Source organism: Ruegeria sp. BF6, assembly GCF_056538665.1.
Map to the genome: position 1 here is coordinate 230,687 of NZ_JBQFTN010000002.1, position 53,936 is coordinate 284,622.

General features: G+C 56.7%; 68 protein-coding genes and 1 tRNA gene (2 of these 69 running past the window's edge). 33 read left to right on the plus strand and 36 right to left on the minus strand.

Annotated features, from left to right (window positions below; all coding sequences use genetic code 11):
- The 4 genes from ACR0IM_RS09105 to ACR0IM_RS09120 all read left to right on the plus strand — a co-directional run.
- A protein-coding gene (locus ACR0IM_RS09105) for an NAD(P)/FAD-dependent oxidoreductase (RefSeq protein WP_480641622.1) crosses the window boundary here: on the plus strand, positions 1-1,163 show its 3' portion. Its footprint begins 76 nt before the window's first position; the window shows 1,163 of its 1,239 coding nt (coding positions 77-1,239); its start codon lies off the left edge, out of view; it ends in the stop codon at positions 1,161-1,163.
- 8 nt (positions 1,164-1,171) lie between these two features.
- Positions 1,172-2,197: a trans-3-hydroxy-L-proline dehydratase gene (locus ACR0IM_RS09110; RefSeq protein WP_480681599.1), complete on the plus strand. Its 1,026-nt coding sequence runs from the start codon at positions 1,172-1,174 to the stop codon at positions 2,195-2,197.
- Between the two features lie 74 nt (positions 2,198-2,271).
- Entirely contained in the window at positions 2,272-3,390 is a 1,119-nt protein-coding gene (locus tag ACR0IM_RS09115; RefSeq protein ID WP_480681601.1) for a tetratricopeptide repeat protein, read from the plus strand.
- 248 nt (positions 3,391-3,638) lie between these two features.
- The gene (locus tag ACR0IM_RS09120; RefSeq protein ID WP_480641619.1) at positions 3,639-5,852 is read left to right on the plus strand and encodes an NADP-dependent isocitrate dehydrogenase; all 2,214 of its coding nucleotides are present in this window, start codon (positions 3,639-3,641) and stop codon (positions 5,850-5,852) included.
- Between the two features lie 275 nt (positions 5,853-6,127).
- On the opposite strand, the gene ACR0IM_RS09125 is transcribed toward ACR0IM_RS09120, so the two are convergent.
- The 12 genes from ACR0IM_RS09125 to ACR0IM_RS09180 form a co-directional block, all read right to left on the minus strand.
- On the minus strand, positions 6,128-7,237 hold the full coding sequence (locus ACR0IM_RS09125; protein WP_480681602.1) for a peptidoglycan-binding protein LysM: 1,110 nt from the start codon (positions 7,235-7,237) through the stop codon (positions 6,128-6,130).
- Positions 7,238-7,280: 43 nt separating this feature from the next.
- On the minus strand, positions 7,281-8,543 hold the full coding sequence (locus ACR0IM_RS09130; protein ID WP_480681603.1) for a type 2 periplasmic-binding domain-containing protein: 1,263 nt from the start codon (positions 8,541-8,543) through the stop codon (positions 7,281-7,283).
- Positions 8,544-8,565: 22 nt separating this feature from the next.
- On the minus strand, positions 8,566-9,351 hold the full coding sequence (locus tag ACR0IM_RS09135; protein ID WP_480681605.1) for a PP2C family protein-serine/threonine phosphatase: 786 nt from the start codon (positions 9,349-9,351) through the stop codon (positions 8,566-8,568).
- 3 nt (positions 9,352-9,354) lie between these two features.
- The gene (locus ACR0IM_RS09140) at positions 9,355-10,395 is read right to left on the minus strand and encodes an FHA domain-containing protein (RefSeq protein ID WP_480681606.1); all 1,041 of its coding nucleotides are present in this window, start codon (positions 10,393-10,395) and stop codon (positions 9,355-9,357) included.
- Positions 10,396-10,574: 179 nt separating this feature from the next.
- On the minus strand, positions 10,575-12,686 hold the full coding sequence (locus tag ACR0IM_RS09145) for a serine/threonine protein kinase (RefSeq protein WP_480641614.1): 2,112 nt from the start codon (positions 12,684-12,686) through the stop codon (positions 10,575-10,577).
- A gap of 339 nt (positions 12,687-13,025) precedes the next feature.
- On the minus strand, positions 13,026-14,312 hold the full coding sequence (locus ACR0IM_RS09150) for a dynamin family protein (RefSeq protein WP_480591344.1): 1,287 nt from the start codon (positions 14,310-14,312) through the stop codon (positions 13,026-13,028).
- The gene (locus ACR0IM_RS09155) at positions 14,309-16,351 is read right to left on the minus strand and encodes a dynamin family protein (protein WP_480681607.1); all 2,043 of its coding nucleotides are present in this window, start codon (positions 16,349-16,351) and stop codon (positions 14,309-14,311) included. The genes ACR0IM_RS09150 and ACR0IM_RS09155 overlap by 4 nt, the downstream gene beginning before the upstream one ends.
- Positions 16,352-16,418: 67 nt before the next feature.
- Positions 16,419-17,288: a hypothetical protein gene (locus ACR0IM_RS09160; RefSeq protein WP_480681608.1), complete on the minus strand. Its 870-nt coding sequence runs from the start codon at positions 17,286-17,288 to the stop codon at positions 16,419-16,421.
- Positions 17,289-17,311: 23 nt separating this feature from the next.
- Positions 17,312-17,713, minus strand: coding sequence for a hypothetical protein (locus ACR0IM_RS09165; RefSeq protein WP_480591331.1), 402 nt, complete (start codon positions 17,711-17,713; stop codon positions 17,312-17,314).
- A gap of 22 nt (positions 17,714-17,735) precedes the next feature.
- Entirely contained in the window at positions 17,736-19,460 is a 1,725-nt protein-coding gene (locus ACR0IM_RS09170; RefSeq protein WP_480591328.1) for a dynamin family protein, read from the minus strand.
- Positions 19,461-19,468: 8 nt separating this feature from the next.
- Positions 19,469-21,478 (minus strand): dynamin family protein, encoded by a 2,010-nt coding sequence (locus ACR0IM_RS09175; RefSeq protein ID WP_480641611.1) that lies wholly within the window; start codon positions 21,476-21,478, stop codon positions 19,469-19,471.
- 2 nt (positions 21,479-21,480) lie between these two features.
- On the minus strand, positions 21,481-21,888 hold the full coding sequence (locus tag ACR0IM_RS09180) for a hypothetical protein (protein ID WP_480591620.1): 408 nt from the start codon (positions 21,886-21,888) through the stop codon (positions 21,481-21,483).
- A gap of 693 nt (positions 21,889-22,581) precedes the next feature.
- Between ACR0IM_RS09180 and ACR0IM_RS09185 the strand changes: the two genes are divergently transcribed.
- Positions 22,582-22,666, plus strand: a tRNA-Leu gene (locus tag ACR0IM_RS09185).
- Between the two features lie 113 nt (positions 22,667-22,779).
- Here ACR0IM_RS09185 and ACR0IM_RS09190 read toward each other — a convergent pair.
- The 23 genes from ACR0IM_RS09190 to ACR0IM_RS09300 form a co-directional block, all read right to left on the minus strand.
- A complete protein-coding gene (locus tag ACR0IM_RS09190) occupies positions 22,780-23,781 on the minus strand; it encodes a site-specific integrase (protein WP_480681610.1) in 1,002 nt (333 codons plus the stop codon).
- Positions 23,775-23,981, minus strand: coding sequence for a hypothetical protein (locus tag ACR0IM_RS09195; protein WP_480681612.1), 207 nt, complete (start codon positions 23,979-23,981; stop codon positions 23,775-23,777). Before ACR0IM_RS09195 ends, ACR0IM_RS09190 begins: the two co-directional genes overlap by 7 nt.
- Entirely contained in the window at positions 23,950-24,147 is a 198-nt protein-coding gene (locus ACR0IM_RS09200; RefSeq protein ID WP_480681614.1) for a hypothetical protein, read from the minus strand. The genes ACR0IM_RS09195 and ACR0IM_RS09200 overlap by 32 nt, the downstream gene beginning before the upstream one ends.
- Before the next feature lie 22 nt (positions 24,148-24,169).
- A complete protein-coding gene (locus ACR0IM_RS09205) occupies positions 24,170-24,328 on the minus strand; it encodes a hypothetical protein (RefSeq protein ID WP_480681616.1) in 159 nt (52 codons plus the stop codon).
- Entirely contained in the window at positions 24,328-24,714 is a 387-nt protein-coding gene (locus ACR0IM_RS09210; RefSeq protein WP_480681618.1) for a hypothetical protein, read from the minus strand. The genes ACR0IM_RS09205 and ACR0IM_RS09210 overlap by 1 nt, the downstream gene beginning before the upstream one ends.
- Complete coding sequence (locus ACR0IM_RS09215; protein WP_480681619.1) at positions 24,711-24,998, minus strand: hypothetical protein; 288 nt, start codon at positions 24,996-24,998, stop codon at positions 24,711-24,713. The genes ACR0IM_RS09210 and ACR0IM_RS09215 overlap by 4 nt, the downstream gene beginning before the upstream one ends.
- Positions 24,998-25,918 carry a Lar family restriction alleviation protein gene (locus ACR0IM_RS09220; protein ID WP_480681621.1) on the minus strand — a complete coding sequence of 307 codons (921 nt, stop codon included), beginning with the start codon at positions 25,916-25,918 and terminating at the stop codon, positions 24,998-25,000. The genes ACR0IM_RS09215 and ACR0IM_RS09220 overlap by 1 nt, the downstream gene beginning before the upstream one ends.
- On the minus strand, positions 25,915-26,310 hold the full coding sequence (locus ACR0IM_RS09225) for a hypothetical protein (protein ID WP_480681623.1): 396 nt from the start codon (positions 26,308-26,310) through the stop codon (positions 25,915-25,917). Before ACR0IM_RS09225 ends, ACR0IM_RS09220 begins: the two co-directional genes overlap by 4 nt.
- A gap of 26 nt (positions 26,311-26,336) precedes the next feature.
- Positions 26,337-26,690, minus strand: coding sequence for a nuclease domain-containing protein (locus tag ACR0IM_RS09230; RefSeq protein ID WP_480681624.1), 354 nt, complete (start codon positions 26,688-26,690; stop codon positions 26,337-26,339).
- Positions 26,687-26,929 (minus strand): hypothetical protein, encoded by a 243-nt coding sequence (locus ACR0IM_RS09235; RefSeq protein WP_480681625.1) that lies wholly within the window; start codon positions 26,927-26,929, stop codon positions 26,687-26,689. The genes ACR0IM_RS09230 and ACR0IM_RS09235 overlap by 4 nt, the downstream gene beginning before the upstream one ends.
- The gene (locus ACR0IM_RS09240) at positions 26,926-27,357 is read right to left on the minus strand and encodes a NinB/YbcN family protein (RefSeq protein WP_480681626.1); all 432 of its coding nucleotides are present in this window, start codon (positions 27,355-27,357) and stop codon (positions 26,926-26,928) included. The genes ACR0IM_RS09235 and ACR0IM_RS09240 overlap by 4 nt, the downstream gene beginning before the upstream one ends.
- Complete coding sequence (locus ACR0IM_RS09245; protein WP_480681628.1) at positions 27,354-27,701, minus strand: hypothetical protein; 348 nt, start codon at positions 27,699-27,701, stop codon at positions 27,354-27,356. Before ACR0IM_RS09245 ends, ACR0IM_RS09240 begins: the two co-directional genes overlap by 4 nt.
- Complete coding sequence (ssb, locus tag ACR0IM_RS09250) at positions 27,701-28,165, minus strand: single-stranded DNA-binding protein (RefSeq protein ID WP_480681629.1); 465 nt, start codon at positions 28,163-28,165, stop codon at positions 27,701-27,703. The genes ACR0IM_RS09245 and ssb overlap by 1 nt, the downstream gene beginning before the upstream one ends.
- Positions 28,165-28,983, minus strand: a complete 819-nt coding sequence (locus ACR0IM_RS09255; protein WP_480681630.1) for an ERF family protein — start codon at positions 28,981-28,983, stop codon at positions 28,165-28,167. The genes ssb and ACR0IM_RS09255 overlap by 1 nt, the downstream gene beginning before the upstream one ends.
- A 30-nt stretch (positions 28,984-29,013) precedes the next feature.
- Positions 29,014-29,226 (minus strand): hypothetical protein, encoded by a 213-nt coding sequence (locus ACR0IM_RS09260; protein ID WP_480681631.1) that lies wholly within the window; start codon positions 29,224-29,226, stop codon positions 29,014-29,016.
- Positions 29,223-29,357, minus strand: a complete 135-nt coding sequence (locus tag ACR0IM_RS09265; RefSeq protein ID WP_480681632.1) for a hypothetical protein — start codon at positions 29,355-29,357, stop codon at positions 29,223-29,225. The genes ACR0IM_RS09260 and ACR0IM_RS09265 overlap by 4 nt, the downstream gene beginning before the upstream one ends.
- Positions 29,350-29,559, minus strand: a complete 210-nt coding sequence (locus ACR0IM_RS09270; protein WP_480681634.1) for a hypothetical protein — start codon at positions 29,557-29,559, stop codon at positions 29,350-29,352. Before ACR0IM_RS09270 ends, ACR0IM_RS09265 begins: the two co-directional genes overlap by 8 nt.
- A gap of 145 nt (positions 29,560-29,704) precedes the next feature.
- Positions 29,705-29,986: a hypothetical protein gene (locus ACR0IM_RS09275; protein WP_480681635.1), complete on the minus strand. Its 282-nt coding sequence runs from the start codon at positions 29,984-29,986 to the stop codon at positions 29,705-29,707.
- Between the two features lie 135 nt (positions 29,987-30,121).
- Entirely contained in the window at positions 30,122-31,387 is a 1,266-nt protein-coding gene (locus tag ACR0IM_RS09280; RefSeq protein WP_480681636.1) for a DUF7666 domain-containing protein, read from the minus strand.
- Entirely contained in the window at positions 31,387-31,530 is a 144-nt protein-coding gene (locus ACR0IM_RS09285) for a hypothetical protein (protein WP_480681637.1), read from the minus strand. Before ACR0IM_RS09285 ends, ACR0IM_RS09280 begins: the two co-directional genes overlap by 1 nt.
- The gene (locus ACR0IM_RS09290) at positions 31,527-31,712 is read right to left on the minus strand and encodes a hypothetical protein (protein ID WP_480681638.1); all 186 of its coding nucleotides are present in this window, start codon (positions 31,710-31,712) and stop codon (positions 31,527-31,529) included. The genes ACR0IM_RS09285 and ACR0IM_RS09290 overlap by 4 nt, the downstream gene beginning before the upstream one ends.
- Positions 31,713-31,717: 5 nt before the next feature.
- Positions 31,718-32,053, minus strand: a complete 336-nt coding sequence (locus ACR0IM_RS09295) for a DUF7742 family protein (RefSeq protein ID WP_480681639.1) — start codon at positions 32,051-32,053, stop codon at positions 31,718-31,720.
- A gap of 933 nt (positions 32,054-32,986) precedes the next feature.
- A complete protein-coding gene (locus ACR0IM_RS09300) occupies positions 32,987-33,382 on the minus strand; it encodes a helix-turn-helix domain-containing protein (protein ID WP_480681640.1) in 396 nt (131 codons plus the stop codon).
- A 123-nt stretch (positions 33,383-33,505) separates the two neighbouring features.
- On the opposite strand from ACR0IM_RS09300, the gene ACR0IM_RS09305 reads away from it, so the two are divergent.
- From ACR0IM_RS09305 to ACR0IM_RS09435, 27 genes are all read left to right on the plus strand, one after another.
- Complete coding sequence (locus ACR0IM_RS09305) at positions 33,506-33,727, plus strand: hypothetical protein (protein ID WP_480681641.1); 222 nt, start codon at positions 33,506-33,508, stop codon at positions 33,725-33,727.
- 140 nt (positions 33,728-33,867) lie between these two features.
- The gene (locus ACR0IM_RS09310) at positions 33,868-34,641 is read left to right on the plus strand and encodes a DNA-methyltransferase (RefSeq protein ID WP_480681643.1); all 774 of its coding nucleotides are present in this window, start codon (positions 33,868-33,870) and stop codon (positions 34,639-34,641) included.
- On the plus strand, positions 34,638-34,988 hold the full coding sequence (locus ACR0IM_RS09315) for a RusA family crossover junction endodeoxyribonuclease (RefSeq protein ID WP_480681645.1): 351 nt from the start codon (positions 34,638-34,640) through the stop codon (positions 34,986-34,988). Before ACR0IM_RS09310 ends, ACR0IM_RS09315 begins: the two co-directional genes overlap by 4 nt.
- Positions 34,985-35,833, plus strand: a complete 849-nt coding sequence (locus ACR0IM_RS09320) for a DUF1376 domain-containing protein (RefSeq protein WP_480681646.1) — start codon at positions 34,985-34,987, stop codon at positions 35,831-35,833. Before ACR0IM_RS09315 ends, ACR0IM_RS09320 begins: the two co-directional genes overlap by 4 nt.
- Positions 35,805-36,176, plus strand: coding sequence for a hypothetical protein (locus ACR0IM_RS09325; RefSeq protein ID WP_480681647.1), 372 nt, complete (start codon positions 35,805-35,807; stop codon positions 36,174-36,176). The genes ACR0IM_RS09320 and ACR0IM_RS09325 overlap by 29 nt, the downstream gene beginning before the upstream one ends.
- On the plus strand, positions 36,173-36,490 hold the full coding sequence (locus ACR0IM_RS09330; RefSeq protein ID WP_480681648.1) for a helix-turn-helix domain-containing protein: 318 nt from the start codon (positions 36,173-36,175) through the stop codon (positions 36,488-36,490). Before ACR0IM_RS09325 ends, ACR0IM_RS09330 begins: the two co-directional genes overlap by 4 nt.
- A gap of 81 nt (positions 36,491-36,571) precedes the next feature.
- Entirely contained in the window at positions 36,572-36,862 is a 291-nt protein-coding gene (locus tag ACR0IM_RS09335) for a hypothetical protein (RefSeq protein WP_480681649.1), read from the plus strand.
- Positions 36,859-36,996 carry a hypothetical protein gene (locus ACR0IM_RS09340; RefSeq protein WP_480681651.1) on the plus strand — a complete coding sequence of 46 codons (138 nt, stop codon included), beginning with the start codon at positions 36,859-36,861 and terminating at the stop codon, positions 36,994-36,996. The genes ACR0IM_RS09335 and ACR0IM_RS09340 overlap by 4 nt, the downstream gene beginning before the upstream one ends.
- A complete protein-coding gene (locus ACR0IM_RS09345; RefSeq protein ID WP_480681652.1) occupies positions 36,993-37,175 on the plus strand; it encodes a hypothetical protein in 183 nt (60 codons plus the stop codon). The genes ACR0IM_RS09340 and ACR0IM_RS09345 overlap by 4 nt, the downstream gene beginning before the upstream one ends.
- Complete coding sequence (locus ACR0IM_RS09350) at positions 37,172-37,723, plus strand: hypothetical protein (RefSeq protein WP_480681653.1); 552 nt, start codon at positions 37,172-37,174, stop codon at positions 37,721-37,723. Before ACR0IM_RS09345 ends, ACR0IM_RS09350 begins: the two co-directional genes overlap by 4 nt.
- A 1,045-nt stretch (positions 37,724-38,768) precedes the next feature.
- A complete protein-coding gene (locus ACR0IM_RS09355) occupies positions 38,769-39,041 on the plus strand; it encodes a hypothetical protein (RefSeq protein ID WP_480681654.1) in 273 nt (90 codons plus the stop codon).
- Positions 39,042-39,117: 76 nt separating this feature from the next.
- Positions 39,118-39,264, plus strand: a complete 147-nt coding sequence (locus tag ACR0IM_RS09360) for a hypothetical protein (protein ID WP_480681655.1) — start codon at positions 39,118-39,120, stop codon at positions 39,262-39,264.
- Positions 39,265-39,334: 70 nt separating this feature from the next.
- Positions 39,335-39,538 carry a hypothetical protein gene (locus ACR0IM_RS09365; RefSeq protein WP_480681656.1) on the plus strand — a complete coding sequence of 68 codons (204 nt, stop codon included), beginning with the start codon at positions 39,335-39,337 and terminating at the stop codon, positions 39,536-39,538.
- Positions 39,539-39,542: 4 nt separating this feature from the next.
- The gene (locus tag ACR0IM_RS09370; protein ID WP_480681657.1) at positions 39,543-39,833 is read left to right on the plus strand and encodes a hypothetical protein; all 291 of its coding nucleotides are present in this window, start codon (positions 39,543-39,545) and stop codon (positions 39,831-39,833) included.
- A gap of 24 nt (positions 39,834-39,857) precedes the next feature.
- Positions 39,858-40,337 (plus strand): terminase small subunit, encoded by a 480-nt coding sequence (locus tag ACR0IM_RS09375; RefSeq protein WP_480681658.1) that lies wholly within the window; start codon positions 39,858-39,860, stop codon positions 40,335-40,337.
- Positions 40,291-41,640 (plus strand): DNA-packaging protein, encoded by a 1,350-nt coding sequence (locus tag ACR0IM_RS09380; protein WP_480681659.1) that lies wholly within the window; start codon positions 40,291-40,293, stop codon positions 41,638-41,640. Before ACR0IM_RS09375 ends, ACR0IM_RS09380 begins: the two co-directional genes overlap by 47 nt.
- Positions 41,637-43,610: a portal protein gene (locus tag ACR0IM_RS09385; protein ID WP_480681661.1), complete on the plus strand. Its 1,974-nt coding sequence runs from the start codon at positions 41,637-41,639 to the stop codon at positions 43,608-43,610. The genes ACR0IM_RS09380 and ACR0IM_RS09385 overlap by 4 nt, the downstream gene beginning before the upstream one ends.
- 12 nt (positions 43,611-43,622) lie before the next feature.
- Entirely contained in the window at positions 43,623-44,471 is an 849-nt protein-coding gene (locus tag ACR0IM_RS09390; protein ID WP_480681662.1) for a hypothetical protein, read from the plus strand.
- A gap of 13 nt (positions 44,472-44,484) precedes the next feature.
- Positions 44,485-45,717 (plus strand): P22 phage major capsid protein family protein, encoded by a 1,233-nt coding sequence (locus ACR0IM_RS09395; protein ID WP_480681663.1) that lies wholly within the window; start codon positions 44,485-44,487, stop codon positions 45,715-45,717.
- A 51-nt stretch (positions 45,718-45,768) separates the two neighbouring features.
- Positions 45,769-46,167, plus strand: coding sequence for a hypothetical protein (locus ACR0IM_RS09400; RefSeq protein ID WP_480681664.1), 399 nt, complete (start codon positions 45,769-45,771; stop codon positions 46,165-46,167).
- 3 nt (positions 46,168-46,170) lie between these two features.
- Positions 46,171-47,538 carry a hypothetical protein gene (locus tag ACR0IM_RS09405; protein ID WP_480681665.1) on the plus strand — a complete coding sequence of 456 codons (1,368 nt, stop codon included), beginning with the start codon at positions 46,171-46,173 and terminating at the stop codon, positions 47,536-47,538.
- The gene (locus tag ACR0IM_RS09410) at positions 47,535-47,675 is read left to right on the plus strand and encodes a hypothetical protein (protein WP_480681666.1); all 141 of its coding nucleotides are present in this window, start codon (positions 47,535-47,537) and stop codon (positions 47,673-47,675) included. Before ACR0IM_RS09405 ends, ACR0IM_RS09410 begins: the two co-directional genes overlap by 4 nt.
- The gene (locus ACR0IM_RS09415; protein ID WP_480681667.1) at positions 47,672-48,049 is read left to right on the plus strand and encodes a GNAT family N-acetyltransferase; all 378 of its coding nucleotides are present in this window, start codon (positions 47,672-47,674) and stop codon (positions 48,047-48,049) included. Before ACR0IM_RS09410 ends, ACR0IM_RS09415 begins: the two co-directional genes overlap by 4 nt.
- On the plus strand, positions 48,040-48,966 hold the full coding sequence (locus ACR0IM_RS09420; RefSeq protein ID WP_480681668.1) for a hypothetical protein: 927 nt from the start codon (positions 48,040-48,042) through the stop codon (positions 48,964-48,966). The genes ACR0IM_RS09415 and ACR0IM_RS09420 overlap by 10 nt, the downstream gene beginning before the upstream one ends.
- Positions 48,966-49,559 (plus strand): hypothetical protein, encoded by a 594-nt coding sequence (locus tag ACR0IM_RS09425; RefSeq protein WP_480681670.1) that lies wholly within the window; start codon positions 48,966-48,968, stop codon positions 49,557-49,559. Before ACR0IM_RS09420 ends, ACR0IM_RS09425 begins: the two co-directional genes overlap by 1 nt.
- Before the next feature lie 8 nt (positions 49,560-49,567).
- Positions 49,568-50,749 (plus strand): hypothetical protein, encoded by a 1,182-nt coding sequence (locus tag ACR0IM_RS09430; protein WP_480681671.1) that lies wholly within the window; start codon positions 49,568-49,570, stop codon positions 50,747-50,749.
- Positions 50,750-50,920: 171 nt separating this feature from the next.
- The gene (locus ACR0IM_RS09435) at positions 50,921-52,777 is read left to right on the plus strand and encodes a hypothetical protein (protein WP_480681672.1); all 1,857 of its coding nucleotides are present in this window, start codon (positions 50,921-50,923) and stop codon (positions 52,775-52,777) included.
- Here ACR0IM_RS09435 and ACR0IM_RS09440 read toward each other — a convergent pair.
- Positions 52,771-53,073: a hypothetical protein gene (locus ACR0IM_RS09440; RefSeq protein WP_480681673.1), complete on the minus strand. Its 303-nt coding sequence runs from the start codon at positions 53,071-53,073 to the stop codon at positions 52,771-52,773. The genes ACR0IM_RS09435 and ACR0IM_RS09440 overlap by 7 nt on opposite strands.
- A gap of 77 nt (positions 53,074-53,150) precedes the next feature.
- Here ACR0IM_RS09440 and ACR0IM_RS09445 point away from each other — a divergent pair, with 77 nt between their 5' ends.
- Positions 53,151-53,936, plus strand: partial view of a hypothetical protein gene (locus ACR0IM_RS09445; protein WP_480681674.1) — the 5' portion only. The gene runs 360 nt beyond the window's last position; only the first 786 of its 1,146 coding nucleotides appear in the window; it begins with the start codon at positions 53,151-53,153; the stop codon falls past the right edge of the window.

A 53,936-nucleotide genomic window follows, 5' to 3' on the forward strand; every position in this document is an offset into this window, starting at 1 on the left:
ATTGTGTTGTGGTTCTGGATCGTGAGGGCGTCGCCGCACAAGCCTCCGCCGGAAATGCGGGCGCCTTCGCCTTTTCCGAGGTTGAACCGCTGGCAACCCCCGGCATCATGAAAAGGGCACCGAAATGGCTGCTGGACCCGCTCGGGCCGCTGTCCATCCCGCCCGCCTATGCGCTGAAAATCGCGCCGTGGATGATCCGGTTTTGGCGGGCAAGCCGTCCGGATCGTTACAAGCAACTCCTGCATGCTCAGGCCAGCCTGATGGATCAGTCTAGCGCGGCCCTGACCAGATTGATTGCGTCGGTGAAAGGCGAGGCGATGATGCAGCGCGACGGGCAGATGCAGCTTTATGAAAACGAGGCAGAGTACCGTGCCAGCCTGCCTACATGGGAGCTGCGGCGCCAACACGGCATAGACTTCGAGCTGCTGGAAAGCTTTGAAGCGATTGCTGAATTGCAACCTGGCCTCAGCCCGCGGTTCACCCATGCTGGGTTTACGCCGAACTGGATCAACACCGTTGATCCCAAAAAATGGGTGGAGCATCTGGCGCAAACGTTTCAGAGCCGGGGTGGCCGGATCGAGCGCCAGGAAATCTGCGCACTGACCCCGATAGATAGCGGAGTACGGATCACGCTGACAGAACGCGAGGTCGAGGCGGACAAAGTCGTCTTGTGCGCCGGGGCCTGGTCTCACCACATTGCGCGGACACTTGGCGATCAAATACCGCTGGAAACTGAACGCGGCTACAACACGACCCTTCCCGCGGGCGCGTTTGATCTGCGTATGCATCTGACATTCTCAAGCCATGGATTTGTGGCCAGCCGGATCAATGGCGGCGTGCGGATTGGCGGCGCGGTTGAACTGGGGGGGCTGGAACTCCCTCCGAATTACAAACGGGCCGATACATTGCTGCAAAAAGCCACGCAGTTTTTGCCCGGCCTAAACACGGAAGGCGGCACGCAATGGATGGGTTTCCGCCCGTCGCTGCCCGACAGCCTGCCGGTGATCGGGGCTTCGCCACGGGCAGGGGACGTGATCTACGCATTCGGTCACGGTCATCTGGGCCTGACCCAATCGGCAGGTACGGCCGAACTGGTTGGCGCCCTGGTTGACGGCCAGCCCGCCCAGATTCCCCTGACCCCATTCTCCGCCTCCCGCTTTTAGGACAGGACATGCGCAGCTGCAAAACCATTCATGTGATCTCGGCCCACGCCGAAGGTGAGGTGGGTGACGTGATTGTTGGTGGTGTCCAGCCACCGCCCGGAGAAACCATCTGGGAACAGCGTGCCTTCATTGCGCAGGACCAGACCTTGCGAAACTTCGTGCTGAATGAGCCGCGCGGTGGCGTGTTTAGGCACGTGAATCTGCTGGTGCCGCCGAAACATCCCGATGCGGATGCGGCCTTCATCATCATGGAACCGGAAGACACGCCGCCTATGTCTGGCTCAAACTCGATCTGCGTGTCCACCGTTTTGCTGGATGGCGGGATCATTCCGATGCAGGAGCCCGAGACCCTGTTGACGCTTGAAGCCCCGGGTGGATTGGTGAAGGTCCGGGCCGAATGCCGAAACGGCAAGGCCGAGCGCATTTTCGTGCAGAACCTGCCCAGCTTCGCCGACAAGATCGCAATTCCGCTGGAGATCCCAGGCACCGGCACTCTGACTGTGGATACGGCATATGGCGGGGACAGTTTCGTGGTGGTCGATGCGGCGGCATTGGGGTTCGAGATCGTTGAAGACGAGGCTCGCGACATCGCTCGCACGGGTGTGGCCATCACCCATGCGGCCAATGAACAGCTTGGGTTCACCCACCCCGAGAACCCGGACTGGGATCACATCTCCTTCTGCGCCTTTTGCGGGCCGCTTGAGCAGACGGAAACCGGCTTGACCGGCAAATCCGCGGTCGCCATTCAGCCGGGCAAGGTTGACCGATCCCCCACCGGCACAGCGGTCTCGGCCCGAATGGCCCTGATGGCGGCGAAAGGTCAAATGACGGTCGGTCAAACGTTTGAGGCGGTCTCGATCATCGGATCGCGCTTTACCGGACGGATTGTCGAGCAAGCCCATGCCGGCGACCGCCCAGCCATCATCCCCGAAATCAGCGGCCGAGGCTGGATCACCGGCACGCACCAACACATGCTGGACCCGGATGACCCCTGGCCTGCCGGGTATCGGTTGAGCGACACGTGGGGTGTGTGACCGGCTGGGGAGGCTTGAATCCGAGGGCGGATGTTTCTACCTATAGAAGAGCAGATTTCCGAAACTGAGCCTTTATGAAGATACGCCTTGCCGCCCTGATCATCGTAATTGCGACAGTGATATGGTCGCTGAACCCCAAGCCCGATTATACGGAAATGTCCGCGACCTGCATGGGGAACAAGGGCAGCATGGCCGACGTTGTTGCCACCTGCTCGGCGCTTATGAAGATCGACGACCTTTCCCCGGTGCAGCAGAGCAGGCTGATCTCTGCCCGCGGCTGGGCCTATTATTGTGGCAAACGCTATGATGAGGCTATCGCGAACTATACCGTGGCGTCCGACCTTCAGCCCTTGGATGCAACTCCGGTCTTAAGACGGGCTTTGGCGTTGGAGGCCATGGGACGCGTCGCCGACACCGATGCGGCCTATTCCAAAGCGGTGGCCCTTGATCCCGACAGTGCGTCAGCCCGATATTACAAAGCTCGGTTCGATCAGAGTCAGGGCAATTTTACGGACGCGATAGATGGATATGAGAAAGTTCTGGAAATTGACCCGGGGTATCAGAATGCGGGTTTCAGCCTAGCGAATACGCATTACGAAGTGGATGGGTTTGACGGAACGGAACAGTTTCTGACGCAGGCAGCGAAACGTTGGCCGGATCAGATATGGGTTCCCATTGGTCAGTTGTTGTTCCACTTGAACGGAACAGGTGACGTCGACGAGAGCCTTGCGGCTGCGAACAGAGTCTCTCATTTGATGCCAAATGGAGTCACAAATCTGTTTTTCCCGGCCATGGTTCACCTGAAGATTGGTGATGAGCAGAAAGGCGTGGAATTCGTTGAAGACTACGCCCGATGGACCGCGCACAGACCCTATGTCCGAAAGGGGATTGTCGCAAGATTGGGTCAGCGGGTCGATGAATGGTTGGGCCTGCGCGGGAATCAGGAATGGATAACCCGTGCCCAAACATATGCGGAATTAGGAAGAACTGATCTGGCTCAGCACGAGATTAACACCTTTCTGAAAGATGCCCGGCGTTTTGATCGAGAGTATTTCTTTTGCCTCATTCGAGAAGCCGGTGTGTCAGTGCCACCAGAGGCCGAGGCGGGTTCTGCCGATCATTTGAGTCAAGCGATCACGGATTATGTCCAGCAGCTTGCGGCCTCCAGCGGGTATGCGGATTTTGGGGTCTAGTAGAAACACCCGGACTGCGGTCGGAACAGCCTATCAAACTGGAATTGGCTTGACCCCAATCGTCAACCCCGTGTCAATTTGCGCCCCCACTAGAGGATTGATCCGAAACGCATCCTGTTTTAAGGGAGGCCCTGTCAAATCAGAGTCACCATTGGGGCGGTAGGATTCTCGCGCCCCATCCGCAGCCACGAATACGTGGCACACTCTTGGATCGCACGCCCCGAAAGGCTTAAAAAAGGTAAAAGAATATGGCAGAAAAATCGAACTTCGATATATTGTATACCATTGTAGACGAAGCGCCCGAGCTGGCCAGCGCGTCGTTCCTGCCCATCATTCGCAAGTTCGCCGGCGCCGCGGGTGTCAGCGTCGGAACCAAGGATATTTCGCTGGCGGGCCGTATTCTGGCGACCTTTCCGGAAAACCTGACCGATGCACAGCGCATCACCGACGATCTGGCCGCACTGGGTGAGCTGGTGAAAACGCCCGAGGCCAACGTGATCAAACTGCCGAACATCTCGGCCTCGGTCCCGCAATTGGTTGCTGCGATCGAAGAGCTGCAGGCGCAAGGTTACGACATCCCGAACTACCCTGAAGAACCCGCGAACGACGCAGAAAAGGCGATCCGTGCGCGTTACGATGCCATCAAGGGCTCGGCCGTGAACCCGGTTCTGCGCGAAGGCAACAGCGACCGTCGCGCAGCAAAGGCCGTAAAAAACTACGCTCAGAACAACCCGCATTCGATGGGGGAATGGTCCGCAGACAGCAAAACCAAAGTGTCGTCGATGTCGGATAACGATTTCTACGCAAACGAAAAATCGGCCACCATCACTGCAGCGCAGGCCGGTGATGCAAAGATCGAGTTTGTCGGCAAAGACGGCAGCGTGACCGTTCTGAAAGACGGTTGGACGCTGGACGAAGGCACCGTGGCGGACGCGACCTGCATGTCGGTCAAAGCCCTGTCTTCGTTCCTGGCTGATGCCATCGAAGACACCAAGAAAGACGGCACCATGTTCTCGCTTCATATGAAAGCGACCATGATGAAAGTGTCGGACCCGATCATCTTTGGCTATGCGGTCAAAGCCTGGCTTGCCCCGGTGTTCGAGAAATTCGGTGCCGAACTGGACGCGCTGGGTGTAAATCCGAACTCGGGTCTGGGCGACCTGCTGGATCGCGTCAAAGACAACGCCGAGATCGTGGCCGCCATCGACGCTCTGAAAGGCGAGCGTCCGTCGATGTACATGGTCGACAGCGACAAGGGCATCACCAACCTGCATGTACCGTCGGATGTGATCATCGACGCCTCGATGCCCGCCGTGATCCGCGCGGGCGGTAAGGGCTGGGATGAGACCGGTGCCAAGGGTGACACCAACTGCGTGATCCCGGACCGCTGCTATGCCGGTGTCTATGACGAAACCATCAACTTCTTCAAAGCCAATGGCGCACTGAACCCAGCCACTGCCGGCGCTGTCGCCAACGTCGGCCTGATGGCGCAGAAGGCTGAGGAATACGGCTCGCACCCGACCACGTTCCAGGCCCCTGCAGACGGAACCATCCGTGTCGTTTTGGCCAATGGCGAAACACTGCACGAGCATGCGGTTGAAATGGGCGATATCTGGCGGTCCTGCACCGTAAAGAAGGCCCCGATCGAGAACTGGATTCAGCTGGCGATGGACCGTCAGCGCCTGACCGGATCCGAGGCGATCTTCTGGCTGGACGCAAACCGCGCCCACGATGCTGAGCTGATCAAATACGTCAAACCGGCGCTTGAGGCTGCTGGCGTGGCTGACAAGTTCCAGATCATGGCACCGCGCGAAGCAACCCGTCAGTCTCTGGAAACCATTACGGCGGGAAAGGACTCGATCGCGATCACCGGCAACGTGCTGCGGGATTACCTTACCGACCTGTTCCCGATCCTGGAGCTGGGCACCTCGGCCAAGATGCTGTCCATCGTCAAGCTTATGAATGGCGGTGGCCTGTTCGAAACCGGTGCCGGTGGTTCGGCCCCGAAACACGTGCAGCAGTTGGTCGAAGAAAACCACCTGCGGTGGGACTCGATGGGTGAGTTCTGCGCACTGGGTGAATCGCTGAACTTCCTAGCTGACAGCAAGGGCAATGCGAAGGCGGGTGTATTGGGTGCCGCGGCCGAGGGCGCTACGCAAGGCATTCTGGACAACAATAAGTCGCCCAGCCGCAAGGTTGGACAGCCGGACAACCGCGACAGCCACTATTGGTTTGCACGCTATTGGGCCGAGGCTCTGGCAGCGCAATCCGACGATGCGGATCTGGCGGCTGAGTTCGCGCCCGTCGCCAAGGAGCTGGCCGACAAGGAAGTGCAGATCCTGGGTGAACTGGCCGCCGCACAAGGTGCGCCTGCTGATCTGGGCGGGTACTATCACACCGACCCCGCCAAGACCGCAGCAGTGATGCGTCCCAGCGCAACTTTGAACGCAATCATCGGCTGATTGTGTAGAGCCACGCCCCAAGGCGTGGCTTTTTACGTTTCAGATCAAAGCTTTGAATGGAAAAAGGGGCTGACCCCCAAAGTCAGCCCCTTTTTGAGTGAGTGGGGAGGCTAGGCCTCACCGGTATAGTTGTTTTCAGACTAACACTTTCTACGATTCAGGGTATTAGGGGTTTCCCGTAGTTGCCTCCGGCAAGATCGCGGACATGGAAGGTTCCAGACAAAAAAGAGGCCGGTCCTAAGACCAGCCCCTTGGTAGTCAGGTGAACCGAGGGATCAGTTCGACGCTGCCATCAGTTTCTCGTTGTGCTCGCGCAGCGTGTCCGAAACGATGGCGTACCATTCGCCGGATTCCCGCATTTCATTCAGGCCTTTATTCAGCATCGCCAGATACTGTTTGCCAAACGGGTTGCTGCGGTGGCTGATGAAACGCAGTGAGGACAGAGATGTCACAAACGGGTTTTCCACCAGGTCGTTCGAAGTAAGACCCATTTCCACCATGGTGTCTGAGAACAGCTGCACTTCGAAGGTTGCAACGTCAGCAGTACCTGTCAGAACCGCGTCAAGGCATTCACGTGCGGTGATTGGCTGCATCAGGGTCATAGAGGTGCCGTTGTGCAGGCCTTCCTGTTCGAGGTCGTGGATGAACCAGCCATCCATACGGCAGATAGTTGCGCCCTCCAACTGACCAAAAGTGGTGGCGCCTGCGTAGTCGCTTTCCGGCAGTGTGTAGAAGCCGACAACGATGTCGTAAACCGGAACGGACGAGTCGAACTGAGTGCAACGGACTTCTGTTTCCCACGACCATTCGTAGGTCCGGTTGGTGCAATCGGGCATGTTCCACGCCATCGACACGTCAAATGCGCCCAGCGGCAGCAGCGTTTCCAGGTGTGAATTCCAGTCGTCCACGAAACTGACCGAATAGTCACGCGCGTTGCCGCCACGCTGCAGCGCTGTGGTACCCAGACGAGTGATCGCGCCGCCACCATTCAGCGATTCATCGGCGAATGGCGCCCAACCGTTACCAGTCACCAGCTTGATCGGCGGCTGATAGACGCTGGAACGTTTGACACTGGCCGCGCGTGCTTCTTCGGCCGCAATGATTTCCTGAGCGGACTGACCGTTTGGCAGGCTGCCGTCTTCACAGGGCAGGGCCAAAACCAGACCAGGCGCCAGATCGTTTGGGTTGGTGATGACGTTGCGGTTCGCGTTGAAGATCGGCTGATAGTTCGAAGTGCCATAGGCCGCGATGGCGATGGTTGCCATCGTATCGCCGTCCTCGACGGTATAGTTTGTACAGGCTTCCTGCGCGGCAGCGGCTCCGGCGCTAAGGGCAGTGACGGCGGTGGCCGCCATCACGACTTTCTTCAGGTTGAATTCTAACATGTCCACTTCCTCCAGACATTTTTGTTGTCAGGCCGGTTGGGCCTTAGCCATTTTCCATTTGATGACGCAGAGCGGTTGAAACGATATCTCGCCACTCTCCAGATTGCTGCATGATCGCCAGACCCTGGTTGAGCGTCTCAAGGATCGCTTCCCCATCCGGATTATCTTTGTGGGTCATGACGTTAAGCGACTTTATGGCCGCTAGGTTGGGGTTTTCGATAATGCGGTGCTCGTATCCCAGTCGTCCGATTGCTTCGACCGCAAGATGGGCTTCGATTGCCACGATGTCGGCCTTGCCTTCCATGACCGCGTGAAAGCAGTCATCCGGTGAAACGGGGCGCATCAGAGTGATTGCGGGTTCGTAAAGGCCGACCGTATCCATATGCGACAGCGACCAGCCTTCGGGACGACAAATCGTGGCGCCTGCAAAGTCGGCATAGGTCAGAGTCTGCTCATAACCCGAGCCCTCGCGGGCAAAGAATGTATCCACAACCTCGTAGAACGGGTTCGAGAAATTGTAGGTATCACAACGATCGCGGTCCTTTTCGGAAAGCGCCGAGGCCTCTTCGCAATCCGGGCGCGACCAGGGGAAGGTGGCGTCGAAAGCCAAGGTCGGCATCAGCAGGTCCAGATGCGAAGACCAGTCGTTGACGAACTGGATCTTGTAGCCCTGTTCGGGCGCGGCCCGCAGCATCGCGGTTTCCACGAGATTGGTATAGAGGCCGCGATTGGGCAGGGCTTCATCGGTGAAAGGCGCATAGTTGCCGCCAGTGATCAGCAGCAACTGGCGATCCCGGATTTCCGGTCGCTCACCGTCATCCGCGTTGCGGATCAGGGCGGCCCCCTCGGCACGGGCGGCTTCGATTTCCTTTTTGGCCTCGGCCTTGGCGGCAATCACGGCGTCTTCGCTGGCCTTTTTGGCTTCGGCTTCGGCCTCGGCAACCCGGGCTTCGGCGTCGGCGATGGCCTTCTCGGCGCGTTTTTCCGCAGCCTTGACCAACTCGGCAGCCATTTCGGCAGCCATTGCTTCGGCCTCTGTCTGCGGTGCCGTTGGCGCGCGCCCGATCTCTTCGAGACAGGGCAGTGTCAGTACGTCGCCCACACGGATGATGTTCGGGTTGTTGCCGATCACATCGCGGTTGGCGTCAAAAATGATACGGAAATCCTCGGTCGAATACACTTCGATGGCCAACTCGCGCAGGCTGTCGCCGCGCTGGATTTCATAGGTCGAACACGCCTCTTGCGCCGAGGCCGCACCGGCAGCGGCAGTAAGTGCCAGGCTAGATATGAACAGATGGGGTTTCATGGTTCCTGTAGCTTTGCCTTGGTTAGTTTTTTATAAGTTTCACAACGCCGATTGAGGCATTGTCCTGATCCGGATCCTCTTTGGCCCGAAGGGCCTGCCACAACGCGTCGGCGATATCCTGCGCCCAGGCGTGTGCGTTGCTTTGCACGACGGTCTGGATTTCGGTATCGCTGAGGTATTGCAGCCCGTCACTGCCCAGGATCAGTACATCCGATGCGGTCAACTCCAGCGGCTCTTCGGGGCAATCGACCTTGGGAATCGCCGCCCCCATGATGACCGAGGTCAGCTGGTTGCGGTCGGGATGTGCCTGTGCTTCAGCCTCGGTCAGTTTGCCCTCGGCCACCTGCGCGTCGATCACCGGTGCCATGGAGTGATCTTCGTTGATCTGGCTCAGAACCCCATTGCGGAACAGGTACAAGGGGCTGTCACCGATCGAGATCCAGAAGGCGCGTTGCCCCAGCAGCAACAGCCCCGTCAGGGTCGACCCCATGTTGAATTCACCATCCTTGCCTTCGCAATGGGCTGCAATCGCGGCGTTGGCTTGCATGGCTGCCAGTGGCAATGCATCGGCCACCGCCGCTTCGGACAGGGGGGTATTCTCAAGCTCGGCGTCCAGAGACTCGCGCCAAGCAGCAACCACAAGTTCCGAAGCAACCTCACCGGCTGCGTGGCCGCCCATACCGTCCGCAATCACAACATAGCCAGCATCCGTTGCATCGAACATGCGCGCGGCAATCGCGTCTTCTTGCGACTCGCGTTGACCCTGATCCAGGATCAGCGCGATATCATATGCCGGTTGCGCCAGCATCTATCAGGCATCCCGCCAGTCAAAGCCGTCATCACAGAAGGCGGCAAAGCGGATCGAGGTTTCACTGATGCGGATGAGGTCGCCGCTGGACAGTGCAACAGTGCTGAGAACCGGTTTGCCGTTCAGGCGCACCAGATTGGCCTTGCCGCCGTGTCCCAGATAGCATTTGCGGTCCTCGGGGTCGTAAGCGATCACCGCATGGCTGCTGCGCGAGATACCGGTGTCGCCAAAGTCCAGTTGAATGGCCTGATCATCGTTGCGGCCAATCTGCATCAGGCCTTCGGTCAGCGTGATGCATGCGCCCCGGCCCGGGCCTGCGGTCACGACCAGCCATCCAACTGGAAACGTCTCTTGCGCGGCTTCGGTCTTGGCAACGGGTTCCGAGCTTTCCATCAGGTCCTGAACGTGGGTGTCCGCGCGTTCAAAGCCCAGGAACGTGGTCTTGACTCGACCACGACGATCCTCTGCAGGGGCCGGCGCCGCGGCCTGTTGTACTGGTTCCGGCTGAACTTCCGGTGCAGGCTCGACCGCCACTTCGGGTGTGATTGCGACCTCTGCCATCTGCGCTGGTTGATCGGTTTCAACAGTTTCAACGATCACTTCAACAACCTGTTCTTCTTGAACCGGTTGCTCGGTTACGGCGTCTTCCTCGGTGGCGACGTGCAGGGTCACAACCGGCTCTTCCGGTTCAGGCTGAGCTTCTGGAGCCTCGAAAATGTTGTCCTGCGTTTCGGTGACAACCTCGGTAGTCACGACGTCCACTACGGCCTCGTCTTCCGAAAACTCGGGCATCTCTTCTTCGGGAATCAGGTCATCCGCGTCGTCGTAGTTTTCCGATGACGTAGACATATTGCCACCGCCCAAAGCAGCGCGCAGTGCGTTGAAATCCGCAATCGGCTGGGGCTTTTCGGTCTCGGACGCTGCAGCTTCTTCTTCCACCGTGGTTTCGGCTTCGGGTTCCTTGGCTTTGCCGGCACCTTCGAGCAGCCGGCTAAGAGGGCTTTTGTATTTGAACATGGCGTCGATACCTTTGCTTTCTTTCACAGAACCTGCGTCCTGCGGGGCTGCTATTCGCCTCTGCGCGCAATGGCACAACGGCACTTATGATGCGGAAATCAAACCAACTTTTATCTATCGCGACGGGCCGGTCCCCGTCAGGGTGATGGATTTCCGAGCACCACCCTCAGTTTTCACTTGCGGTAGATCACTTGCGACCGGTCAGATTACTCCTGCTTCAGCTGCATCACGGCATCCGTCTGGACGCCATCGCGCATCACGGTCAGGCGTGCCTGCGCCTGTTTCTCTGCGACCAGAGCGCTCAGCATAGCATCCAGGCTTTCCTGCCCGTCGATGGCTGCCCCGGTTTGCGCTTCCGAGATCAGAACATCGCCGCGCTGCAGATCGCCGGCCGCATCCGCTGAAATGGTGGTGACTACCGTCGTCCAGCTCTGACCATCCTCATTGCGAACGGTAAAACCGTAGCCGTTTTCCAAACCGATCACGCGGATGGCGGGCAGGGCCAACAACCCGTTCTGAGCAAGGGTTTTGCCCAGTGGGCGGTAGCGGGCGGTCACGCGGATATAGCCGTCGGGATCAATTGCCAGGTCGCTTAGCACCTGCGCGGCAAAGCTCGTGTTGTCGCGGATCGGCTCTCCGTTCAGGGTGTAAATCGCATCGCCGCGTTTGACCCAGTCACCGATCACGGACATGTCCTGCGCCGGATCAACACCGGTCACAGCGATGATGCTGCCAGTTGATGCCCGGCGCCTGGATGTCTGGAACGGTATTTCGACATCCCAATGCGAGAATGCAATCTGTGTTTCTGCCGGAGGCACTGAAACCACTGGCGCAGGTTCGGCTGTCCGGGCCTGTTCCGGATCAACCGATTGGTCCTGTGTCTGCTCGACAGGCGCCTGAGGTATTTCTGCCTTAACTGGTGCCGGATCAGCCTGTTCCGGCGAATTATCTGTGGTGGCGACCTGCTCGACAGGTTCTTGCGTTACTGCCACCTGTTCTTCTGTTTCTGGAGCTGTAGGTGCTGATGCTACTGCAACATCCTGTGCCGGTTCGCTTTTTTCACCGGACATCAGAAAGTAACCGCCCGCTGCCAGACCAACTGCAATGACAGCTGCACCGGCAATCAGTTTGCCGCTGCCACCCGATCCGCTTTTAACCACGGTATCGACCGCAACTGCAGCTTCTTCCCTGGGTGTGAACTTTGCGAGTTCATCTTCGTTCTTGTCTTCATTGCCCAAGGCCAGATCGGCATTTCCGGCCAGAAGGGCGGTGACCACAGCTTCGGCATTTTCGCTTTCGGCCTTAATCCGGGCCTTTTCGGCCTCTTCATCCTTGCGGTCCATGGCCACGATGACCGAGACCGGGCGGTAGTCGAACGTATCGAACATGACGCCCGGGCCGCGGAACATGCGCAACCAATCCAGCGCGCTTTGCAGACGGTCGGTGACGTGCACCTCCATCGCCTTGTCGATCGCTTCAAGGAACCCCTCGGGATAGCCTTTGAACCGCCCGGCCAGAGGGGCGTAGGGGTCTCGCTGACTGTTGTTGAAGGCGTTCAGGCGGGTTTGGCCGTCAATCGGGCGCTCGCCGCTGATGGCGTGATACAGCGTGGCAGCCAGCACATAGAGGTCGCTGCTGGGGCCTTGTTCGGCGCCGCGCACATAGAATTCATGCGGCGAGTACCCGTCTTTGATCACACGCAGGGTTAGCAGGGCCGCAGATTGATTTGCAGCCTGTTCGCGCGCCGCGCCAAAGTCGATCAGAACCGGGTCACCGTTTTCATCAATCAGAATGTTGTCGGGCGAGATGTCCCGGTGCAGCATTCCGCTCTGGTGGATGAAAGATACCGCTGACAGCATCTTTTCCGTGACCTGGACGATGAAATCGGGGCCGGTTTTGTTGTCAGTGTTTTCGACGTAATCCAGCAGGTCGCAGCCCTTGATGAAGTCCATCGCGATATAGGCGGTGTCGTTGTCCTCGAACACCTGATGGACGTCGACGATGTTGGGATGAACCAGACGTGCGTGGTTGCGCGCCTCTTGAATAAACAGGTCTATTATCGCGCGCAGGTCTTCCGTATGTCCGGGATCGGCCGGTTCGACCAGATTGCCGTTGCGGTGACACAATGCGCCTGGAAAGCACTCTTTGATCACCACGTCGCGTTCCAGGCTGTCCCGCGCCAGATAGGTAATTCCGAACCCGCCGTTGCTGAGGTAACGCAGGATCTCGTACTGTCCGCGCAACAGCTTGGCGCCGGGTTGAAGTCCTTCGATTTTCGGTTCGTCGTGCGATGCACCGACCGCCTGGTTGTGGCTCATTTCTTTCCGCCCGTTCTGATCGTTTTGCGGTTTTCTTAACTGGGCAAACTCGCCCGTGAACTCGCAACCAAACACAACCGCAGGACACTTGAGACGGTTAGACGTTTCAAATTTGACTTTATTGGGGCCGCCTGATGGCTTCACTAAGGACCGTTTTCATGAAATAACTACATGTTGTATTTCGTGACTATTGAACGACTACATGTTGAAAAAAGATTTGCACAAAATGCAGACGGATCGACTCTTTGTCTCCGCTTGGTCAACGGAGTCGATACATTCGAGACCCGATTCCATGGGTCTCGATTCGCCGAGTCGCGGCGCAATCTTAAGGAGAAATTGTCAGGTTCCGGTTTTCGGTTGCACCGAATCCACCCGGCTGCCTGCCCAAGCCAAATTGTCGCTGAGTTGCGCGAGGATACTGATCGCGTCTTTCAGGGGGGCGTCGCCGCTTTCGAATTGCAACAGCAACAACAGGTCCGTTGCTTTTTCGAACTCGCCTGGTATCCAGTCGGCCTTCGGGTCGATCTCACCGCCTTGCTCAAGGCGCTCGGCGAAATCTTCGACGATTTCCTGACACGAGTGCAGGAAGGCCGACGGTTCGATATCGGACGATTCGCGCAGATCTTCGTAGATGCTTGCGATCGCGGCCAGCCAGTCCTCGAGGATCGGGTTTTCCAAAGGAGGCAGCGCGGATTCCAAGACGGCGTGCACGGATGCGGTGTCGGGCAGCGGCGTCTCAGCCTCTGGGCCCGCCAGTGTTTCCAGAAAGGGCAGGAAGTCCTGTTTCAAATCGGTGCGCGCGGCCTCCAGATCGGCAAGACGTCTGTCGGATGCGATCTGAAGAACCTGCTCAGCCAGGTTCTGACCGCCGCAGGTTTCCCAAAGGGCAAAATCCGGTTCGGGCTCTTGTGCCATGGCGCGCACGGCCACCGGCGTACCGATTGGCACGACCGAGCGGAACAGATCGCCCTTTTCCTTGTTGAGACGCGACAGAACCCGGTCCAGCGCATCGCGGACCGGTGGCAGATCGGCATGAGTGACCGCAAGCAGGCTGTTGGCTTGCAGCTCCTGTGGCACCTTTGTCCAGAGATGACGTTCGGTCTCGCGCCATGCGTTGGTGCCATTGGTGCACCAGATCGCGCAATCCACGAATTTCAGCAAATCGAGGGTTTCTTTGTACGTATCGTCCAATGCTCCGGTTCCGGGCAGGTCAAACAGCGATATCTCCTGCAAGGCAGGGGTGTTCAGGCCGACCGAGATGAAATCAGGCGCATCTGCAGCGGCCTTTTCCAACGCAATTCCGGAATAGGTCTTGGGTTCTTTATCCCACCAGCCGACGGTGGTTTCCGGTGTCTCGGAATAAGCGACGATTACCAGCGGCAGCTTCAGGTGCTGCGGCCCGGTTGGTAGAATGTCCGCCCCGGCCAGCATGTTGGCGAGGCTGGATTTGCCAGCCCCGAATTCCCCGGCAAAACCGATGTTGACCGCGTTGGACAGCCGCCCGGCATGGGCAAGTGCGCGCTCGCGCATCTCGTCCAGCACCGTGTCGGCCGGCATCTTTTCGGTCGCGGTCAGAAAGCGTTCAAGTTGTCTTACTTCCTGTTCGGTTCCGGGAAATTCGATCATTCCGCAGCCTCTGCTAATCGTTTGTCAATGTCATCCGGGCCAAAGACGGCGCCCAGTTCTTCGGTGATGCGCTGCGCGTGGTCAAAGGCCTCTTGCGCCTGGGCCCGCTCGTTGGTTTCGCCGCTTCCGGACCGATGTTCAAGATGTCCGGCCAGCAAGGCCATGTAGTGATCCAGAACTGTGTTCAGACGTTCCAGCAGATCGCTGCGCGCAGTGTCCACCAGATCATCGCCGATCATCTCGAATTCCTGCACGATCATGCGCTCGGCGCGGGTCACGACGCTCTTGCGTGAGATCAGGCGCGACAACCAGCTGACCCGCAATTCAACCGTGATACCCCGCGTCAGCGCAGTGGTGTCCGGGCGGAACCACCGCACCGCACTGGTGTTCATGCGGTTGTCGGTTGGATCCTGCCAGCCGGGCAGGGCGCGCAGCGCTGCGTTGCTTTGCATGTCGACCGTATACAACTCGCTGAGCATCCGTTGACGTACAACCTGTGTGGCCCCCTGCACAAGCTCGCGCATTCGGTCACGCAACGGGGTGAAGTTCAGTTCGGTGTCACCACCCTTTGCCAACAGCGGGGAATCCCCGTTCGGCCCCCGCACCACGACCGATACGGCTTCGGCCACGGTGTCGTCCATGACGCCGCGCAAATTGGCCAGAACATCGTCCATATCATTGATGATCCTGGCAGTCTTGTCGGCAACAAGCGCGCGCAGATCCGTCAGAGTCTTGTCGTTTTCATCATTGTTTTCGGCGGCGGGGGTCGATTCGTCCTCAATGGCGCGCAGATGCGCCCTGCTGCGCTCGACCTCGCCTTGCGCAAAGGTATTGAGATGCTGCCACGCCATTCGCAGCTGTTCGTTGCGCGGGCCCTCGGTCAGGGCACTGGTCACATGTCGGCGCAGGTCCGGCAGGCCCGAAGCGATCATTGCAGCAAAGCGCAGCACACCTTCGCGGCTGATCGGACCGGGACCCTGTTTGATCTCTTCCACACCGTCCAGGTATTGCGTCATCTGTTCCGGATGCGCCCGCAGCCAGGCTAGAACTTCATCATGGTTGATGCCGGTCTCGTCGCCGGTCAGCGCGTAATGCGCCCATTGCGCGCTGCCCATCAATACGTCGATGTCCGAATTTCCCAGAGCTTTTTCCAGGCCCTCCATCACGTCGGCCCGGACCTTGCCTGCATCTTCGGCACCGCCGCCCAACTCGTCGACGCGGTTGATGAAGACCACTATCTGACCCAGCTCCAACGCCTGCATCAGGCGAAACAGTTTCAGGTCCGCCCGCGATAGGGCCTGATGCGCCGAAAGGACCACCACAAAGAAGTCGGATTCCTTGAGGTACTGGCGCGAGATTTCCTCGCGGATCAGCAGCGGGTCGTTGACGCCCGGCGTATCGGTTACTGTCAGCGGAAACGGAAAGTGACCGATGTCGAAATAAACCTCGGCCTTGCGGGTGATGTCGCTGTAAAGGCCGCGATCCGAACCCGGGTCGTGTTCGCCCTCTTCGGTCGGGTCGTCACCAGCACAGACATAGCGCGCCAGATCGTCCGAGTTCAGTTCGTCAAGATCGTGATGCTGGCCAAGCAGGTGCTTATAGCTTTCGCCCAGACGCAGCTTTGCGCGGGTTTTCATCGCCTCGACCTGCTCTTCGATCATCTCGCGCTTATAGCTGTCCTCGTCATCGGGGAACATGTTGCGCAGCTCTTCGCCTTCGGCGATCAGTGCCTGCCATTGGCGATTGTCGAAGAAATGGAACTCGGCCCCCGAGGTCCGCCCCGAGGGGTGGCCGAAATGCATGTCGGTGATCACCGTTGTCCAGGGGTTCACGTCCGACGGCAGGTATTCGGCCTGACCGGTGAAGCCGTTGATCAGACGGGATTTGCCCGCCTTGATCTGCCCGACAAAGGCAATCGAGGGTTTCAGATTTGTCAGATCACTGACAATGCGTGAGATGAACTGACGGGTCTCATCATTCGAGGCGCCGTTCATGTCCTCGGCAATACGGATTAACTCGCGACGATTGTTTTCACTCATAAAACTTACCCTGGTAACTTGTAATCACGGATCGAATTCATCGAAAAATTGAACGAAAGGGGCGTAATCATCCGTCTGGCCTTTTCAGAGTGGCCCACAGGTTGACAACGGCACCCAGTTTGCGTGCCTCGTGGACGGCGACAGCAAAACTCTTACCATCGTTCAAAATGGCCAACCCGGCGCCCTTGCCACCGGAAGGCCGCATGACAATTAACTGCGGTTGGTCCATTACAGAAGCCGTGTCGCCATCCCACCCAGCAAGGTCGCGGGCGAAACGGGCCAGCAGGTCGGAACCGGGGTGCAGAGCTTCCCCTTCGTCACAGGTGCCATCCATGCGCAACGGTTCCCCGTCGGCGCCGATGGCCAGAACCCGGCCCTGAGCAAATCGCTCTGATCCATCGTAGAACTTTTGGGCCAGACAGTCGGCAGACTCTTCCACCGGTGCTTCGCCGACGGGCGTGGCTTCCTCGGGCTCGTCCGGAACAATGGAAATGACCGGGTCAGCTGGCAGTTCTATTTTCTCGCAGGCGCTTTCGATCTCGCTGAATGTGATGCCCACATCGTCGGCCTCAAGTGCAGTGTCGGGTTGCAGCGAAATCAGCTCCAACGGGGCGGGGGCGGCGGCGATGTCGGTCACCAGTTTTGCCAGCTTGTCAGCCAGTTCCTCGCGGGATTCGGTTTCGAAATCTGGAGCGATGCCGGACTGAACCCGGAACACGTCTGTGATCCGAGAGCTGTTGACTTCAATGGCAAGGCAATGACCATCGGCAGCAGTGAATTCCAGGCGGCGCGGCAGAATGGTGCCGCGAATGGTGTGCAGCACCTTTTTGCGCCGAATCCGGGCGGTTTCCCCGGGAACTGTGACCGCCGGATTCAGGCGTGCCACAGACGAGCGCCCGATGTTGTCGAGCAACTCAAGTATGTCCGTATCCATCATGCCGTGACCCCCTCTGGTCCGGTTTAGACTGCGGCCGCGACTGACCCCAGGCTGAGATGCGATTTTGTCAGCGCCAACCCGACATTGGCGCTGCTGCGACAGATGTAGCAGACCACATGATCGGGATACTCCCGGGTCCGCAGAAAGATATTGAGCCGATCATTCGAAAACACCGCGATTTCCCCAAATCCCGGGTTGTCGACCTCTTCGACGCCAGCCGCGCGCAACAAGTCCTCGAAGGCTTTTACGCCGCGCCCTTGGAACAGGTTAGCCACGGCAAGGGCGAGACTGTCCAGAACGTCCGCGCTGCCCGGGTCCTGGGTGTTGGTCCCAAGCAACATCCCCGTTTCCATGTCGACATACCCGGCTGCAATACAGTCGGGTATGGTATCCATCGCGGTGTTCAATGCGGTTTCGATCGTCATCGCTTGCTACCTGAGGTTCTGCTCATAACACACGGAATTCTGCTCCGCCGTTTTCCGCAGCATTGGGAACGGGGCGAACCGCCCCCTTGGCACGGCGCGCAAAATGCTCGACTGCGATCTGGTCGAATTCCTCGAGGAACGCAACGAACACTTTCTTCATGCCTTCGACATCGTTCGGCAAATCCTCGCCCGCAGCGATGTCGCGCCACATGGACGCCGCACTGAGCGGAGTGTCGGTCGAAACGTTCAGTAAGATTTCTTGACCTTCATCAGTGTCACCCGACGGAGCGGGGTCTTCGGCTGTCGCACCGTTGGGCACGGGAACAACCTGCATGTTCACGAGGCCACTGGATTCGGGCTCTGGCTCATACTCATCCTCGGTGCCATTCGACTGCTCAGCCAGCAAAGCGGCAATCGACGACACCGAAACCTCAGCACGCTGTACATCCGGCTCTTCGACGGATGCCCGATCCTGTTCTGGTGTGTCTGCCAGTTTGTCTTCCATCGACTCCATGAACGGGTCTGATTCTGTTAGGGCGGGTTCCTCCTGGGTATCAACAGGTTCAGCCGCAAGGCTTGTGTCGATTTCGAACTCGTCATCATCCAGTAGATCAAACGGGTCTTCTTCTGCCAGCGTTTCCTTGTATTCGGCCAGATTCAGGCTGTTGCTTTCGGTGTCTCGGAAAAAGGAACGCAGATCGTCACCTTCGGTTTCCGGTTGCGGCTCTGACACCGGAGATTCAGTCTCCATTTCGGCGCGCAGGCGCTCGGCTTCTGCGGCGTCGATGCGTTCTTCGCGGCTGGTATCTTCGGTACGGCGCTCGACACGGGCCGGGCGGATGGGAAAGCTGATGACTTCATCTTGCTTGTTGGCCGTGGGAACGGGGTTCACCAGTTTAAGCGGTGATGGTTCGTCGGTCTGTTCCACCATTCGTTTCGGGCGGATCGGCTGCACAGGTGTGCCCGCTGTCAAGCCGTTGTCGATCTGGTAGCGCGTCAGCATATCGGCGCGGCTGTCCATGATCTGTTCGGTGATCTGAAGAAAGCTGTCCACCATCTTGCCGCCGCCACTGCGCGCCCACTGTTCGGCATCGCCGCTCTTATCCCGGGCGATGATCGCATCTCGAGCCGAGAACAGGATCGAACGGTTGAACAAGTGACCCGCTTCACGGTTAACCCGTCGCAGCACCTTTTGGCGGTCTTTCGCACCCAGCACGTCGGCGCGGGTTACCAGCAGCAAAGAGTTGTGCTGCAGCCGCTCCGGCAAAGACATCCATGTCGCACGTTCGGTCTCGCGCCACGCCTGAGTCGCATGGGTACACCACAAAACACCATTCGCTTGCCCGACCGCGCGGCGCCAGACATCGCTGGAAATCTTCGGGTCAGAGATACCGGGAGTGTCGATCAGGTCCACCGCTTCCAGAATGTCGGCCTCAAGGAAGATGCGCACGAATTGCGCATCGTTGACACCGACGGTGTCCAACTGATCCAGAGTGATGCTCTCGCGGGTCCCATCGGGACGTTGGACATAGGCCGATTTTTTTCCCCAGCTAAACCAGACGGGCGGCAGTTGCGTGGCGGTGACTTGTGTCGGCAGCGCCTGCGTGCGCAGCAGAAAATTCATCAGCGTCGATTTTCCGGCGCTGAATTCTCCCATCAGCGCAAAGATAGGTTTGCGACGGGACCACTGTTCGATGCGTTCCCAAGCCTTAGGAGAGACGAAGCGGGTTTGTGTATCTTTTGCCATATCGCTACTTATGCTGCCTCGTTACTAAGATCTTTCAGGATGTCGCCCAGGATATCGTCGCGGGATTTTTTGGGAGTCATGCCCGCCATCAGGGCCGCCTGGTTCGGATCCTGCTCAGCCGAGGCCGAAATGTTCAGCAGAGTCTCTTTCTGCTCGCGCAGGAAGTCGGACAGGCCAGCCCGAACGTTTTCCAGAACGGCCGCGATCTGGTTTTCCTCAAGGTCTTTGGTGATCGAGTTCGCCTCGGATGCGATCAGGCGCGTGTAGTCTGCAGCATAGGCCTCGAACCCTTTGCGACGTTGCCACCAGCGGCGCCACCAGGTGCTTTGCAAATCCAGCGCGATGGTGCGGCCGATTCCCAGAGGTGGCGGCACGCGAGGCACGATGGGGGCTTCGATGCTGAACTCACCCAGATGGTTGCCCAGCAGCTTTTGGTACAATGCCTCGACATCTGTCGCAGCGGCGCTGTAAAGCGCACCCGCATCTTTGCGCATTGCGCGGGAAAAGCTGAAATAGGCAGCCTTTTGCAAGGTGCGCAGCCCGGCCGGATCATACTGCCAGGTGCCTTCCTCGCCATTCTGTTCCAGATGCGAAATCAACGAGTCCGTAGCCCGTTTGACAAAGTTCGTTTCAGCCGATTTCAACCGCTCCAACACTTTGTCGCGCAGCGCGGTCGTCAGTTCTGCGGTCTTCTTTTCATATTCCTCGGTTACCTTGGCGATGGCTTCTTCCGGGGATACACCGTCCAGATCACGCACCACGCCCTGGCCGTCGGACAAGTTCTTCGCCACCGCAGTCGCCCGAATCTGGCTTGCGATGTTGCGCGCACGATGGCGAACGCGGTCTAGCAAGCGATTGCCTGCCCCTTCGGCGATACGTTCATTCATGGCCAGCAACAGGTCGGGCAAGCCAGAAAGCGCCCAGATCTTGTCGAGCGAGGGGGCTTGGTCGCCGAACCCGGCGGCCAGGTAGAAGGTGTTCAGGGCCTGACGGGATTCTTCCGACAGGATATCCGGATTCCCGGTCAGGGCTGCCTCGGCCCAGATTGCGCTGCCGAACACAACGCTGGTATTGGTGTCGATATTGTTCTGCTTCAACGTGTCGTAAACCCGATCCCGAATCTCGGGCACCTGATTGACCGGGTCGGACAGCTCGTCGATCCGGTTTACGAACAGGATGATCTGACGGTTTTCGAACTGCGCGATGATCCGCATCAACGCCATATCCATCGTGGTCAGCGCCTGGCTGGCCGCCAGCACAACGACGCAAACCTCGGACCCGCGAAGGCTGCGCAGGGTGATCTGCTCGCGTACCATGAAGGTATCGTTCACGCCGGGCGTATCGCACAGTTTCAGTGAGATCGGGTATTGCGGGATATCCATGAACAGTTCCGCAGACTTGGTGACGTCTGCAAAGCGCCCGGTTTTCGGGTTGATATCCGGGTCGTCTTCATCGCCCAGACAGACATAGCGCTGGATCAGTTCGTCGTCGAAATAGTCATACTGGTGACTTTGCCCCAGAATCAGGTCGAAATGCTGACCAAGACGCGCTTCGGACTTGGCCTTCATCTCGCCAATCTGACGGCGGATATCCTCCATTTCATCATCGGCGCCAGCCCGGTTGGCCAGTTCGCCCAATCGGCCACCGCCGACCATCAGGTTGTCCCACTCTTCTTGTTCAAAGAAAGTGAATTTGGCCTTTTTGTCGCCTTCGGTGCGGGTGTTGATGTTCAACGTGGTCACCACCGAGGTCCACGGGTTCACATCCGAGGGCAACAGGGCAGGGCGCCCCGCAAGGATGTTCACGATCGAGGATTTGCCGGCCTTGACCTGCCCGACCAACGTCACACTGGCCGTAAAGTTCTCCATACGCGTCTTGAGCGTCGCAAGCCGCGCCGAGGATCGTGCATCTGCCACCTCAGTCAGCTGGTCGATCTGCGCCGTCAGCGCCGTCATCGCCGAGGTCATCGGCGTCAGCGCTTCGTTTCCTACGGACAGAAGGTGGTCGTTTCGGGCCATGGTCAGCCTCCGGTTCCAGTAGCGGCGATGTGAGGTTGCATCTGACCGTCAGAAGAGCTGGTCAGGATGTCGATCCGGGCGATCAGATTCAGCGCATTGCCCAAAATCGCGGCCTCGTCACCCGGCGAAATCTCTTCGTAGGCACGGGAATCGGCAAGTACTTCGATCGAGCTGAACTGTTCGCTGTTTTCAAGCAGGGCCAGACGGCGTCCGGTCGGAAAACCCTGGGATTTGGTTTTAGGCAGCGGCATCCGAGAATTGGCGAGCAGATAGTGGCCCCCCGAATGCGTGCGCAAGGAAACGCCAAAGCCCGTATTCGGATGGTTCTGATTCAAGGACTTTAGTTCACCAAGGAAACTTTCACGTGCAAGACCAACGGCGTCTTGCTCAGCAGTGGCAGAGTTCATCATATTGGTCACGGCTAAGACCCCTGTGTTCGAGTTGAGCAAAAAACTCTTACGGCGCCCGAAGGCGGGAAAGACTCATTAATTCCCGCCGTCCATCAATTACTGGCAAGGCGGTGTTATTTTGACGCGAATAAGATATTTTGGCGTTTGAAATGTGGCGCAATTATGGTCGCGGGCTCGCGAGCGGTTTCAACCTGAGGACGTATCAACAGATTCCAGGTACTGCGCATTCCTTAATCGCGGTCAATCGAGGTGCGCAATTTTGAACGAAATACCGGCTGTAATCTACTGTGTTGTCAATAACTTACCTTCTGTTATCAGGAAAGCTCCGGCTCAAAGAAAACGCTCGGTCGAAGCGCTGATCACAAGGTAGATTTGTGTGAACCCATAGATAATTCGGTTTACTCAACGTAAGCGCGTTTAACATGTCACCGAGTTTTTTTGGAGATGTGCACGTTAAATAGGCGGTGGTTTTGTCCGAAAACGCAAATTGAAACGCTACCCTCTAATTAACGTTATGGTGCGGACAGGCGCCGATCCGAAAAATGGGTACGATCCTGGAGCACGGCCCAAGTGTCAGGCCCGAATGAAACCGGTTGGCGACCAAAAAATCTTGCGTGTAAGTGATTTTCCCTCTCGCACTCGTCCACTGGCTTTGTTAATGAGCACGCCAATCCGGCACTTAAGGCCGGTACTGCGGGTGTGGCGAAATTGGTAGACGCACCAGATTTAGGTTCTGGCGCCGCAAGGCGTGGGGGTTCAAGTCCCTCCACCCGCACCATACTGTTTTTACAAGGAAATTCAAGGTCTTGGTGCGGTACACGTTGCCTGTCATTTCTCAGTTTCCCGCTTAGTTTCCCGTTTTCACGTTCTGATCTTGTTCTGTTCTCAGGTCTATTTCCGCCGCGCCTGAGCCTGTTTCGATAGCTTCTTCTGATTCACCTGACTGCGGTACTTCCTGACCATCTCTAGCGTCTTGTGCCCGGTAACGGCCTGAATCTCGCTGTCACTACATCCTGCCTCAGCCAGCGCTACAGCGGCGTTGTAGCGCCACCCATGTATGACGTAGGCTTCCGCCTTCACGTCCTTGTGGCGGCGAACCTTTAGAACACGCTCCTGAATGGTTTTCTTCGCGATTCCCTGTGTTAAGTTCTTCGCCATCATGAACTTACCTTTTCTGGGTAGATCATCCAGATAGGCGCTGAGAAAGTGGGGGCAGGCGACCCATAGGCGCTTATCTGTCTTATCCTGCACAACGGCTATGAATTCGCCGTCGTAGTGTTTCCATTCCATTCTCACTACATCACCGATCCGCTGGCCGGTGCCTGTGCAGAGCATGAACGCCGTCAACTCCCATTCAAGGCCATGCTTTCGACAATAGTTCTCAAAAGCCCGCAGCTTGGTTTCCGGCCAATCCTCGTATTCCCCGCCTTTCAGCTTCGTAACACCGCTGGCAGGGTTGAACGTGATCCATTCAAGGTCCATTGCATGGCGGGACAGGATAGATAGCATTTCCACCATGGAATTGGCCTTGCGCCATTTGTCGGCATACTTGTTTCGGGCATCAACGACACCCTTGCGGCGCAGCTTTGTGAAGTCGGCTTTACCGTTCTTTTCGCGGATCAGTTCAAGGGTGCGGCGGTACTCTTTCCGGGTTCCGGGCTTCTTGGTTTTAAACTCAGGGGTTTGATAGTAGCTCTCAATCAGGGCATCGAAGGTTGTTTTAGTCGCCTTCTTTCGGTTCCCGGATCTGATCGCCCAATACTCTGTGTCGAATTCCTGGCTATCTGGATCATTGGGCAGCCTCTGGTAAGTCTCGCCGCGCCGAAAATAGTAGTAGGTCCGGCCTTTGACGGCCTTGGATACAACGTATTTTCGGATCAGCTTCTTTACCATGTGATTTCTTCGTCGTCCATTTTTGTGCCGTTAAGGATAGCGTCCAGTTCAGCTACACTCCAACGTTCAACACCGGGGGCCACGGGCTTAGGGCGTGGCAGCGACCCGGCCCGAACAAGGCTCTGGAACCGCTCCACGCTCATATCCATCATCTTAGCAGCGTTTCGTTCACCTACAGCAATCGGGGTTATGCGTGTCATTTCTCCCCTCCTTATGTCGTTCGTCAAAAATGTAATCCGCCCATTGTTCGTAGCGGTCTAGCGCCACCTCGGCCCTTTCAATGTCACCGGCACGGATCGCGGATCGGAGTTCATTGTAGGCAGCACGTATCTTGGACACGCGGGTTTTGCCGTAGCGCTCGGTCATATTCCCTCCTGTGTCTCGTGCGTCATGGGGTGGGGCCTTCGTTCATGACCTCGGAAAAAGGACGCGGATCACGTGCTTGCTCTGGTGTCGCCCCAAGTTTTTCCCGCCAATAGATACGAGTGGTTTCAAGGGTGCTGTCCACATGGGTCGAATAGTGCAGCGATAAAGCGCGCTTAAGCATCAGCCCCCTCCTGTCCCGGTGTTGTCCAAGGCGGCGGACACGACCTCTATCACTCTTTCGCAGGCTGGATGGCGTGGCGTCCATATTGCTGCCTGCCTGCATGTGACTAACGCCGTTTCGAGTTCGGATATACGATTGTGCATCCGGTCAAACATTGGCTTATGACCTAAGCAAACGTCTGTTGGGTTGTCGTATCCGCAAGCGCATTCTTGACCGCTGTCATCAATCATGTCCGCAACATGCTGCTCCAACTCCGCTATCCGGTCCCTCTGGGCGGCAAGGGCGTCGGCTATGTCTTGCAACTGGTCGTATCCGTTTTCGTACGGGAAAAGCAGTTCTCGCGCCTGCTCGATCAGCTTGTCTACATCCTCCGGCTTACCTGTCATGTGACTGCTCCTGTGCTGCGAACATCGATGGCAAATACCTCAACCGGGTCACTTCCAAAGTGCGGGTGGGTAATTTCCTGAACGGTGTATCCCTTGTACGGCAATACCAGCCTGCGTTCGCTGTCCTCTCGTCTGGGGTATCCCCGCGTTAGAACGATGTTGCGGTACTCTCGGCCAACAAGTCGCTTGCTCCAGTACGTAGTTGTTTTCCGGTACTCGAATGGCTTTGTCCCGGCCTTGATCTGATCGAAGTATTCGCCCTTCAAAGGAATATGCAGGTCCATTACTCGCCCCCCTGTGCGAGAGAGGAAAGGGCGGCTTTTGCGCCTTTAATACACTTGTGCATGTCCTCAATGGCGGGGACTGGCATCGATGAGAAATTACCTTGAGCGATCCAGTACAAGAGCGCCGAGCAATGTTGTTTTAACTCATCCACCCGTGCAGCATCGGCCACGGGATTGCCCGTCTGTTCGGTGGGGCAGACAGCGGACATGGTTTCTTTGTCACCATCCGTAATAATCAAGCTGCGACCATTGGCTGTTTTCACAACCCACATAGATGATCCTGTGGGTTCAGGTTTGGATACTGGCAGATAGTGGTAACCCTCCTGTTTCCAACAATCTGGTACTAGCTCGTCAATTTCCCGAATTTTAAGGGCGATTATGTTATTCAAAGAACCCGTATCCTCTTCCGCCCGCAGTTCGTCGTCATACTTGGCAATCGTCATGGGGTCGGTGTTGCCTACAGGCGTATCAAGGGGGGTGAGGGTGAGATACGGCGTCATTCGAGCCTCATAATCGCCCTGCGCATCGTCCCTTGCAGCCTGCTTTCCTGCGGTCCCACATAGAACCCACGTGCTGCTCTCGACTCGTCGCCACTTGTAGCACTGCCCATCAGACTTTCTGATTTGATAATTGCATATACCATTGCCCCATTCCCCGTCTGATCCGGGCTCATCTGGAACCCACACTAGCGGCTTTACGGCCCCCGCTTCCCGTCTGGGGGACAGGTCGGCGCGGCGGTTCCAATCGTCCCTGAGGGTGTCATAGAAAATAGGGCATGTGTCGCGTGCGTACTTCTCACCAGATTGAGCCCCGCAATTCCTGCACTTATAGTGATAGTAAGTGCCCTCATCGTATTCATTGTAGGACTTGGCCATATAGGGAGTGCCGCCGCAAAACGGGCAAGGTTTCAGTTCCGTCATTTCCCGTTCTCCTTCAACGCTTCGATGGCGAGACCAACCTCGTATGTCGCTTGGCGCGCGGCCTTGAATGGTTCGGCGTCTAAGCTTCCGTGCTTCTCGGCGGGGTACTCAAATGCCAGGTTCGCCGCCGCCTCAATCGCTTCATTCCACACACGTTGACGCCACTCGGCTACGGTGTCGGGGTCCATTCCCGCCAACGCAGCCCGCTCAGCATCCAGCCCGCCGTTTAGAAATCGTATGTGCTTCTCTTCAAGCTCAGCTACACGGGCTGAGAGGGCGCAGGTTTCGTTCCACTGCTTTTGCAGAAAGTCACAGGCCTCGTCTTTCGTGCCCTCTTCGCGAATGGTGTTAATGAATGCTGCCGGAACGTGCGGCGCTTCTTGTTGATCCATCTGTCCTACCTCTCTATGTGCCTGGGTCATTGCTCGCCCTTCAGCTTGATCAAGCCAGCGGCGCGGCGGTTTCTGAGCGTGAACAGGAAGGCCATAAGCACATCTTCAAACCCAATCGCTGCATCTGCCCACTTGTCCCGGCTATCGAAAATCGCGTGACACTTGTCACAGGCGTCCAGAATGAAGACGTCGTCGGGTTTCTGGCCACCACCAGCCAACCCGAATAGCCTGATATGGTTGCCGACTGTGTAGGCGGGATCGTGGCGACAGACGCCGGGGATCTTGAGGGTACAGTCCCGGTCTCTGGCGTCATTACGGATAGCCTTGACCTTGGCGGGCTTCTGGCCTTTTTGGTAAATTGGACGTCCTGTCAGGTTCATAAAATCACCTCACCAAAAACAACTCTGGATTCTCCGGGCTTAAGGCTGCAACCGCTTACCAACTTGTCATGCTTCCAGTTCTCGCTGAACGAAATGTCGGGCGGGACATTCGCGCCGCAGTCCTTGCAAACGGCTTTGATTTCCAGAACCGGGCCATGATGCAAAATGGCGGTGGTTTCTCTATTGAGGTGCGAGCAGCACTTTTGCCTCCACCATGTTTTCAGTGCTTCCACGTTCATGATTGTGCCTCCGGCTGTGTCAGGCGAACGCCCTTGCTTGCGTAGTGCCGATAGACCTCATCCAGGTACTTGGACTCCTGCTTGACGGTCATCAGCGAAGTGACGGGAAGTATGTCCATCAGCTGCAGTTTCGTTTCGTAGGGCAGTGGTTTGACTGTCTTGTCGTACTTCTCGCAGAAGTCGGAGTTTTCCCCGCGAAGGATAGGCACCCCGAAGTGCAGCTTGCAGTGACGACGGGCGTCTATCGGGCTGGCCTCGGCCTTGTCCCGTGCTGCCTCGGAGTACCACTTGTATTGCAGGCTGTTCTGGCTCAGCGTCCGCTTGGGCGGCTCAATAGTGCAGACCCACCCGTCAGGAACCCGGAACAGAGCCTCAGCGGCTTTGCCCTTTGCGGAAGTGCTGGATAGGGTGAAGGTCTGCGGGGTCATTTGGATTTGGCCTCCTCAAGAGCTTTTGCGGCTCTTTCGACGTCCCACTTATTGGCGGTTTTTCCGTCAGCGGCAGCGGCCCGCAGGAGCCTTTCGAAGTTCGGGCTGTCAAATGTGTATCTGGCTCCATACTTGGCCCTCAGGTCATACCAAGTAGTTTTGACGCCCGCCCCATGCGCGAGGGATAGGAAGAATGGTGCGGCCATACGGGCGAGCAATAGGAGCGTCCCACAAGTCAGAAGCCATTTCCCAATCATCATTCCGAAGTAAGCGGCAACCAACCACACAACTCCGTCTTTAGCGCCCTCAAGTAACGGGATGAGTTCTTTGATGACGTCCAGCATCAGCCCCTCCATTCCGGCGCGAAAGGTATGTCGTCGCCCTCAACCCCACCCGGTGTCGGGTTGCTATACCCACCGCCGTATGGGTCGGATGACTGGTTGGGTTGCTGGCTGCTGGGTCCGTCAAGCATCACAAGGGTTGCGCCGAAGCCCTGCAGCACGACCTCCGTGGAGTAGCGATCCTGCCCGCTTTGGTCCTGCCATTTGCGGGTTTGCAACTGGCCTTCTAGGTAGACCTTTGACCCCTTGCGAAGGTACTGCTCAGCAACGCGGGCGAGGCCTTCATTGAAAATGGCTACGCTGTGCCACTCTGTGCGCTCTTTGCGTTCGCTGCTCCCCTTGTCCTTCCAAGTCTCAGACGTGGCGATACGCAGGTTGCAGACCTTGCCGCCGTTCTGGAATGTGCGGACTTCTGGGTCTGCCCCAAGGTTCCCAACTAGGATGACTTTGTTCACTGATCCGGCCATTACTTGGCTCCTTCGATTTCGTTGCGGCGCTGCTCGTAGGCTTGGATTACGTTGCCCCACAGGTCGTTGTGTTTGTTCTCAAGCTCATCGATCAACGCGGCGCGGCGGTCCCATTCGTTGTCAATCTGACGGATGCCCTTCATGCGCTTGAACTGCGTGCAGATGGCCTGCGCGATGGCCTCAGCCTTTTGGCGTGGCGTCGAGTTCTCCGGCATGTCCTGAGTGATGGTTGCGGCCCATGAATAGGGCTGCTTAGGCGGGCGCTCCTGCACCTTTCCTGTAGACTTCCCGTCGTCTTCGGAGTCCTCACCTAAAGACAGCCCTAAGATGGCCTGTGCGGTGTACCGCTGGCCGTATGTCTGGGATGAGCCAACCGCCTGCACCTGGTTGCGGCCTGCGCCTGTGTCGCGGGGCAGGGGGATGCTGTTGCGCTTCGAATGCCCGTTTTCATGGGACAGTTCGGCAGTGACAATTACAAAGTCCGCGTTCGCTTCGGTCGAGAACGACAGTGCAAAGCCATACTTTGACAGAACAGGCCGCGTGTTCGACAAGATATCTTTCAGCGTCGAATAGCTTTGGCCGTTATGTGTGTTCCGCCCGCTCTGCGGAATGTCGGGAAACTCAGCAGAGGCCATAGCAAACGCTTTATCGAAGGCAATCTTCGCCTGCGTAGCGTCGTGTTCGCGCTTCATTTCCATCATGCGCTCAAGCTTGGCAATGTCCGAATTCGGGTCCATCGCCACGCGCTCGATCATGAAAACCATAGGATCTGCTGGCAGAAGGTCCTGTTCAGGCGTTACTTTTGCTACTTTGTTCATATCTCGCCTCCTTTCAGGGCGTTGTCTGGGTCAAAAATCGTCTTCGAACACACCGACACGAAATTGGCGCGGCTCGTACTCGCCTTCCATGTCGGCAAAATCGAAAGGATAACGTTCCGGCCTGCGCGGGCGTTTTCCTTCCCCGTGAAAGTCGGCAAGGTGCTGCTTTAACCCATGTTCATCCTTGAATTTTCGGTCGCACCGTGGGCAATCGACCTTCCGGGTTCCAACGTCGTTGCTCATGGTGTCACCTCTTGGTTGACCCCGACAGGCAGGGAGGAGAAACCCGCCGGGGTCGCCTCGTCGGGGGACGAGAACTCGGTAAGGGTGAGAGCCGTGAAAATAGCTGCGAAGAATAGGAGAGCGTCAGTCATCGCTGGCCTCCCGTGCTTTGAGCATGGCGTCGGCTTGCCTGTAGGCCCATTCGGCCATTTTCTCGTGACTCATAGTGTCGGTTGCAGTGCTGTCTGCTGAAATTCCCGCTAAAGCCTGCCCCGCGAAGTAGTCGCGCAGGAACATTCCGGGGCTTCCGTTTGCCTTTGGAAAGGCGCGGCTTAGATACTGTTCGTCACTCATTGCCCCCACCCCGCGATAAAGACACACGCAATCAGGGCGGCCAGGATGATAAGGTTTGCGCTTCTTGCAGACCGCAGCCACTGGACCACGTCTTGACGTTTGTCACGACGTAGGGCAGGCGCGTTCATGGTTTCTAAGATGTGCTTCATGACGTGACCTCCTTTGCAGGGGTGTCTATTTCGCTGAGAATGCTTTCGAGGACTTGCAGACCCTTGGGCTTGCGGATGCGGTAGCGACGAATGTGGTCAGGTCTTGGAAGGTTCCACACCCACGCTGACCAATAACTGTTGTCCAGCCATTCGAACGAATTGACTGACCCAACTTGATTAGCGTCGACAAACCCGTCAAAGCACTCAACTTGAACAATCATCCCGAAGCAGGGACAGCCCCTGCCATCATGCAATTGCCACGGTCCCCACTCACTCATGACACCCTCCGAACTGGTTTGATTTCCGGGCCTTTGTAGATCTGGCCGTTGCAGCGAATAACGATACGGTTGCCGGGAAGCGGTTGATTACCTTGCCCTGTGCAATGCAGTTGGGGCCTATCTGGATGCAGCGGATCATGACGCCTTCACCAGTTTGCCACCCTTAGCCTTGTACCAAGTGTCGGGCTTTAGGCCGTCCTTACCGATGCAGCCTGTTGCGAAGCCCACACAATCGCCGTTGCCGTTGAACTCAGCAACCGAAACCCATGTTCCATCAGGGCCTCGCACTTGCGCATTATATCCCGCGCTGGCGACAACAGACTTTTGCCCCGAAACGTCGATCTGTGCGTAGTAGCCGCTGGACCCGATCTGTGCGTGGTCGCCGCTGGACCCGATCTGTGCGTAGTAGCCGCTGGACCCGATCTGTGCGTAGTAGCCGCTGGACCCGATCCGTGCGTAGTAGCCGCTGGACCCGATCTGTGCGGAGTCGCCGCTGGACCCGATCCGTGCGTAGTAGCCGCTGGACCCGATCTGTGCGGAGTCGCCGCTGGACCCGATCCGTGCGGAGTCGCCGCTGGACCCGATCCGTGCGGAGTTGCCGCTGGACCCGATCCGTGCGGAGTTGCCGCTGGACCCGATCTGTGCGGAGTTGCCGCTGGACCCGATCTGTGCGGAGTTGCCGCTGGACCCGATCTGTGCGGAGTCGCCGCTGGACCCGATCCGTGCGGAGTAGCCGCTGGACCCGATCCGTGCGGAGTTGCCGCTGGACCCGATCCGTGCGGAGTCGCCGCTGGACCCGATCCGTGCGGAGTTGCCGCTGGACCCGATCCGTGCGGAGTCGCCGCTGGACCCGATCCGTGCGGAGTTGCCGCTGGACCCGATCTGTGCGGAGTTGCCGCTGGACCCGATCTGTGCGTGGTCGCCGCTGGACCCGATCTGTGCGTAGTAGCCGCTGGACCCGATCCGTGCGGAGTCGCCGCTGGACCCGATCTGTGCGTAGTCTCCGCTGGACCCGATCCGTGCGGAGTAGCCGCTGGACCCGATCCGTGCGTAGTAGCCGCTATCTTCGTTCTTACCCTTTGTCGCTGAAATCAACCAATCAACGCACTTACGGACGAATTCACCAGCACTCAATTCCGCCTCAATGGTGATTTTCCCGGCTGCAATTTTGCTGTCGCCATCGCGTTTTTTGTCGGTCTCGCCCTCAAGCGAAACAAGGGCATACTTGACGTCGAACGGCCCATAATACCCCCACACGTCAATGGGGTTTTCACAGGCGTGGAAGCCGCTACCGCAAATCTTCACATCACCGTCATGCTCGTAGGTCTTACCAACTTCGAATTGAAAGTCGCGGCAGGTCCAGTCGGAGTTGAAGCCTTTATATGCAGTGATTTTTGTCATTAGAGTGCTTCCTTGCGTGTGTCGTATTCATCATCCGACCCGTAGCCGGGGGCCTGAAACTCGTACTGCTCAATCCGGTAAATCGCGTCCAAGCCGATGACCTTCATGGCCCACTTGCGGTTGGGGGATACGGGGGAGGTCATGACGAGACCTCCGCATTCATTTTGTCGGCACTGATTTGAATTTCGGCTAGTCTCGCAAGCGCTTCGTCAGAGAAAGCGTCAAGCTGAAGCTCTTCCAGCATGGTCCAAAGGCAATCGATAGCTACGTCACCGTAGAGGCCATAGAGATCGTTGATGTGTTTTTTGGCTTGCTCACGTTCCATGTCAGTCACTCCGCTGCCATGACCTGCGGCACGTCCTCTGAGACGGTCAGCAGGCTGTGAATTGTGCTGAGCGCTACAATGGTTGCGGCGACATATTCGGCGTCGTCGTAACGGGGCTCTGCGGGCAGTTCCCGGCCAAAGTTACGAGCCGCCATCATGATCGAACCGTTGCCGTAATCGGGATGCAGTTGGTTCGTTGCTTTTCGGTGCGCGTTTGCGACGATGGCGCGATCAATGACGTTCACTGCTGCGTCAGAACGGTTGTGCGGTTGGAATGTCAGGAGTAGGCGCGCGAGGTGTGAAACGTCCCCGGCCATGATCGGTGTAACAAGTTCTTGCATCGTCGTTCTCCCTTGGCTTAGGAAGATACTATGCCATATTATTTAGCATTGCAATAGTGAATTGCCAAAAAAATTGGTAATAGCGTTTAGCAATCTATCCTTGCAAATATGCAATCCATGCAAATCGGCTATGAAAATAACGGCGGAGTCGAATATTGACTCAGCAGTCAAAAGCCCCATTTTGCACAAGCTAATAACGACATTCTTTTGAAAGGAAACGAGGGACGCAAATCCCCACAACGCTCTGAAACATAAGGTGAATACCAAATGACAACGGAACCTCTGACCGATAGTGAAGTTGCTATCCTTCGGATGCAGTTTCGAACAATGATCCTGTTCCAGTATCTGCGCTGGGACTCACATTATCGAAGGATAGGTCAAGTTTTACTTGGCTATGAGCCGGGTTTAGGCGCAACTATCCATGGAATTAGTCGGGTATCCCGCATCCCTAGAAAGACAGTCAGGCGTAAGCTGGCTGTTATGATGCAAACCGGCTTTGTTCAAAAAAGTTCAAGTGGCCTCTACTCCTACACAGAGCATGGAAAGTCCCTTCATATAAGGATATGGCGGGACATTATGGCTGTGGCGCGTGGGGTCCAGAAGGGGCTGTCCAGGGACGTGCTAACAGACCTCCGGCAACTCCCATCATATGAGGGGTACAACTTCCCTTTTCTTGCAAATGTCGCATTCGATGAGAGTGCAAGAATAGAGGTTAAAGCTGAGTCAAGAATAGCAAAAAATCGCTTACCCGCACTAACTTAGAGGGGGGGCAACTTGCCCCCCTTTTTGCTTGACGCCTATAAAACGGGCGGTCTTACTGTGAGACATTAACTAAAATATGTTCAATCTAGGGGTGTGAATGGAACGGGAAGAAATACTAATTGAAGGCGCTAGAAGCACCGGGTTTACAATCGACTTCCTTAACGATTTAACTCAGGGTCTTTCGCGCCAAGCGTTGCGAAGGGTCATTGGCAACGCGGCGTCAATACCTTCATATAGGAAGTCCAGCGACAAGTCGTACTTCTTCCGAATCGACAGTGCGCCATCAAGCGAAAGCCGCTGAGTTCCAGCCTCCCAGAGAGACAATGCACTGCGTTTTGCGCCGATTGCGTCGGCATAATCTGACTGCGTCATATTGACCACCTTTTCACGGTGCCATTTGAGACGCTCAGCAATATCTAAATACGGTCGCGGCTTGCTCTTATCCATAGCCGCGATTTTCTTCTGCTTTAAATTTTGGCTCAAGTTCATTCTATTGGCTTGACGATTGCCATATAATTTGGCAATGTCGGTTTTATGGACAGATGTACGCGTAAGCTCGCAATTCATAAAATCACCGATATCTGCGGCGCCGAAGAGATACAGCAGCGCCTTGGAGTTACATATTCATCAGTTCGGAACGCTCGGACAACAGGGGTCATGTCCTGCAGATGGCGTGCCGGGGTTGAGATCATGTGCAAAGAGAAGCGCACAAGTCTCAAGCGGATATGTAGCGAGTTTGGTATTGCTGACGTCACTACATTGTTTTCTTACATCCCGGTCTGTCCAAGTGATAAAAATATTGGCAGCGAATGTGAGAAAAACAAGAGCAAGGTGCAAAAAAAAGCCAAAAAACCTGTACTTGAGGCGAGCGCAGGCAAGTCACCTATCCCCGCAAAAGGGGAAGGCGAATGATCGGGCCAGAACTCGCCACACCACCACTCACAGGCCAGCAGAACAGCGGGTTTTGCTCCTTTTACCGCTCAACTGCCGCCACCCCTTTCCACGGTCAGGGTGGCCAAAGACCGTGGGCTTTCTCTGCGGAGGGCGTGTGAATGGGGATCATCCGCGAAGAACGCATAGGTGATTGCCGGTTGATCCTCGGGGATTGCCTTGAGGTGATGCAGGAGTTGCCAGATGTCGATCACGTATTCTCTGATCCGCCATATGAAGCCAGCCTACATGCTGCGAAGAACTCGCTACGCGGACGGGTCCGCGTAGACAGCGGTCCCGATCTCAAGGGGCTGAATTTCGATGCGATTGACCTAATCCGAAACGATGTTGTTGCCGCCTGTGCAGAAATTTCTCAGGGATGGTTTGCCGCTTTCTGCACGGTCGAGGGTGTAGCTAAGTGGGCAGACGTCATCAATGCAAGCCCGATGAAGTACAAGCGGGCTTGTATTTGGGTCAAGCCAGACAGCACGCCGCAGCTCAACGGTCAGGGGCCAGCGCAAGGCGCAGAATGCTTTGTTACCGCTTGGTGTGGGAAAGGCCACGCAAAGTGGAATGCAGGCGGCAAGCGCGGTGTGTATCGGCACAATGTTAATGCGCCTGACAGGCATGGGGGACACCCGACCGAAAAGCCTTGGCGTCTGTTTGTGGAACTCCTACAGGACTTCACTAGCGCCGGTGATACCATCCTTGACCCATTCATGGGCAGCGGAACAACCCTAGTAGCCTGCGCCAAGCTGGGCCGAAAAGGTATCGGTATCGAACTGGACTCGGATTATTTCGACATCGCCTGTAAGCGGGTCGAGGAAGCCTATCGACAGCCTGACCTATTCGTCCCTGCACCTTCTGCACCTGTTCAGGAGGGCTTTGACGTATGACCAATCGCACAACCATAACGCTGCCATGGCCTGACAAAGCGCTATGGCCTAACCGCCGCGTTGACAGGCGAAAGTCAACTGCAATCCGGCGAGCGTTCAAAGAGGCCGGATTCTATGCCGCTAAAGAAGCGAAGGCAAAACCCGCTGAACACCTCGCAATCACGTTCCACCCGCCCACAGCGGGACGCCGTGACTTAGACAACATGCTTTCCGCCATCAAGTACGGGCTGGACGGCATCGCGGTTGCTGTGGGGCAGGATGACAGCGAATGGAGCCTAAGCCTGGAACGGGGAGAGAAGGTTAAGGGTGGGGCTGTTCTGGTCGAGTTGTGGGGGGTCGTGGAGTGAGTATACTGCACATCGCCTTCTACCCCTCTGATTGGCTGTCCGGGACGCGGGGAATGTCCGACGCAGAAACAGGCGTCTACATCACCCTGATTGCCAAGATGTATGAAATGGCCGGACCCATCGAGCGGGACGACAATCGGCTGTCTAGGCTGTGTGGATGTAAGTCAAAAGCATCCTTCCTGAAGTCGCTCGAATACCTGATTTCCGAGGGCAAGATCACCGAGGTAAAAGACGGTCTTTTTAACGAAAGAGTCGACAAAGAAATCAAAAACACGACAGAAAAGAGCGCAAAAGCAAAGGCAGCAGCGCAATCACGTTGGGATAAAAAAACCAATAAAAACAATGAGGGTGATCATGCGAACGCATCGCCCAAGCATATGCCCGAGCCATGCCAGTTAGAACCAGAACCAGAGTTAAGTAATAAGGATACTAACGTATCCTTGTCAGTTTCACCCGCAAATGGCCTGTCTGAGGCTGTTTCGATTTACAACGAGGCGGCGGCTAACTCGGGTTGGCCGCAGGTTCAGAAAATCACCCCAACACGTTCTAAGCAAATCCACGCGCGGCTGGCTGAATGCGGCGGCGTCGATGGTTGGCGGGCGGCGGTCGATAGAGCCAAGTCCTCAGACTTCCTGTGCGCGAGAACGGCGAAGGCTTGGACGGGGTTTGGCTTCGACTGGCTGATCAAATCGCAAAACTTCACCAAACTGATGGAGGGCAACTATGACAACCGACCTAACAATCCGAGACCTGCCCAAAGATCCGAAAACCGGCCTGACCCTGCCCTTGAGCAAATCGCTCGCCTCGCAGGACTTGGTGAAGCACAGGGCAATGGTGGCCGTTGAGCTTGAGGTTCTGGCGAAGAAGTTTGATCGCTTCGGATGGGACCGAGACAGGGGGTCGATGTCCCATGACCGAACCCTGACGGATTGGATGGACGCGTTGCAAGACTATCCGCTTGATGAGGTGAAGGCCGCGTGTCGTGCCGCCGTTCTCAGCAATCCAAACAAGATGCCGAATGAAGGGCACGTGAAGGCGGAAATCATGAAGGCGCGGGCGCTTACGGTGTCGAGTATGCCGATGATTGAGCGTTACGAGGAACCAAAGCCCCGTGTCACGAAAGAGCAGGCCGAGGCAATTTTGAAAGAGGCTGGTTTCAAGCCACGCCGGTTTGGAGCTGCCCAATGATCGAGCCCATCACAGCCGAGCAGATGAAGACAGACTTTGCGGCAATGGCGCACGTCCACCGCAAGGGTTTCGTGGCCGTTCCCAAGCGGATCATTTCCCTGATCTGCGCCGAGAATGATTGCCCCGTGGAAACCGTTCTCAGCACGGATAGGACCCGCTCAACGGTACGGGTTCGGCAGGAGTGCATGTTGGAAATCAGAAACCGGACCAGCCTTTCACTGCCCCAGATAGGACGGATTTTCAAACGCGACCACACCACGGTTGCGTGGGGCATTCAGCGGGCAAAGCAGCGCCGCGCAGAGCAAGGGATTTGATCATTGACGCTCCACTCACAAACCCCGTTCAACTTTCACAACGAACACATGGGCCGCACAAACCACGTTACGGTGCCACAGGTGGCGCGCACATACAGCCATGATCAGGACGAGCTGGCTCAGAAATGGCTGGATCTCCGCAAGACGGAAACGTCCGGCAAGGAGCCGTTTCGTGTCGGCGCTCGGTCTGTCTGGCATCGGTATGCGGTGCTTTTCGCCAAACATGGTGAGCTGACCGTTGGTGACCTGATGACAATGCTCGGCCAAAAAAGCGCCGTCGTGCGAGCTAACCTCAACGGGTGGGCCAAGCTGGGAATGGTGGAGAAGGAAATAGTGAAGGGTGTCCGCGTCTACCGGTTGGTGTCGTCATGACCAACCGCACAGCCTATGACCACCTCGACAGAACGAAACTCGTGGAGCGACTGATTGAAGCGCTTCAGCGCAACGCTCGCCAGCGCGCCACCATCCAGCGTCTGCGCTACAGGCTATCGGAGACGCAGAAGTGACCCGCGAACAACTACAGGCAATGAACGACACCCAGGCCGAGACCATAAAACGGCTGTGGGTAGAGCGGTCTAAGCTGAAAAAGACCATAGGTTTTCTGACACACGAGGTTGAGAGACTGACGGGCAGACCACCAACAGAAGAAGAAATCAGAGCAGCGGTATTTGGAGGGCAGGGGTGATGGGGATGAACGTAGCAGTACAAATTGACGGTCGCCTGCGAAACCACGACTGGCGGCGCACCATCGGGGAAGGTGTGGATCTAGCCAAAGATCAGGTCCGTTCTGATGTGGTGATGGATGAAACCCACGTTATGTGGGCTCTGCTCTGTGAGGCTGCGGAGGTTTCAAAGATTGCTTATAGTGGGCCACCGCGCACCGGACTGCCCATGAAGTCGGCTCTACCGGAAGCACCAGACGACGTGACGCAATGGCAACGTATCTCTGCCTATCTACGGGGTGAGGTTGAGGAACTGCCCGAGATAGAAGCGCGCGCCCCACGTCCATCAGCGGAGCAGGTCACGCGGTCAGAGATTATCCTGGAAGTGTGGCACCGCTTTTGCCTGATCCGGTTCGGTGAGCGGTCCAAGATGAAAAAGGCGGTCTATCTCAAAGCCTGCGGAATGCCAGACCGGAAGGTTCGGGCTGTAACAGGCATGACCAAGCAACGCATTCATTCTGCAAAGAAAGAGGCGATGCAAGATATGTGGGAAATTATCAGGAAGTATTGACTATGCGACTAAATATGGTATGTTATGTGGCATAATCAGATGAAGTATGCGCACAAACGATCAGATGCGAATAATTCATTCCATGGCTCGCCTAAATGCAGGTGGGCCGTTTTGATTCCGACCGGAGCCGCGTCATAGGTCGCAAACAATGCTACGGCTGGGAGGGTGCAAGGCCCTCAACATAACCGCCCTTTGGCTTGTCGCTTATGCGGATTGGGAATTACCCGGTCGGGCGGCAATCCTGAGCGCGGCGCGGAAATAGACGGGCCTTCCGTTTGATCGCGGAAAGATCAAGGCCGTGGGTGCAAGTCCTGCCGTCGCGTCCAAATTTAACCGCTCTTTGGTGGTGTGCTGGCTAACCGGGTTGATCGCTGGTTATGTCAAAACGCGGAATACTGATGCGACCGGCACCCAACCTGAGCGCGGCGGCGTGGAAATCGGAACTGGCGAATGTCCAGAGCGGACGAGACCAGCCGCTACCAAACGGTAGATAGCCGGAGTGCCGCCCGGCCCGCGTTCAACATAACCGCTCTTTGGCGTGCGTTCGTCGCGAAAGGTCCAATATGGCTTCTAGGGCCGGTACCGAGTAAGGAACGCACTCCTGAGCGCGGCGGCGTGGAAGGACACGCGAATTAGTCGGCGTTTAGCCCTACCCCTGACGTGGAAGTCGCGAATGAAGCCGAGGGGAAACATGGCAGACCTTGAAGGTAGCTAAGTCAAAAAGCTCAGGTAGCGCCTGAGTGGACTGGTTTGGTGGTCTAACCGAGATAGGGAATTGTGGGAGCCGGTATCAAGCCCGGCCCGCGCTCAAACATAGAAAATACTCCACCTCATAGCAGAAATACACGGTAGCCAGCGTAGGTAGAACCTGGGCGGCTGGCATAATGGAATGCATGTGTGACCGCCGTGATATGACCGGCCCCTCTGCTTCGGTACGGGTCGGTTTCCTTTTGCAATCACAAATCGCAATCGCATTTGGCAGCACGCCAATTCGCCAGACTGAGCGTTAACAGTCATTAACGCCCCTGAGGGGGTGGAGAAAACCATGGAACATCTAATTGAATACCGGGTGCGCCCGGTGACGCGGTACGTTTTGACGCGATTTGAAAGCGTGACGGACGAGGGTGGTGACTCCGGCGGTAGCATTGTTGTCGGGGAGTTTGATAACGCAGATCGTGCCTTTGTGGTGGGGAATGCATTAGCTAAGCAAGACATGGACAGGCCGGTTGCGCAGGGTGACGTTGAGCCGAAGGTACTTTGGCCCGTTCATCCGCTGCATACGGACAGGACTTTGGGGTATGAATTGAACCCTTTCTAACAGCAGTACGCTGCCCGCCCTGACAGCGGAAACATTCGGGGCAACCAACTCTGTCAGAAAAACGGGTAACTTTTTCATGGACCCAGAAGACGATGAGTTCCTGTTCTTTCAGTACAAAGAGGATGAGGACGGCGCATCGCTGCTGACCAACATGGATGACGAGGAAGTGGCAGAGATCCTGGCGCAGTTCATCCAGCGGGATACAGAGGGGAAGGTTCATTGAGGTTCATGGATATTATGGCCGTTATTGGATTCTTTGCTCTCATCCTGAAGACGATAGAATTTCTCATCGGATGACCCCCACTAACGAGGAATACGTAATCGCAGCATTTTGCGAAGCGGTAACGAATGACCTAGATAACCGTGTGACATGGTACGCGGTACAGAACGCAGGCGACGGCAAGTCGTTCCGAGGTAAGCAATTCGATGACAATATCAGCGCTGCGATTCAGGCCGGGGAATGGCTGGATCGGGCAGTGGAGAGATACAGAGGTTAGAGTAATGGCGAAAATCCACATCACATTTGGTAGCGCCATGGGTGGCGGCGCACCTGTATTTGGCTGTCGCCCCCGCGCGGCTGAATCCATCACATCCAGCGCTACCAATCAGGCAACCACAACAACAGCCGAGGTTGGCGAGGTCATCACAGTAACAGCGCTGAGCGATGTTCATGTCTCCATCGGCCTTTCCCCCGATGCGACGTCCGATGTTACGGATCTGGTCCCTGCTGGTAGCGCCAAGAGTTACGGCCCTGCGTCAAATGGCTTCAAGGTCGCTGTAGTAGACGCATAATCAATTACGAAGCGAGGTTGCCCCATGAGCGGCGATAGGCTTACCCCGAAGCAAGAGGCGTTTGCGCGGGGCTACTTCGAAACTGGAAACGCAGCCGAGGCTTATCGGCGGGCGTATGACACCGCTGAAAACGCACGGGATAACTGGATTTATGTCGAAGCCTGCCAGCTTCTTGATAACCCTAAGGTAGCCATAAGGCTTAAGGAACTTCAGGAGGAAGCCGCACGGCTCTCACAGTACACGGTTTCCCAGGCATTTAATGAATACGAGGAGGCAAGAAAGCTGGCTGTAGATGAGAAAAACCCATCAGCAGCAGTTGGCGCGGTCTCCGGTAAAGTAAAGCTCTTTGGGTTGGAGGCCCCAACAAAGCGCAATCACATTCTCACGGGTCCGAACAATGGGCCAATCCAAACCGAAGAAGTAGGACAGGGCGCGGCAAAGCTTGCTGCATTCCTGAGTGACATTGCAGAGCGTAGCGGAACGTCTGGCGAGCCTGACGCCTGATGAGAGGGCGCAGGCGCTGGCTGCACTCACCGATAAAGAGGCCGAGGCCCTTCTATACGATTGGCGCGGCTTTCTGGCGCGACCAGAGCAAATCATGCCTGATGGCGATTGGGATATCTGGCTTGTCCTGGCTGGCCGGGGATTCGGAAAGACGCGGACGGGCGCGGAGGCGGTAAGAGAAGAAGTAGAGGGCAATAGGTCTGAGCGGATCGCGCTCATAGCGGAGACAGCGGCAGACGCGCGCGACGTCATGGTTTCTGAACTGTTGCGGATATTCCCGCCAGACAAGAGGCCAATATACACGAAATCCAATAGGTGTGTTGAGTTCCATAACGGGGCAAAGGCGTTCACATACAACGCGGTTGAGCCGGACCAGCTTCGCGGCCCGCAACATGACTTCATTTGGCATGACGAGTTGGCTAAGTGGCGCTATGCCCGTGAAACCTGGGATCAAGCGCAATTTGGCCTTCGCCTCGGCCGTCACCCCCGGCAAGTCGTAACCACAACGCCCCGCGCGATTGAGTTGGTTAAATCGATCCTGGCGGGAAAAGAAGGCAAGGTGCACATCACTCGCGGCAGCACCATGGACAACAGGTCAAACCTCGCTTCGGGGTTCCTGTCCCGCATCCAGAAGCGCTACGCAGGAACGCGGCTTGGGCGGCAGGAGTTGAACGCTGAGCTTTTATCCGACCTTCCCGGCGCGCTCTGGACGCAGACGGCAATTGACGCTTACCGGGTGGATCGTGTGCCGACGCTTGGCCGCACAGTGGTTGCGTTGGATGTGGCCGTAACCAACACGGACGATTCAGATGAGCATGGGTTGATCGTTGTTGGTATGGGCGAGGACAAGGGGCAAGAGGCTTACGTGGTCGAGGACGCCTCGCTGAGTGGCAGCCCTGCTGATTGGGCGCGCGCCGTGGTGGCAAAGTATCACCAGCACAACGCGGACGGTATTGTTGTTGAGGTAAACAACGGCGGTGACATGATTGCCCACACAATCAAGACCGTCGCGCCGAATGTAAACGTGATCGAGGTCAGGGCCACGAAGGGCAAGCACGTCAGGGCCGAACCGGTTGCGGCACTTTATGAGCAGGGCCGGGTGCGGCATGTCGGGCAGTTCCCCGAACTTGAGAACCAACTGACACAGTTCACTAACGAGGGATACCAGGGCAGCGGCAGCCCAGACCGTGCGGACGCGCTGGTTTGGGCCTGCACCGAGTTGTTCCCTGACATGGTTGAGACTGTGCCGGACGTATCGCGGTACTACGCCACCAGCGGCGGGCAAGGATTTTTGGCATCATGAACAAAGACGATATCCTAAAGCTTGCGCGCGAACGGATGAGCGAGGCTGTAGATGCGGACCTCGAAAACCGCCAAGAGGACATGGACGACCTTGAGAAGCTTGTGGGCAACCAGTGGCCGCAGGATATCAGGGAAGATAGAGAGAAAGACCTGAAGCCCTGCCTGACAATGAACAGGCTTCCTCAGTTTGTGCGGCAGGTGACAGGCGATATCCGCCGCATGAACCCGGCAATCAACATCATTCCGGCTGACGATGGGGCGGACCCTGAAACCGCCGATATCATTGAGGGCCTAATCCGCAAGATTGAGTATGCCAGTGATGCAAGCTCTGTGTACGAGCAGACAGCGGAAAGCGCGGCGGCAAGTTCGATTGGATGGTTCCGCGTCCTGAACGATTGGGTGGATGACAAGTCATTCGAGCAGGAAATCAAGATCAAGCGCATTCGCAACGCTTTCTCGGTCTACTGTGATCCGGCGGCGGAACTGCCGACCCGCGAGGATGGCAATTACATTTTCATCACCGAGTCGATGAAGAAAGAGGCATTCGAGGCGGCGTTCCCCGGCAAAAAGGCGGTTGACTTCGACCATGACGGGACAACAGACGGGCTTGAGAACTGGCAGGAAAACAACAAGGTCATTGTTGCCGAATACTACTGGAAAGAGCCTGTAACCAAGAAGCTGGCCCTTCTGCGCAGCGGGGAAATCACGGATAAGCCCGTTCACGGTATGGATATTGTACGTGAGCGTATCGTTAAAACACATAAGGTCATGTGGGCCAAAATCAGTGGCGCAGACGTGCTTGAGGGGCCGAAAGAACAGCCCTCCATGCACATTCCGGTGATTGCCGTCACAGGCGAGGAATGGCAGGTCGGGGATCGTGTATATCGGTCAAGCGTTATCCGGTACGCCAAAGACGCGCAGCAGATGTATAACTACTGGCGTTCGGCGCAGACCGAATTTGTCGCGTTGCAGCCCAAAGCGCCTTACATGGTGACACCAAAACATATTGCGGGCTTGGAGACGTTCTGGAACGAGGCAAACCAGAAAAACCGCCCGTATCTGGTCTATAATGTGGACGAGAAGGCCCCAGGTGCACCACAGCGCGCTACGCCGCCTATCTCGTCACAAGCGATGTTCGAGCAGGCTCTGAACGCCGCCGAGGACATGAAGGCCACAACCGGCATTTATGACAGCGCGCTTGGCAACCAATCGAACGAAAAGTCAGGCGTGGCCATTCGCCAGCGCCAGATGGAAAGCGACGTTTCCACATCGATCTATTCCGACAACATGGCCAAGGCGATTGCGTATTGCGGACGTATAATCGTGGATATGATCCCGAAGGTTTACGACACGGCCCGCTCGGTTCAGATCCTCGGCAAAGACGATCAGGAAAAGATGGTCCCGATCAACGGGCAGCAGCTTGTTTCGGATAATGGCCGGATTATCGCGCTGCCGGTCAATGACCTGACGGTTGGCAAGTATGACGTCCGCGTATCGGTTGGCCCGAACTACTCGACGCGCCGTCAGGAAACCGCTGAGGGAATGCTTGAATTCATCCGCGTGTTCCCGCAAGCCGCCGTTGCAACGGCGGATTTGATTGCCAAGGCGCAGGATTGGCCGGATGCAGACCAGTTTGCAGAGCGTCTCAAAAAGACCCTGCCGTCGCAGTTGCGTGACCCCGAGGACATGACGCCAGAGGAGCAAGAACAGGCTCAGGTGACGGCGCGGGCGCAGGCTCAGGCCGAAGAACTCGCTCGCATCATGGCTCAAATCAATATGCGCAAGGAAAACGCTCAGGCGATAGAGGCCGAGGCGGACGCCGACAAGGCACAATACGAAGTTATGAACGAACAGTTGGAATTGGCCGCTAAGAACGGCCAGCTAGGCGAAATGGTTTCCGCGCTTGTTCAGCAGGAGCTATCCCGCGCCCTCATTGGGCAACATCAACAGGGGCAGGCCCCCACTTTCTAAGGAAAATCCAAAATGACCGACGAGGTGCAGGCTGCCGTAGAGGCGGCCCCTGAAGTCGTGCAAACTGAGGCCGAGCAGGTCACAGCGCCGGAAGCGGCGGAAAGCACAGAAGGGCAGGTGGAAAACCAGCCCGCCGAAACCGAGGGTGGACAGCCCGAAGCGGAGGATAAAGTAAGCGCATCCAAGGCGAGACGGGAACGCCGCAAGGCAGAAATGCACCGTCTAAAAGATGAGGTCGCGCAGGCGCAGGCGGAGAACGCCGATCTGCAAGCCCAAATCGACCGCCTGAAGGGTGTTGAAACTACACCACCCCCAAAAATCGACGATTTCGACGATCACGACGAGTATCTGGCTGAGCTTTCCGCTTACCGCGCTGAACAGCGCATGGATAAGCGTGAACTGGCCCGGTTGGAGCAAGAGGCTACCGCCCGTAAGGAACGGCAAGACGCACTTCATCAGCAACAGATGGCAGAGGCCCGAGAGAATTGGGCGTCCCAGGTTGAGGAGGCAAAAGAGCGCTACGCCGATTTTGAGCAGGTCGCAGCGGCCCCGGACGTCGCAATTACGCCAGATATGGCGCAAGTCCTCGCCCTTTCGGATTCGGGCGCAGACATGGCCTATCACTTGGGGATGAACAAGGCTCAGGCGCTGCAAATCGCGCAGATGCCGAAGGCCCAAATGATCGGGGCAATGCAGATGCTGGAACAGCTTGTTTCGGTTCAGACGCCGCGCCCCAGAACCCAAACCCAAGCCCCAGATCCGATTTCACCCGTTTCCCCAAAGGCAACAGGTGCAAAAGACCCGTCAGGGATGACGGCTGCGGAATATCGCGCGTGGCGCGAGGCTGGCGGCTCTTTCTGAGGAACCATAGAAGATGGCTAACTCCTTTCTGACGCCCTCTGTGTTCGCACAAGAGGGTCTTATGTTGTTGGAGAACGAACTCGTTCTCGGCAACAAAGTCCACACCGACTATTCGAAAGAATACGCGATGGTCGGGGATACTATCAGCATCCGTCGCCCGACTGCCTACCAGGGCCAGGATGACAATCTGGACGTGTCCGCATACAGCGAGGACATTGTGCAGGGTAAGACAACCTTGCAGATGAACAAAACCGTGTCGATTAAGGTCGACATTGGCGCGCTGGATGCAACACTGTCCTTTGATCGCGTCCAAGAGGACGTTATCAAGCCGGTTGTCATCAAGATGCGTGACCGCATCGAGACCGAGTTGGCGAGCCTGTATTCGCAGCTTTACTACTTCTCGGGCACTCCCGGCACTGTTCCGTCCACCTTCAAAGAACTGGCCAAGGCTGGCGCTATCATGACCGATGCCGCTATCCCTCAGTCGGATCGCTTTGCGGTGCACGGCACGGATGCATCGGTGGAACTGGCGGACGGCCTCAAGGGCGTTTACGTCCAAGGCAAGGCAAAAACTGCCTTTGAAGAAGCCACGATTGGCCGTTATGGCGGCTTCAACAACTATGAAAGCGTCCACGCGCCAACCCACACCTCGGGCGTTGCAACCGGCACCCCGCTGGTCAACGGTGGCAGCCAGATTGTGACCTATGTTGCGGCCAAGGACACCTGGACCCAGACCCTGAACACCGATGGCTGGACGAACTCCACCACCGGCATTCTGAAAGCTGGCGACGTGTTCACCATCGCGGGCGTGAATGCAGTGAACCCCATCTCGAAAGAGGATACGGGCCGCTTGCAGACGTTTGTTGTAATGGCTGACGCTGATTCCGGCGCATCCACCGGTCCTGCGGCTCTGACCGTATCGCCGCCGATGATCACGTCTGGCGCGTACCAGACCGTCACGGCAGCCCCAGCGGACAATGCGGCAATCACCGTGAAAACCGGCACTAATGGCTCGGTCAACAAGCAGTCGCTGCTGTTGCATCCGAAGGCTTTCGCCCTGGTCACTCGCCCGCTGAAAATTGCGAGCGCAGCCGGTGTGAAAACCTCCACCAAGAGCGGCAACAAGGTCACGATTTCGTGCACCGAGTGGGTCGATGGCAACACGCTCCAGCACAACATGCGTTTTGACATGCTGTTCGGCGTGAAGTGTCTGGATCAGCGTTTGGGCATGCGCCTGACCAACTAATCAATCACCGGGGCTGTAGTGGCCCCGGTTTTTCTTTTTGTGGGGTACGTCATGGCAACGATGCGAGACATTATTCGCCGCGCCTACCGAAAGGGTGGGATTGTCGCATACGATGCGTCCATGACCGCCGATGAGGCCGACGAAGGGCTGGAAACACTGAACTCGCTTCTGCATGAGTGGAAACTGCGTTCTGTTGATATCAGTCACTCCGACCTGACGTTGAATGGCACGTTCCCTTTGGGTGATGAGTTCAAGGAGGGCACGGTGCATATTCTCGCGTCCCGGCTTGCTCCGAACTACGAATTCCCCGTTAGCTTTGACGCAGATGATTTCTTTCGGGCTATTCAGGTGGCTTATCTCACAATCGACACAGTTTCGTTTGATCGGTCGATTTATGAAGTCCCGTCCAAGAAAGCCCGCGATGGCACTCTGAGCTATCAGGGTCGATAACACATGGCCTTGGTTGAGTTTGTAGGCCAATCCGCCAAGAGCGAAACCGCTCCGGGGGCCGGAACATCACGCCTGCTGAACCTATACCGCGAACCCGTCACGGAAGGTGATTTAACACGCTATATCCTGCGCCCGGTGCCGGGTCAGGTCAGCGTTTACAGCCCGCCGAATGAGTTTCAGCGCGCAATGCGGTGGGTTGATAACGATGTTTACATTGCATCCGGCGGGAATCTGTCCGTTCTGAGCGATGATGGCGTACCAAGCGCCCTTGGGACCATTGCCGACGATGTAAATACTGCCATCGCCGGAAACGTCGGGTACGTCACCGCTGTAGCTGGGGGCAACTACTACACTTGGAATGGAACGGCGATGGCAGAGCCAGCAGACGGGGCGTTTAGCAACTATGGATCTGTTGAAACCATCGGGCAGCGAACGCTTCTGACGGAATTGGGTGGGCGTCGTATCCAGTGGTCGGATATCGCAGACCCGACCACCCTGAACGGGCTGAACTTCGCCACAACAGAGGCGGGGGAAGACAACAACATCCGGGGCGTTGCTCTGAATGGCAACTATTGGGTGTTCAAAGAGCGCTCTATTGAGATTTGGTATGAAACCGGCGCGTCGGACTCGTCGCAGGCGTTTCAACGGGTTTCAGGTGGCGTTCTTACAACGGGATTGAAGTCGTTCAACCTGCTGACAAAGTTTCGCGGCGGTCTGTTTTTCGTCGGTAACGACGGCATTGCCTACCTGACAACCGGGCAGGGCATGAAGCCCATCAGCACCCAGCCTGTCACAAGGGATATTCGAGAAAAGAACCCGACGCACTGCTTCTACTATGAGCATGAGGGGCACAAGTTCTGTGTGCTTCGGTTCTCGGGGCGTCCAGCCTGGGTTTTCGACTTTTCCACGACGGAATGGCACGAGCGTTCCGAGGGTGTGGATCACGGCCCATGGGACGCCGTAGAGGCCGCACAAACGACCGCCGGTGAATGGCTGGTTGCATCTGAACTTGGCGCAATCTCGCGCCTCTCCAACACGCCACAGGATAAGGGCGGGACACTGTATCGCCGCGCGGTTTCCCGGACGTTAAGGCGGGGTGGTGCGCGCTTCAGGGTGCCTGCGCTTGAGTTCATGGCGGACTACGGGCGGGTTCCCACGGATAGCTCTGTAGAGTTGATGGTTCGGTTTTCGAAGGATCGGGGCCACACGTGGAGCGACGAGCGCCGCGCGTCCATGGGGGATCTGGGGGACTATCAAAATCTCGTCGTGTTCCGGTCTCTGGGGCAGTTTCGGCAGCTAACGGCGCGGATCGACATAACGCACGGTTATGAACTGCCACTTTTCTCTGATCAAAACTTGAGGTTGGCATGAGCGCGCCACGGCTAAACAGCACAACGCAGGTTTCAACGCCGGAGGGAATGCCGACCTTTGAGCTTCTGAAGCTGATTGCAGAAATGTCGCGGTATATCGAGGCCCTAGAGGCAAGGATTGAGGCGCTTGAGTCGTGAAGATCACCAGAGACGAGGCGCGGGAATACTTCCTACACCCTTCACAGCAACTGGATATCGACCCTGACAACTTGCCGGGTGACCCGGTTCAATATTGGGCGAATGGAGGTGTGTGCGGTGTGTTTCACCCCTCATTCTGGCCCGGTGTTTGGATGGCTCATTACGCGGTCAAACCCGAAGCTTGGGGGGAAACGGTCCCCGCAGGCCGCGCGGTTCTGAGTGCCTTTTGGCAGGCGAATAAGCCAAATCTCATCATCGGATGGACAGACCAGGACAACAGGCAGGCCCTGAGCTATGCACGGCGGCTCGGGTTTAAAGAAATTGGAACGATGCAAAACGGCGTCGTCACGCAGGAGTGGACACCATGGGTATAGGCGCAGCAATTAGCGGCATCGCTGGCGGTATTCTCAGTTCAAATGCTGCAGGTGACGCAGCAGACGCACAGACAGAAGCGGCAGAACTTCAGGTCGACCTTCAGCGGGACATCTACAACGAAACAGTTGATCGCTTCGAGCCGTTTCTGAATCTGGGGACGGACTATTCAAATGCGCTACGTTATGAATTGCTGGGTGGTGAAGTCCCAATTATGGGGGCGACTGACTACGAGATTAAAGAAGTCCGAACCCCAACTGGCGGACGCGTGCCGGGTCAGGCAGGAAATGCGACGGGGCACAGTCTTCAAGACCTCATTTTCGGAAACTGGAACCGCGACGAAGACGGCAACTTGCTCCGTGGTGCAGGGTCACGGCCTCAGCAATACGCAACGCAGTACACCGTTGGCGGGCATACTTTCGACAGCAGGGGGGACGCTGAATATTGGGTTTCCCAAAACAGTGGCGGTACTCCTTACCGGGGGTTCCAGGCAACGCCCGGCTATCAATTCGCCTTGGATCAAGGCCAAGCGGCGATTGATAACAGCGCAGCGGCGCGCGGGAACGTGTTCTCTGGGGCTACCCTAAAAGCTCAACAGGAATTCGGAACGGGTCTGGCTAATCAGGAATACAACAACTATCTGAACCGCCTTACCGGACAAGCATCACAGGGACAGGCCGCAGCGGGCAATATGGCAACCGCAGGGGCAAACTACGGTGCCGGTGCCGGAACGGCTTATGCCAATATGGGCAACGCACAGGCGGCGGGCTACATCGGCCAAGCCAACGCCATTAACAGCGGTATTAACAACGCTATCGGGGCTTTCGGCTACATGAACAACGGCGGCAACATGTTGACCGCTTCCAACGGTATTCAGGTGCCAGGCAATCTAATGAATAGCGTAGGGTCGCTGTTCTGATGAATGCGCTGCGTGAGGGCATCATTTCATCGGCAAGGGCCTTGGGTATAGACCCTTTGGATCTTGCCACGGCCATTAGTTATGAAACTGGTGGTACGTTTGATCCGACGCAGATAGGCCCGACAACGCAGTGGGGTCAGCATCGCGGCCTGATCCAGTTTGGCGAACCCCAAGCCCGTCAATACGGGGTGGATTGGTCTAACCCGGTTGGTTCGCAACTCGGCCCTGAGGGTGCGGTGGTCAACTACCTGCGCTCAACAGGAGTTCGCCCCGGCATGGGGTTGCTGGATATCTATTCAGCCATCAATGCGGGTGGGGTTGGGCGCTACAACGCCTCTGACGCAAACAATGGCGGGGCTCCCGGTACGGTTCGGGATAAGGTCACTCAACAGATGGACGGGCACCGGCAGAACGCCATCGCGCTTCTGGGCGACGTTCCACAGGGGGCAGACATGCCCGCACAGCAACCAAACGCCCTTTCCGGGGGTGACACTCCGGAACAACCACGAAGCAACGCCCTGCGCCCGCATACACTGGACCCATCGCGGTTTATGACTTCGGTCGCACCTCCGACACCGCTGAGATTTAGCTGAGGAATGACATGTCAGGAATGAACGCAAATATCATCCTAGGTGGGCGCGGCGTTGATGGGATCAATGCTTTCGCGCGCGGTCAGGCACTGCGGGCACAGGCAGATCAGACACAACAGCAGAACGCTTTGCGCAACCTATACCAGACGCAAGGAGCCAATATCCTAGCCGGTGATCAAAACGCCCTGAACGCCTTGGCGCAGCACGATCCGGCGCAGGCTTTGGCAATCCAAGGTCAGCATCAACTTCAGAACCAGCGCAATGTAGATGCGAAGCGGGCAGCGGAGGAATACGCGCGCAAGCTGACCGCAGAGCAACGCGCAGCAGAAGCCGCGAAGATAGAACAGGGGATTACCCGTGCAATCGGCATGTATCAGGCCGGGGATCTGAACGGCGTCAATCAAATCCTGCAAAGTGCAGGTGAACAGCCGATCCAGAGTCTTGAGCAATTCCCGGCGATTGCTGCCATTTATGGCGATGTACTGGATACTCTGAAAACCGTTAAGGATGTGACTGAGCCAGAAGACCCAGCCGACGAATACGGGCGCTATGTAGCCGAGGAAACCGCAGCAGGCCGCACACCGTTAAGCCGGATTGAGTACAAGCGGGCAGGCCAAAAGACGCAAAAGGTGAGTGTTGGGTCAGATGGCAGCGTTACCCTTGTTGAGGGCTTTGGGGATTCCGGCGCACCGCCGAAACTGACAGTTGACGCAGGTAAAAACACCGGGTTCCTGATCCGCCTGAATGATTCGCAGAAAATTCTAAACGAATTGGAGCAAGAGGGGCTTAGCTTCTTTGAGCAAAACGCGGATGCGGTCCCCCTTGGGCTGGGTAACTACTTTGTTGGTGAGGACTTCCAGAAGTTCGACCAAGCGCGCCGCGATTTTGTGAATGCCATCCTGCGCCGTGAATCTGGCGCAGTTATCAGCGATCAGGAATTTGCCAATGCGGAGAAACAATATTTCCCCGTACCTGGCGACAGTGAGGCGGTGATAGCACAGAAGCGTAAGAACCGTGAAAATGCAATAGCGGGTGTGCGAGCTGGATCAGGTGACGGTGCGCAGTATGTGGACCAGCTTCAACAGCAGGAGCCTACCCCCGAGGCGGTCGGTTCAGGTTCTGGTGAGTTTCAGTTTGAGAGCGAAGAGCAGAAGGCGTTGTTCGATAAATACGCCGTTCCCAACGGACAATGAGAAAAACCATATATCCGACAAAGGCTATAGGCCAGATGCTCGGCACCCACCAATCGGTGCCAAGGGTGTAGATGGCCACTCCGCACCAAGCAGACAAAAGCCCTAAAGCTATGCAAATCGCCGTTTTATGCGGCGTCCACTTCAAAATCATACCCTAAAAATGGGGGCGAAATGGCAACCTTTCAAGAACTGATGCGCGCGGCACAAAACGCAGAGAATTCGGGCGACACCAATGCGGCGCGACAGCTTGTTCAAATGGCGCAATCCATGCAGGCCCCGGCAGAACCACAGACTGATGTTATGGTTCCCCAAGCCTATGACCCCACGCAAGATGTAGCAACGAAGCGTGAGGATCGGTTCGGAGATACAATCCGGGCGGCTACTAAGGGTCCAGTTGCTGCAACTAAGCATTTTGCGGGTGAGGTGATGGACCCAGATAAGGGCGTGGGTGAGCGCGCCTTGGCGGCGGGTAAGACTGCCCTTTCGGCGGCAGGGGCAACATATGCTTTTGGTGCTGGTTTGGTTGGTGAGACACTTGGGGGAAACCCAACACAGGAAAAGAAACTCGCCCGTGATTTGATGATGATGGGTGAAGTGGCCGCGCCGGAATTGGCCGGAGTTTCGAGTGGGGTTCGTGCCGCAGGTAAAGTTGCAAAGGCAGCGGACACGCTCAACAAGTCTCCAACCCCTCGGCAGGAGATCGCCCGTGCGGCGGATGATCTTAATATTGTTCCCAGCCTTGGGGCCACAGGGAAGACTCACGGTCAGGTTGCTGCTGCCTTGGAAAAGGTTCCTGGTGTCGGGAAGGTATTGGAAAACGATGCAACGCGATTTGTCGATGACGTTGAGCGCGCCTTTACACAGGTGCGGCGTGGGGTGGGTGAAGCACAAAGCGCAGCAGACGCCGGGGAAACTCTTCAGGGAGGTGTAAAGAAGTTTGTTCAGCGCTTCGAGGAAACATCGAAAAAGTTGTATGACCGCGTTGACGAGTTCATTCCTAACGACATGGTTGTCGATTCACCAAACACCATTAGATTCGTCAACGAATTGACGTCTGAGTTCGCTGACAAACCTGCAATGTTGCAGCAACTTGGTCTGAACAAATTCGCACGGCTCGCGGGCGACATGGAAGGCGGGCTTTCATGGCGAGCAATAAAGGATCTGCGTTCCAGTATCGGGCGAGCTATTGGAAGCAAGTCCGGCCCTCTAGAGGGGCTAGACAAATCCCAACTACGCCAGATGTACGGTCAACTTACCGCAGACATGCAGGCGGCGACGCAAAAAGCGGGGCCGAAGGCCGAGGCGGCATGGAACCGGGCCAACAAGCACTATGGTGCCGGGGCGCGCAGGATCGAAAGTGCACTAGACAAGACTATCAAGGCAGACAGCCCCGAACGCGCCTTTGAGGCGTTTGCAAACATGACCAAGGCAGACAGGGCCACTGCGGATGTGCGCCGCATGAATGCTATCAAGAAATCCATGCCCAAAGAGGACTGGAATACAGTTTCAGCCAGTATCATTGACCGCCTAGGCAAGGCTCCGGCAGGTCATCAGAGCGCAACAGGTGACGTGTTTTCCCCCGGAAAGTTCCTGACCGAATGGAACAAGATGAGCCGGGAGGCGAAGTCTGTGCTGTTGGAGCCAGGAGCGCGGGCGCAACTCGATAAGTTGGCGCGTGTTGCCGAAGGCGTAAAGCGGGCAAACGCAGAGCGGAATTTCTCAAATACTGGAACAGTAGAGACATGGCTTGCCATCGTGTTTGGGACAGGTGTTAGCCCTGTAGCGACGGCATCGGCGGTAGGTGCGGCGAACCTTTCCGCTCGTGCAATGACATCCCAGAGGTTCCTGAAGGCAGCAAACAGGGCCGCGCGCGGTGACTACAAGGCCATGCAGGCCCTTGCTAAAGGCGGGTCTCCCTACGCGAAGGACGCACAAACCATTCTAAGACTGTCTGCTGCTGATGCGGCGTCTATAATCCCAGCGGACAACGAAAACACCTCGCCAGAACTGCTAATTGCGCCTCAATAAGTGGTGCAAACAACTTGCTGCCCGTATTGCGGCTGACAAACCGTTCTTTGCGGGCTGGTCATTTGCGGAAATGGCTGGATCTGTGTTGGTTGGTAAACAGGCTGGGGCACATAAACCGGAGCAACCCGTTGCTGTTGTCGAACGTCATATAGCTCGGCATAGCTATCACAAGCCTTATCGTCGCCACCAACACAGGCAGCGGACAGGTCCATAAGGGTCTGATCAATTTGGGTTGCCTGCGTTGTTGTTTGGCATCCTGACAGCATCGCAAAGCATACGAATAAAAAGCGCTTCATAAAAACCTCTCGTCAACCCCACCAACAATGCCCGCGAAATTGAAAGTATTCAATAGGGTGAATTTCTGAGGGAAATCATGGCAGAACAGCTATCCACTCTGACACCCTTTCGGGTGTTGGACGCAAACGGCGATCCTATCAGCGGCGCTAAAGCGTACTTCTATGAGACCGGAACCAGCAATTTAGAAACGGTCTATACGACAAGTGCGCTTTCCACGGCCCACCCATCGCCACTGGTAGCCGATTCACAGGGTAAATTCCCCCCGGTCTGGCACTCTGGGTCGCCCGCCCTGAAGGTTGTCATCACAGACGCAAGTGACGTGGAGATTAACGGCTCCCCGCTTGATCCGGCCCCCATGACTTCTAGTGCAACAACAGCGGCTAATATTTCCTTCACGCCCGTTGCCAACAACCCGGCCAACAATGTGCAGGAGGCAATCGAAAACGCTTCTAGTCTGGGTCGGCCCGTTGAGACCCGCGCCACAAACTACACCTTCGTTGCTGGTGATCGAGGGAAGTACATTCGCTGTACCGCAGACATGACTTTGACGCTCTTGGCGGCGAGTGTTGCGGGTGACGGCTGGGACGTGATGGTTGAGGCATATGGCGGCGATGTTACGTTTACCCCTGATGGGTCCGATACGATCAACGCAACCACACTTTTAGACGGCCAGATTGCCACTCTGTACTGCGATGGTTCTGGGTGGCGGCTGGAATCTCGGCATGTGACGGCTTCGAAGATTCAAGAGTACAATGTAACAGCAGCCGGGGCGGTTGACATTACCCTGCCTAACGACCGCTTCACACATTACAGGGTTATTGTCAGTGATCTGGCCATGGGCACGTCAGGGGCAGACCTTCGG

Coding starts and splice junctions, on each gene's coding strand:
- ACR0IM_RS09110 (WP_480681599.1), top strand. CDS start 1,172: ATGCGCAGCTGCAAAACCATTCATGTGATCTCGGCCCACGCCGAAGGT.
- ACR0IM_RS09115 (WP_480681601.1), top strand. CDS start 2,272: ATGAAGATACGCCTTGCCGCCCTGATCATCGTAATTGCGACAGTGATA.
- ACR0IM_RS09120 (WP_480641619.1), top strand. CDS start 3,639: ATGGCAGAAAAATCGAACTTCGATATATTGTATACCATTGTAGACGAA.
- ACR0IM_RS09125 (WP_480681602.1), bottom strand. CDS start 7,237: ATGTTAGAATTCAACCTGAAGAAAGTCGTGATGGCGGCCACCGCCGTC.
- ACR0IM_RS09130 (WP_480681603.1), bottom strand. CDS start 8,543: ATGAAACCCCATCTGTTCATATCTAGCCTGGCACTTACTGCCGCTGCC.
- ACR0IM_RS09135 (WP_480681605.1), bottom strand. CDS start 9,351: ATGCTGGCGCAACCGGCATATGATATCGCGCTGATCCTGGATCAGGGT.
- ACR0IM_RS09145 (WP_480641614.1), bottom strand. CDS start 12,686: ATGAGCCACAACCAGGCGGTCGGTGCATCGCACGACGAACCGAAAATC.
- ACR0IM_RS09150 (WP_480591344.1), bottom strand. CDS start 14,312: ATGATCGAATTTCCCGGAACCGAACAGGAAGTAAGACAACTTGAACGC.
- ACR0IM_RS09155 (WP_480681607.1), bottom strand. CDS start 16,351: ATGAGTGAAAACAATCGTCGCGAGTTAATCCGTATTGCCGAGGACATG.
- ACR0IM_RS09160 (WP_480681608.1), bottom strand. CDS start 17,288: ATGATGGATACGGACATACTTGAGTTGCTCGACAACATCGGGCGCTCG.
- ACR0IM_RS09165 (WP_480591331.1), bottom strand. CDS start 17,713: ATGACGATCGAAACCGCATTGAACACCGCGATGGATACCATACCCGAC.
- ACR0IM_RS09170 (WP_480591328.1), bottom strand. CDS start 19,460: ATGGCAAAAGATACACAAACCCGCTTCGTCTCTCCTAAGGCTTGGGAA.
- ACR0IM_RS09175 (WP_480641611.1), bottom strand. CDS start 21,478: ATGGCCCGAAACGACCACCTTCTGTCCGTAGGAAACGAAGCGCTGACG.
- ACR0IM_RS09180 (WP_480591620.1), bottom strand. CDS start 21,888: ATGATGAACTCTGCCACTGCTGAGCAAGACGCCGTTGGTCTTGCACGT.
- ACR0IM_RS09190 (WP_480681610.1), bottom strand. CDS start 23,781: ATGGTAAAGAAGCTGATCCGAAAATACGTTGTATCCAAGGCCGTCAAA.
- ACR0IM_RS09195 (WP_480681612.1), bottom strand. CDS start 23,981: ATGACACGCATAACCCCGATTGCTGTAGGTGAACGAAACGCTGCTAAG.
- ACR0IM_RS09200 (WP_480681614.1), bottom strand. CDS start 24,147: ATGACCGAGCGCTACGGCAAAACCCGCGTGTCCAAGATACGTGCTGCC.
- ACR0IM_RS09205 (WP_480681616.1), bottom strand. CDS start 24,328: ATGCTTAAGCGCGCTTTATCGCTGCACTATTCGACCCATGTGGACAGC.
- ACR0IM_RS09210 (WP_480681618.1), bottom strand. CDS start 24,714: ATGACAGGTAAGCCGGAGGATGTAGACAAGCTGATCGAGCAGGCGCGA.
- ACR0IM_RS09215 (WP_480681619.1), bottom strand. CDS start 24,998: ATGGACCTGCATATTCCTTTGAAGGGCGAATACTTCGATCAGATCAAG.
- ACR0IM_RS09220 (WP_480681621.1), bottom strand. CDS start 25,918: ATGACGGAACTGAAACCTTGCCCGTTTTGCGGCGGCACTCCCTATATG.
- ACR0IM_RS09225 (WP_480681623.1), bottom strand. CDS start 26,310: ATGGATCAACAAGAAGCGCCGCACGTTCCGGCAGCATTCATTAACACC.
- ACR0IM_RS09230 (WP_480681624.1), bottom strand. CDS start 26,690: ATGAACCTGACAGGACGTCCAATTTACCAAAAAGGCCAGAAGCCCGCC.
- ACR0IM_RS09235 (WP_480681625.1), bottom strand. CDS start 26,929: ATGAACGTGGAAGCACTGAAAACATGGTGGAGGCAAAAGTGCTGCTCG.
- ACR0IM_RS09240 (WP_480681626.1), bottom strand. CDS start 27,357: ATGACCCCGCAGACCTTCACCCTATCCAGCACTTCCGCAAAGGGCAAA.
- ACR0IM_RS09245 (WP_480681628.1), bottom strand. CDS start 27,701: ATGCTGGACGTCATCAAAGAACTCATCCCGTTACTTGAGGGCGCTAAA.
- ssb (WP_480681629.1), bottom strand. CDS start 28,165: ATGGCCGGATCAGTGAACAAAGTCATCCTAGTTGGGAACCTTGGGGCA.
- ACR0IM_RS09255 (WP_480681630.1), bottom strand. CDS start 28,983: ATGAACAAAGTAGCAAAAGTAACGCCTGAACAGGACCTTCTGCCAGCA.
- ACR0IM_RS09260 (WP_480681631.1), bottom strand. CDS start 29,226: ATGAGCAACGACGTTGGAACCCGGAAGGTCGATTGCCCACGGTGCGAC.
- ACR0IM_RS09265 (WP_480681632.1), bottom strand. CDS start 29,357: ATGACTGACGCTCTCCTATTCTTCGCAGCTATTTTCACGGCTCTCACC.
- ACR0IM_RS09270 (WP_480681634.1), bottom strand. CDS start 29,559: ATGAGTGACGAACAGTATCTAAGCCGCGCCTTTCCAAAGGCAAACGGA.
- ACR0IM_RS09275 (WP_480681635.1), bottom strand. CDS start 29,986: ATGAGTGAGTGGGGACCGTGGCAATTGCATGATGGCAGGGGCTGTCCC.
- ACR0IM_RS09280 (WP_480681636.1), bottom strand. CDS start 31,387: ATGACAAAAATCACTGCATATAAAGGCTTCAACTCCGACTGGACCTGC.
- ACR0IM_RS09285 (WP_480681637.1), bottom strand. CDS start 31,530: ATGACCTCCCCCGTATCCCCCAACCGCAAGTGGGCCATGAAGGTCATC.
- ACR0IM_RS09290 (WP_480681638.1), bottom strand. CDS start 31,712: ATGGAACGTGAGCAAGCCAAAAAACACATCAACGATCTCTATGGCCTC.
- ACR0IM_RS09295 (WP_480681639.1), bottom strand. CDS start 32,053: ATGCAAGAACTTGTTACACCGATCATGGCCGGGGACGTTTCACACCTC.
- ACR0IM_RS09300 (WP_480681640.1), bottom strand. CDS start 33,382: ATGAATTGCGAGCTTACGCGTACATCTGTCCATAAAACCGACATTGCC.
- ACR0IM_RS09305 (WP_480681641.1), top strand. CDS start 33,506: ATGTGCAAAGAGAAGCGCACAAGTCTCAAGCGGATATGTAGCGAGTTT.
- ACR0IM_RS09310 (WP_480681643.1), top strand. CDS start 33,868: ATGGGGATCATCCGCGAAGAACGCATAGGTGATTGCCGGTTGATCCTC.
- ACR0IM_RS09315 (WP_480681645.1), top strand. CDS start 34,638: ATGACCAATCGCACAACCATAACGCTGCCATGGCCTGACAAAGCGCTA.
- ACR0IM_RS09330 (WP_480681648.1), top strand. CDS start 36,173: ATGATCGAGCCCATCACAGCCGAGCAGATGAAGACAGACTTTGCGGCA.
- ACR0IM_RS09340 (WP_480681651.1), top strand. CDS start 36,859: ATGACCAACCGCACAGCCTATGACCACCTCGACAGAACGAAACTCGTG.
- ACR0IM_RS09355 (WP_480681654.1), top strand. CDS start 38,769: ATGGAACATCTAATTGAATACCGGGTGCGCCCGGTGACGCGGTACGTT.
- ACR0IM_RS09360 (WP_480681655.1), top strand. CDS start 39,118: ATGGACCCAGAAGACGATGAGTTCCTGTTCTTTCAGTACAAAGAGGAT.
- ACR0IM_RS09365 (WP_480681656.1), top strand. CDS start 39,335: ATGACCCCCACTAACGAGGAATACGTAATCGCAGCATTTTGCGAAGCG.
- ACR0IM_RS09370 (WP_480681657.1), top strand. CDS start 39,543: ATGGCGAAAATCCACATCACATTTGGTAGCGCCATGGGTGGCGGCGCA.
- ACR0IM_RS09375 (WP_480681658.1), top strand. CDS start 39,858: ATGAGCGGCGATAGGCTTACCCCGAAGCAAGAGGCGTTTGCGCGGGGC.
- ACR0IM_RS09385 (WP_480681661.1), top strand. CDS start 41,637: ATGAACAAAGACGATATCCTAAAGCTTGCGCGCGAACGGATGAGCGAG.
- ACR0IM_RS09390 (WP_480681662.1), top strand. CDS start 43,623: ATGACCGACGAGGTGCAGGCTGCCGTAGAGGCGGCCCCTGAAGTCGTG.
- ACR0IM_RS09395 (WP_480681663.1), top strand. CDS start 44,485: ATGGCTAACTCCTTTCTGACGCCCTCTGTGTTCGCACAAGAGGGTCTT.
- ACR0IM_RS09400 (WP_480681664.1), top strand. CDS start 45,769: ATGGCAACGATGCGAGACATTATTCGCCGCGCCTACCGAAAGGGTGGG.
- ACR0IM_RS09405 (WP_480681665.1), top strand. CDS start 46,171: ATGGCCTTGGTTGAGTTTGTAGGCCAATCCGCCAAGAGCGAAACCGCT.
- ACR0IM_RS09410 (WP_480681666.1), top strand. CDS start 47,535: ATGAGCGCGCCACGGCTAAACAGCACAACGCAGGTTTCAACGCCGGAG.
- ACR0IM_RS09420 (WP_480681668.1), top strand. CDS start 48,040: ATGGGTATAGGCGCAGCAATTAGCGGCATCGCTGGCGGTATTCTCAGT.
- ACR0IM_RS09425 (WP_480681670.1), top strand. CDS start 48,966: ATGAATGCGCTGCGTGAGGGCATCATTTCATCGGCAAGGGCCTTGGGT.
- ACR0IM_RS09430 (WP_480681671.1), top strand. CDS start 49,568: ATGTCAGGAATGAACGCAAATATCATCCTAGGTGGGCGCGGCGTTGAT.
- ACR0IM_RS09435 (WP_480681672.1), top strand. CDS start 50,921: ATGGCAACCTTTCAAGAACTGATGCGCGCGGCACAAAACGCAGAGAAT.
- ACR0IM_RS09440 (WP_480681673.1), bottom strand. CDS start 53,073: ATGAAGCGCTTTTTATTCGTATGCTTTGCGATGCTGTCAGGATGCCAA.